This window comes from Sporosarcina sp. ACRSL, from assembly GCF_022346605.1.
Classification (GTDB): Bacteria; Bacillota; Bacilli; order Bacillales_A; family Planococcaceae; genus Sporosarcina.
The window spans coordinates 57672-103117 of the sequence record NZ_JAKRNT010000014.1; the positions used below are offsets into that span (position 1 = coordinate 57672).

Sequence of the window (45446 nt, forward strand, 5' to 3'; positions counted from 1 at the left end):
TTCAGCCGAGACTGGAAAAAGCATCTCAGCTTTTTGCTGCCACTGGCTCTTGGGATTGGTACAACATTATTGCTTTTCAGCAAGGTCATTGACTTTCTGTTAACAGACTATCCCAAACCGACTGGATTTTTCTTTTTAGGATTGATTATCGGTATTGTACCATTGGTTTCAAGACAGGCAGAAATTCGAAAGAATTTCAAAATTCACCATTTCTTATTATTGATCGTAGTCGGTGTAGCATTGGCTTCGGCTGCTTTCGTTAATCCAGTTGAATCGGGTGTCATTACATCGTTAACGATGCAAAATACGGTAGGATTGTTTTTGGCTGGATGGGCTGGAAGTATGGCCATGCTCTTGCCTGGGGTGAGCGGTTCATTCGTGTTGCTTTTACTCGGTGTTTATGCAACGGCCATCAATGCGCTTTCGACTTTGAATTTCCCAATAATTGTTGTTATTGGAGCGGGCGTCCTCGTAGGATTCTTCGTCAGCAGCCGGGCAATCCATTATCTATTGCATACTTTCAAGCATGCCATGTACGCCATAATTATCGGATTGATCATAGGATCTGTGTTCGTCATTTATCCGGGAATCCCGGAAAGCGGGACGCCATTTGTGATGAGCGTCATCGCACTCATTACAGGATTAATTGTCGCTAATATTTTCAATGCTGCTAGCCCCTCGACTAAATGAAAGTTGAAACAATAATAATCCATGAAATATGGATGAGGATAACTAACGTATAAATGCAAAGTGTGACAGCGAGTAAATTTCTCACCAATTGGGACGGTTTTAGAAAATGCATGACGATGAATAGCAGAATCGGAAGACTTGCCTTCATTAAATAAAACGCAACGACATTAGATTCATAGAGGAAACGCACGAATATATTCGCTTCTTGGATATGACCGTAACGGATGCCGAAATCAGTGAAAATCGCATCGATCATGCATAAGCAAAATAGAAGAAAACATGTATGTAATAATCGGTCTTTGGAAGAGGGAAGTGCTTTGGTCGTTTCCATATCTATCACTCCTGACATAATTGGCATTCATCAGTTAGGATATGGAGAGAATAGATGATTTATTCAAAGAAGCGGCATAAAGATTTTATGGCAATACAAAATATATTGATGGACGGCTAGAAAAACGCCAACGAAAAGGAATCCATTTCGTTGGCGTTTTTTGTATTCTTATTTACTTGTAACTTCTTGTTTCACTAGTACGTCATCCATTGAAATCCCAAGCGCCGCTGCTACTCCTTCGCCATAAGCAGGATCCGCTTGGTAGCAGTGACGGATATGTCGATATTTGATTTCGTTTGGAGCATCTCCAAGATTACGGGCGGTGTTGCCGAACAACAGCTCTTTTTGTTCGTCACTCATTAAATTGAACAATTTGCCCGGTTGTGTGAAATAATCACTGTCATCCTCACGGAAATCCCAGTGCGCTGCATCGTCATAAATTTTAAGTGGCCGCTCTTTAAAGTCAGGCTGTTCCTTCCACTCTCCGAAACTGTTCGGCTCATAGGAAGTCTTGCTTCCATAGTTGCCATCAACCCGCATCGCGCCATCACGGTGGTAGCTGTGGACTGGACATTTTGGAGCGTTGACCGGAATTTGGTGATGATTCACTCCGAGGCGGTAACGCTGTGCATCTCCGTATGAGAACAGTCTTGCTTGCAACATTTTATCAGGTGAGAAGCCGATGCCTGGCACGATTGCAGCAGGTGTGAAAGCAGCTTGCTCAACTTCTGCAAAGTAGTTTTCCGGATTACGATTCAATTCAAACTCGCCAACTTCGATGAGAGGGAAGTCGCCTTTATACCAGACCTTTGTTAAATCAAACGGGTTGTACGGCATATTGAGTGCCTGTTCTTCCGTCATTACTTGGATATACATTTTCCATTTCGGGAAGTTGCCGTTGTCGATGTTATCCAATAGATCACGTTGATGTGTTTCACGGTCAGTACCGATCAATTCGGCAGCTTGTTCGTCTGTTAAATTCTCAATTCCTTGTTGGGAGCGGAAATGGAACTTAACCCAAACACGTTCATTATTCTCGTTGATCATACTATACGTATGGCTTCCGAAGCCATGCATGTGACGATAGGACTTCGGAATTCCACGATCACTCATGACGATTGTAATTTGGTGCAATGCTTCAGGAAGGGAAGTCCAAAAATCCCAGTTGTTTGTCGCACTTCTCATATTCGTACGCGGATCCCTTTTGACAGCGTGGTTCAAGTCAGGAAATTGAAGCGGATCTCTGAAAAAGAAAACAGGTGTGTTATTTCCGACGAGATCCCAGTTACCTTCTTCCGTGTAAAACTTCAGAGCGAAACCACGGATATCTCGTTCCGCATCAGCAGCTCCACGCTCGCCGGCAACCGTTGAAAAGCGAGCAAACATTTCCGTCTTTTTCCCGACTTCGGAGAAAATTTTCGCTCTTGTATATTGAGTAATATCATTCGTTACTGTAAAAGTCCCATAAGCTCCAGACCCTTTTGCATGCATACGGCGTTCAGGAATGACTTCGCGGTCGAAATGTGCAAGTTTTTCAATTAACCATACATCTTGTAAAAGGACCGGCCCTCTAGGACCTGCAGTCATTGAGTTCTGGTTGTCCACAACAGGAGCGCCTGCAGCTGTCGTTAACTTACTTTGAGAATGATTATCATTGTTTGTCATTGATAATGCCCCCTAAATTTAATAGTCTTCTTACTCTCCCATTCAATATAACATAGGTGTTTTATGAAATCTACAGTTAATTATAATCATTATTGAAAAGTAATTGGTATCGCATTATTTCTATTATATTTAACTAATTATATAGAATGGTCGTAAAACTCAGGTAAATACTATAAACTATTATTATGAGGCAAAACCCATTCTCCTACAGATTGACCCATTTTTACTTCCTCATTCGATTGAACCGTTGGTCGGAAGGAACCGTTATTTTCCAAAAATAAAATGACAGTCGATCCAAATGAGAAATGGCCAAACTTCTCGCCTTTTGTACATATGTTGGAGGAATCCAAAATATGAATACTATTCACATTCAAAGCTCCAACTTTAATTATCGCCATCCTTCCATGGACGGTTGAAATTTCGGATATGAGTCGGTAATTTGTCGCAAAAGGCTCGTTGCCTAGGCGCATTCCTAGATCATTGACAGGATAAGACATTGTGCCAAGAGCATATCTGGACAATAGCTCACCGTCATATGGATAGTGAAAATGATGATAATGGCTAGGGGAGAGGTAAAAAATATAAAAAAATCCCCCTTTATATGGAATTGTCCTCTTTTCATCTCCCAATATTTTCTTTATACTATATAGATGGTTCTTAATCATGAATGATTGGTTCGTATCGATGGTTCCAAACTCCTTAACGATACCGTCTACCGGGGAAATAAGTGTTTCGTCGCGCATATCGATCGGACGGGAACCCTTTTTCAAATTACGCGTAAAATAAGCTTGAAGGCTACTATAATGATCAATCGGGAATTCTGCTTCCGACTCGTTTATATGATAGGTCTGTGCAAAAGGTTTGATCAGTTTCTTGCTTACACGAGATTTTGCAATTGTTTTTAAAAGAGCGGATGATACGGGATGGCCGCTCAGTTCGACAAATCGGTTGAATAGTATTTTTTTCATTTCATCAGTCTCCAATACTTTTATAGTAGGTAACAACAAGTCAGAAAGATTATTATACTGGAGGGATTTCCATGTTTTTATCCAGATACTTAGATTATACGAAAATAAAGGGCCAATTGGCGAATGCAATCACGATTACGAATTTAAGTTTTGGAATCATTGCAATTATTCTTATTGCTAAGGGTTTAGGTCATATGAGTCTCGTTTTCATTTTCCTAGCAGCTCTTTTCGATCGATTTGATGGTTTAGTCGCCCGCCACTTTCACGCTGAATCTCTCTTCGGAAAAGAATTGGATTCGTTAAGTGACATCGTCTCATTCGGGGTCGCACCCGCACTTCTAATTTATATGACCGATTTATCCGAGATGCTATGGGTAGGGATTGCTGCGACTGTCTTTTACATTGCAACAGGGGCTATTCGACTAGCGCGTTACAACGTCAAAGAGTTTGATGGGTCATTTTATGGCTTGCCGATTACTGCGGCAGGCGTACTGTTGACACTATGCTATTTCCTAAGCCCTTATGTCGGACCTCCATTTTTTGTCATTGTCATGGTCGTTCTCGGCGTGGCTATGATCAGCAATATCCGTATTGCGAAGGTATAACCAACCGTTTTTTCTCAATGATGAACTTTACATCTCCAATTTGCAGGAGTATAATTTAATATGTCCCAAATTGGAGACGTACCCAAGAGGCTGAAGGGGGCTGACTCGAAATCAGCTAGGGCGTTCACGCGCCGCGGGGGTTCAAATCCTCTCGTCTCCGTAATCAGAAACCGAAGGATTTCAAACAGTGTCAAAACCCTTGTGTTTACAAGGGTTTTTCTTTTTGTCTATGTCATCAGATTGTATCTAATTAAAACAAACCGATGTTAAATCCGATGTTAACATCGGGTAGAAAGCTTAATTAGATGCCCATGAAGCTATTGAATTTATTGATGGCTTCTTCTTTTGCTTTTTCCGAAACATGGGCGTAAATATTCATGGTTGTTTTGATATCGCTATGTCCTAAACGATCCTGGACTTCCTTTAAACTGGCTCCTGCTTCAAAGAGCAATGAGCAGTGCGTATGACGTAGCCCGTGTGTCGTAATCTTTTCTAATTGGTATTTCTTCTGCACATGCAAGATCCACTTTCGAGTTTTTGTAGGCTTAACGAATTCATTGCGTTCGTTGCTGAATACGAGTTGCTTGGGTTGCAACGTATTAAAGCCCAGTACCAAATAATCTTTCTTCTGTTTCTTCTTCCATTCTTTTAAGATTGCCATTGTTGTGTCGTCCATTTTGATAGTGCGAGCAATTCCGGTTTTTGTGGACTTTACATATAACTGATTATCTTTACCGTGCGCAATAGCCTTGTTGATACGGATTTCATTTGCCGAAAAGTTGAGGTCGTTCCAAGTAAGTGCTAACGCTTCTCCTTTTCTCATACCGCTAAAGGCGAGTAGACGGAATAAAACATAGGCTTTGTAGTTGCTACCTTGTTCCAAGCATGAAAGGAACTCAATCAGCTGTTCACGATTATAAAAGTTCTCCATTTCATTGTCGTTCTCTACAATAACCTTCTTGGAAGCATTGGTAGGCATGTCTACATATGCAAATGGATTAGTTTGAAGATAGCCACGCTTAATGGCGAAGTCTAACACTTTCGCGGCATATGCTTTGACCATGCGGAAATTTTTCAACTTTGATGACCACTCATCTACATGCTTCTGGCATACATCCACATTAATCATTTCAATCTTATAAGCGCCCATGGCAGGAAGGATGTGATTTCTAAAAAGACCCGTTGTCTTGACGAATGTACTTTCTTCCACCGTCTTTTCGTACTGGATGTTCCATAAAACGTAAATCTCCTGGAATGTCTCTGCACGTTGCTTATGAAACGTACCTTTCTCAATCTCTACTTTTATTCTAGCGAGTGCTATTTCTGCTTCTTTTTTAGTTCTGAAGCTGCTTCGTGTGGTGCGCTTTTCATTCCCTGTCAATGGGTCAATGCCAATGTATACTTTGAAACGGTAGCGCTTCTGACCATTTTTCAATGTGTAGCTTTCAATAGATGTTGTTTTTTTCTTTGCCACAGTTAATCCCCCATTCCTTATTCGGAGGCAAGGTCGGGGTGCCGAGAGCAATGACTCGGCAATCAACATATATCATGACCGGCTACTAATTGCAATTTCCCTTACCTGCCCCCTTAATTCTGATTAATGACTGTTTTTTTCCAAAAAGTCATCAATTTCTTTTTTTGATACACGCTTCACACCGTCGATTTCACAGACCCTCAAGCCCAATTCTCTGAACTTTATGAACGTGTTGTAGGAGACCCCTGCATAAGCAGATCCTTCTTTTAAACTCATCCATTCTTTGCTTAATTGCTGCTCATTGTATTGATTCATTGCTTCTCTCACAGTATTTAGCACTACATTCCGTAGCTGCTCCTCAAGTCCTTGAGGCATGTCTAATTCGATACGCATTTCCTCATACTCCTATGTTTTCTCTCTGGATATTTTTGTCGGAAAGTGAATTATGAAAACAAAAAAGCAACCAATAGATATCTCATAAAAACACAAAAGAAGGCGCAAGGATACAATTCCCTGTGTCTACTTTTATGCTATTATGCGCTATCTTTGGTTGCGCGGTTATCTTTTGTGTGATTGAAGAGCGTGTGAATGTCAAGGGCCCTTCGATAATTCTAGCCTAATACATAATTAAGTAAACTGTCAAATGAAAAAAGTGTTGCAAATTAAAAGGTGATATTGTATCTTGAAGTTACACATAGGCAACATTGACTGTTGCAACGGATAAAAATCTTTATAAAGACACTCACAGATAAGCGCGTTGCTAGCGAAATAAAATTGAATGCGGATGAACCCTTATGCCAACTGTAAGGGGTTCGCTTTCAATTTTGGCTAGCAGTGGGCTTTTTTTGTTCGAAATCAGATTGGAGGGGAATATTGATGGAAGTAAACGAGAGAGAAACTGAATGGAGAATAAAAGGATCTTACTTAAAAAAACTCCGAGCAGATCATGAGATGAGCAGAGCAGAACTTGCGCGTCAAATGAATGTAAGCGAAGCAAGACTAGCAAGATTAGAAAATGGAAATGGTGTCAAAGATGCGAAACTGCTGTCCAATTACTATGAACTGATCTTTAAACATCACGACTTAGAGAATGAGCTAGAGGCGTTATACATCCTTCACGGTAGGATGATGAAGAAGTATGTGTATACAACAAACAGCGTACGCGAAGAAAGCTTGATAAACAATCTTGAGCAGATTAGAAGTATGGAAAGTAAAGCAAATGAGAGATTGATAAAAGGATCCAATCAGTTAATGTCTGAAAAAACTAGGTTCAACCCACGAAATATCATCTGATTTGTAAAAACGACGGAAACACGATGAAATCAAGCTTTTTACAAAGGGGTGAAAACCCATATAAATAGGGGCCTTATGGCTACTAGGCTTGTACCAAGGTAGGAGCTAATTTGTTAAGCGTATGTACAATAACCAAAAATGTATAGGTAATCTAATAGTTTTAACTAGAATTTAGTAGAAATAGCAATAGATTGTCGTGTAAATAGTGCTAGAACATGCGTAATAATTCTTTTGAAGAAATTTTTTGAGGAGAGGGATTATTATGCAGTTCAATCACTATAAACTTAAAGCGGCCCGTTGCTTGAAGGGTTACAGCGTAGAAGAGATGGCTAGACGTACTGGAATAGATACACATGCTTACTGGCGTATGGAAAGTGGTAAAACCCAATTGAAGGTGCAGTACTTTTTAAAGATTGCTACGGTATTGAATCAGCCGCTTACTTACTTTATTGAGGAGAGCGAATTGCTAAGTGATGTTACAGATCGTGTAACAGAGCTTCGAATCTTGTTGGATCGTTTGGACAGTGAAGGAAAAGAGCAATATTTAGCGTTAATAAAAACTTTAGATACTGTTTGTACAACATAATTGTAAAAAGTATAAAAAAACTTTGCAATTGATGTTATATAAACGACTTTTTGGCGGGTAACTTTAAAAGAAGCACGAAATACAACGGGAAAACCAGAGAAGAGGGGAAGCTGTGATTGATACATTTGAGATTTCGTTAGAATCTGCTTATTCAATTGTTGACTTATTGAGCATGGAGCTAGAGAAGGAAATAAAGTTTGTGAGCAGAAACGCTTGTAAGATTTCTAATCCACTTGGTCAACCTGGAGTGAGAGCAATCAATATTACAAGACAGAAGAATAGTAATATGTACAGTATAGCTGTTGAGATTAATCCTACTGAGCTGTTAAAAGAGGCTCCAAGTATTGAGCTGTTTGACTGTAGTCAAGAGAATGTAGAAGCTCTACAACGCACATTAAACGAAGTGCTAGAGTCTATTCATCCTTACTTTTCATTAACAAGGTGGAGATGGCGTCTTACTCGTGTCGATTATGCAAGGCAGTTCTATACACCGGATGTGGAGCTATACACAATACTTGAAAGCAAAGGGCCAGTTCCATATCGCTATAAGGGTCTACAGAAGTCAGGAAGCACCTACAATGAGTGTAAGAGTTCTCGGATCAATGCCTATAATAAAGAGGATCAGCTTTCTAAGACGAATAGCCCAGCTTTCTTAAAAGAGCAGGCAGTTGACTTGTATCGATTCGAGTACCAATGCTTAGATCCAACATACTTACTAAAGAAGTATAACGTTGATCGTAGCGCTTGGTTGGGTTTGTTTAGAGAAGATATTGCAATTGCGGTATTAAAAGCACATCATAAACGTCACATTAAGGTTGGAGACTATTATACTTATGGTGAAGCCGCGAAGCGGATAATGAAGCTGAATGGGAAACAGCAACGGATTAAAGAACAGGCAATTGAAGTCCTGGAATTTATCGGGGATGCGGGTTCAATTCCTAATGCTTTGCAGGCAATTCAAAATGACGCTACCGATGTGCCAGAAAGATTTAAGTCATCGCAAGGTGAACGAAGCTATGAATTACTTAAGGATAGATTTAACGAGTTTATCAGGGAGCATCTGTGCAAGGAAGGAATCAATCCAGTGTTATTACCAAATGATTATGGTATTACAATGTTACCGAATACTTCAACTAGGCTATTCACTATAGCTTAGTTTCATATATAAAGCCCAGGGGTAGTGAAATGACTACCCTGGGGCTCTTATTTCTAACGAAATAATGAAAAATAAGACTAGGTACCCTCCAGCAATTTTTTATATTTTTTCTGTCTTAAGCACTTTTTCAAACTGTGAAAATAAATGACTACATGCTGAATACAGTAAAAACTTTTTAAAGATTAATCAGTTACAAGGTGAAATAGCTATTTATGAAGCGGACAAGAAAGCACAAGCTACAATTGTCTACATTGAGGACACCAACTTCCTTGCTGAATGTTTGAGTAGTTGGATGTCCATATATGACCTTCCGAACATTCCCATTGTAGTTCTGATTTATTATTTACATACTCAGTTGATAAACATTTCCCCTGCTTTTGCTGGGCGATTAACTGTGCATCTTTAATAGTTTTTTTACGATTTCCTTTACATGTGGGGCACCATTTCCCTTTCTGAATATTATTTGGTAAAGCATCCCATTGATGACCGTGCTGACACTCAAATGCTAATCTTGTTTTTTGATTAATGTATGTTGAAGATAAACATTTTCCCCCTCTTTTATTTGCTATTTCTGTAAAGATATTTATTGTTAATCGTTTTTTTTTATTGCACGTTGGACACCATTTTCCCCTTAAGATATTCGAAGGGGTTGCCTTCCATTGATGCTCTTTATTGCATTCCCATAGAAGGTGAGTATTGTTGTTAATATATTCATTTGATAAACACTTTCCACCTTGAGATGCAGCAAATTGCTTCATCTCTTCAACTGTTAGTTTGGCATTGCCTGCACACTGAGGACACCAACTGCCTTGGCTTAGAACTTCAAACGTTGTAGTCCATCGATGTTCCTCACGACATTTGAATTCATAGTAGTGCTTTCTATTACGATAAACAGTGGAAAGACATTGCCCACCCTTACTTTCTGCTATTTCTTTCATAAGACTGATTTTGGAATTAAGATTATGGATAGAGTTCAAGGAAACCTCTTTATTCTGAAAAGGAATACTATTCCTAGTTAACCAACTTTTAATAAAGTGGACTAGGGACTCATCTGACTCTTCCTCAACACTATAAGGGATAATTAATAATTTTATTTCTTTTTGTTCACACTGACTTTCCTTATCACGATTTCGCTTTATAAGTTCATGATATCCCCTGATTGTTCTATGAAAGTAAGGAACGTATTGATAATGTTGAATTCCTCGGAATTCAAAACCAACCTTTAGCTTTTCATTATAACCATCGATTTCTAATCCCCGTTTTAGAACCTTCCTTGTTTTTTTAAACTCAAGTCCTAATAATTGTTCCAAGAGATACCTTGATTTTTGTTCACCATTTGAATCATTACAACTTGGGCACCAGGAACCTTTTGAGATATTGCGGTAATTTGTTTCCCATTGATGTCCATCTTTACACACGAATTGAAGGAGGGTACCACTGTTAATATAATTAATAGAAAGGCATTTCCCACCTCTTTCAGCAGCCAACAGGTCCATATCAGAAATAGTTAATGTACTTTTTTTTGCGCAAACAGGGCACCAGCTTCCGCTTCTAATGGTTGCCGGAGTACTTTCCCACATATGACCTTCTTTACATTTCCACTTTAATTTGACATACTTCCCATTGTAGTTGTTAGATAAAAAATTCCCTCCTCTTGATTGTGCAAGATCTTCCATATCTTCGATGATTACTTTTCTTTTTGCACATCTTGGACACCATTTTCCACTTTTAATATTGGATGCGGATGATTCCCACTCATGATCTTTTTCACAACGCCATCGTAGTTTTTCACGGTTATTGACATACTCCTCGGAAAGGCAGACACCGTTTTTTCGTTCGGCCAACTCCTTCATATCCTCAATTGTCAGCTTTTTAACGCCTTTACATTCTGCACACCAAGTTCCATGTAGATAAATACTTTTAGGTATCGCTTGCCAAATGTGTCCTTTGGCACATTTCCAAGTTAGTTTGCTATGAGCATTTTGATAATGATGAGAAAGGCATTGCCCTCCTCTTTCTAGGGCGACTCTTTTCATATCTTCAATAGTATATGGGACCGTATGATTACAGGTAGGACACCAATGTCCGTTGAAAATAGATGTCGGCTTTGTATACCAACGGTGCTTTTCTTTACATTCAAATTCTATTTTCTCATTTCTTCCGTTATATCCTTTGGAAATAATGCTACCTTCATTTCTATTCACGATTTTTTGAAGAGATTCTAACTCATTCATCTATAGCTACTCCTTTAGCGGATGTTGTGTCACCCGTATCTCTTTAGGGCAATTTATAGACGAAAATTTATTGGAATATACAAACCGATATTGACTTTTACGGATTAATACAAAATCGAAGTGGGTGTGATAGAGGGAAACAATCAGAAATGAAATTTAATGTCCTTGGTACACAATATCGCTTTCTAGACATAAAGTAGCACGCACCTCGCTTATTAACGGGTTCGGTTGCTGTGGAGAAAACAATAAAAAACACAGCATTTGGGGACACAATTCGCATATGAATTGGTGCCCCCAATTTTGTTGCTATGTAACGTTTAGATTATTTATATAGACAAACTGGAACCGCTATAGCAAAGGGATTAACAAGAGCACATAAATTTATGTGCCTTTGCTAATTCACTTGTTAAAATACTTGCTGATTTGATGTTGGAAAGAAAAATTAGAAGGAAGATGAGAAATCTATGTTAAAATATAATGAATATTGTGAAATGATGTTCTTCAACTAACGGGGCAGTTTAGTTTAATAAGCAGGTGTTGGTTTGACATAAAGTCACGATGTTTATAAAAAAATTGCGAAGCTTTATCCCCTTTGGATTCTATATCTAAAGGGGTGTTTCGTTGTAAAAGGACTTACTTTTAAAGTGGCGGAATATTTTAATATAAAATACAATGAATAATTTCCTCGAAACGTAGCAAAACAGTAAATAAGCAAATTATTTTACTTACTTTTAAATTGGACGTATAATTACTTTGAATTAAAGATACTTTAATTCGAGATTTACTTAAACTAATACAGGGAAGGTGTAATAAATGAAAGCATGGCAAGTAATAGGAGCTAAGAAGCCTCTCACATTAAATGAAGTCAATCCACCAACTGCTGGACCTGGTCAGGTCGTTATTAACGTTAAGGCTGCGGGGATTTGCCACACTGATGTCAGCTACCTCGACGGAACTCTAACTCACTATGTTGGGGAACTGCCACGAACTCTCGGACATGAGATTGCGGGAACCATAGATAGTCTGGGCGAAGGAGTTACTGGTTTATCGGTAGGACAGCGGGTAGTAGCTGCGGCGGATGTGGACGGACCCGGTACCAAAATGCATGGCGGCTTTGCTTCACAGGTGCTGGTCCCTGCTGAACTACTTGTACCATTACCTGATGAAGTGTCCTTTGAACAGGGAGCTACTGCCACTGACGCTGGAATGACTTCGATGCACGCATTAAATCTAGGTGAAGTCCGTAAAGGTACTAAGGTCGGAATCATAGGTGCTGGTGGTCTAGGATCTCTCGCAATTCAGTTCGCGCTGGGGATGGGTGCAGAGGTCTACGTGGCCGAAATTAATGAGAATATCCATGACAATATCCGTAAATATGGAAATGTCGAGGTTGCCACATCCATCACTGAATTCGCAGACAAAGACCTCGAGGTCATCGTTGACTATGCAGGATTTGGCACCACGACCGCTGAAGCCATTGAGACTGTTGGTATGGGCGGGACAGTGATACAAGTTGGTCTAGCTCGTGAACAAGCGAACATCTCCGCACAGAGCGTGGTCTTAAAGAAATTGCGCTACCTGGGATCTCTCGGCGGAACTCCAGAAGATGTCGCAAACGTGATTAGCTTGATGGCTGAAGGCAAAGTAAAGTCTGACGTCAATACCCTTTCGTTCGATCAGATTGGAGATACGGTGGAAAAACTGGCTCGGGGAGAGACTACTGGAAGATCTGTCGCACTTATCGATTGATGAGACACACCCAAGACTGAGCTATCTGTTCTAGTTCTATTAAACAACATTTTGGTTAGAACAGTAACCGAATATAAATATTATGAGGAGAGCCTTTTGGTTCTCCTCATTTTTAGTTCTTTTAACAGATAGTCTATCATCTAAAGGACTTTGAAGTTAAAGAGATAGAAATTATTGAGTAATTTCCTTGTTCAACTAACGGGTGCTTTAGTTCAATAAGGACAGTAAAATATTACGCCAATAAAAACGCTCGATTTGAGCGTTTTTATTTGTTTTTATATAGTTATTTCACTGTTGAATCAGGTTAGTTGCACTTTCCGGTTCAACTTCAACAACAAGAAAACGCCTGAAACCCATATACATCAAGGATTTCAGGCGTTTTGTCGCATATCGCATAGTCAGGTTAGTATAATTTTAGATTTATTTTTTGAAAAAACAAACTTTTGAGGTCTGAGAATCGTTTACTATGTAGTGAAAGGAGTTGAAGCTTTGAAAAGTGCTAAACAATTACAAGACTTAATGTTTCAATACACGGAGTTCCTAATACGGCTAGCTTATTATTACGTGAAGGATCTCCAAGCTGCAGAAGATATTGTACAGGAAGTATTCATTAAATTTTATAACAGCCGTTCTGATTACGAAGAACGTGGCGAATTAAAGGCCTATTTAACAAAAATGACTATTAATAAAAGTAAAGACTATTTAAAAAGCTGGACTTATCGAAGTGTCAAATTGCAAAACAAATTGTTCCACTCAGGATCCGTAAAGAGATCAGATGAATTAGTTCGAAAAGATGAAGAAACAATAATAGGAGAAGCTATCCTTCGTTTACCATTAAAACAACGAGAAGCCCTCATATACTTTTATTTTCACAAAATGACAATCATTGCGATAGCAAATTTTTTAGCTATACCAGAAAGTACAGTAAAAACCCGATTACGACGTGGCAGGGAACTTTTGAGAGAGCAGCTGAAAGGAATTGAATGGGAGGTGCTATTGAATGGATAAATTTATTCCTACTGAAGTGAAAGATTTAACTGAAAGTAAGGAACGTGTTATACGAAACGTAGTGAACAAGATTGAAAATCCAAATCCAAAGCCAAAGCGTACATGGCAATATGCGATAATAACCGTTGTTGTAACAATGTGCGTAATGCTCTTTATTTTAAATGAAGTATTAACTAAAATTGAACCGTCTGTAGCCGATCAACCGTCTCCGACGGAGCTGCACATAGATTTATTAAAACCTATATTCTCCGAAGAACAAGGCTTATATTATCTTGATGGTGTAACGTTGGGTGACTCGCAATCAAAAGTAATTGAACGCTTAGGTGAGAACTATACAATCGAACAAGAGGATGAAATTGATGCTGACTTCATCATGGATTATGACGGTATGGCGAGATTCTATTTTAATGAAAATCAATTAGATTCCATTGTATATATGAATGTAGATAAAAATTATTACGACAAACTATTTAATGGCTACGATGGATTTAAATATGTACATTCAAGGTATGTTGATCATGATAATCATTATTTCTACTCTAAGGAGTCTTCCCATGTATTACATGCCTCAAGGGGGGCTACCGACGGAAATCTTAACTTATCCCTATACTATCCCGACTCGAATCTCAAGGGAAATGCAGAGTTTCTATATATGACGGAACAGAATATTAATAATGAACAACAGTATCCAATTGACTTGAATATAGATTTAGCCAAACCGACATTCTCTGAAGAGCAAGGTTATTTTTACTTTCATGGAGTAACGTTAGGTGACTCACCATCAAAAGTAATTGAACGATTAGGTGGAAATTATATAATAGGTCAAGCTGATGGAAGTGACTCTGATTTCCTCCTAAATTATGATGGGCTAGCGAGTTTCCTTTTTTATAATGATAAATTAGACTCGATTGTATTAATGAAAGTAGATAAAGATTACTTTGCTCAGATTTATGAAAACTATGAAGGAATTAAATATAGTTCTGATGGCAATCGATATAGATATATTTTCTCTCAGGAGACTTATCAACTTATTAAAGGAGAAATCATCCCCGACGGTAGCCTTTATGTCTATTTGATGGTTCCTGATGATAATCTGGACTTTTTTGAAAATATGGGATACCAAGAAACAGAACAATCCTCGACGCCAATAGAAGAAAAAAAGCCTGAATTCAAAGAGGTAGAAGGTTTATTTTATCTTCACGGAGTAACTTTAGGGGAACCTCAATCGGATGTAATTGAGCGATTGGGAGAAAATTATGCAATAATGGATGAAGAGGAAATGATGAGTTCGCCGGACTACGTATTTGAAGAAGATGGCAAGGTTCGATTGTATATTAGAAATGATAAGTTGTTTTCGGTGGCAATCGATAATGTAAATCAAGAATATTTCAACCAGTTATTTGAAAGTTATGAAGGGATTAAATTTGGCTCTGGTCAGCATCGATTTATCTACTCTAAAGAAACGGATCACATAATTAAAGCAGAAATCATCCCTGACGGCAGCCTTACATTAAGTCTTTTCTATCCTGGTCCAGATTTCAAAGAAATTAAAGATTCTCTCGACCTGATAAATGAATAAAGGTATATTCGACGAATGAAGTAGAGGTTTATAGGGAAGCCATCCTTACCAGGGGTCGCTTCCCTAATTGTCGATAAAGGGGCTGTTTTGTTAAGTACTTAAAGAATTAAGTGCCTAGTTAGCAACATACTTCTTATACAAGAGGAGAATTGTTATGGGCTCTCTATGAAACAGTTATTAGTTGAGTAAGATTTTCATAGCGTTCCTATTTATAATAGAGAGAAGGAATAACTTTGCGAATAATTAAAAATACACTAATCATTTTACTGACAATAACGGTTTGTGTGTTAATCTACTATAATCTGAATTACCAAAAACAACTAAAAGAAAATGCCCGTATGATCAATAAAACTTTAGAAGAGAATTCTAGCTTAGAGGAACAGCTAAATACAGCTTTTAACGATTTTCAATTGACCGAAGATGCAGCAAATGACTTCCCAATATATTCTTACGATGAATTACTACAAATAAATTACACAGGTACAAAAGAAGATGTAATCAAAGAGCTTATGGAGTATTCACATTTGATCCCTTATGAATCTATAGCGGATGGAATGGAGTTTATACAGGAGGAAGCACAAATACTTTCACATGAATGGGCATTTATGCCGTTTGGTGATGGAGTAACAGGCGGTTATCTCTTATTAAAGTTTAGAGTTGATGGAGATACTGGCCATTATCCAAGTCATATTGAAGTTATTGATTCATACCTGCATGGTGAAGGTTTTAAACAGAATGCTGTGCAGGTGTCAATGCCCCAGAACGAATGATATGAGGTTTCACTTCCCAAGAAAGTGGCGAATCGTTCATAAGAGCACAAAATATGAAGGTACAGGGGCAACAAAAACATTTACTTTTAAAGAATTCGATATTGATGAGGAATTGGATGTTGAAGCACTCAAAATAGAAATAGGTCAAATCTTTCAGGCTTGGGTTTGGGATAAACTTAATATTTCACTAACGTGTGCTTTAATTGAAGAACGTTGAGCTGCTTGAGGGCACTATTTCTTATTGAACAAACGCAGCAGGTTAGTTGAACAAGGGAAATCTAAAACGCTTGGAGATATAGGGGGGCGAAAGAATGAAAAGGACTGTAATTGGCGGTTTTATAATGATAGGGGGATTATTTACTACACTAACTATAATTCTGATGGCAATGATGTATATGCCCAGCATGACTAGTTGGACTGGTTCACAGTTGTGGTATGCGATTTTTGGGGAAAAGCAATACCATGGGTTTGGGCATGAAGCTGTTCAAAGTTTATTCCTAGGTTTCCCATTTGTTGTAGGATTGTTGTTAACGATTTTGGGGCTAGTAATACTAGCAATGGAGTATTTCGACAAGTCCTTTTTAAAGTGAGTTTTTCACTAAAGGGTGCTTTACTTGAAGATCGTTGAGTTTTGACCGCACCTTTGTCTTATTCAACTAACGGGGCAGTTTAGCTCAAGAAAAGCATCTATCTAGATAAAATAATTGAAAAGAGGATATCAATGGATCCTATCCTTGAGTTTACTAAAGCTAGTGAGTTTAGTGCAGATATAGTAACTCTACACTATTTAATGGGAACTATTTTAATCGTGAGGGTAATCTTATATGGACTCCTGAAAGACAAGAAAGAAATAAATGAGATAGTTGTCGTAGTCAATGACCTGCTATTATTAATAGTTTTTTGCTACTTTTCGATTAAACAGCGAGAATATATATTGGACAATTTTGGTTACAAATTGCTTTTTGTTTGGTTGCTTTTGCTAGTGCTGCTTGTACTTAATGTCAAAGATATTTATTCGCTTATCAAATCTAAAAGTGCAAATAAAGAAAAGCAGGGACTATAATGTTTATGATTTTACGGGTCAAGAAAACTTGACGCTTGGAGAAAAGACAATTAGTTCTTGAACTAACGGGTGCTTTAGTTCAATAAGGATAGTAGAATATTACGCTAAAAAGCGCTCAGATTTCTGAGCGCTTTTACTTGTTTTTATATGACTGTTTCACTGTTGAAAAATATGCTGATTAACCTGTTATTTACGTTGTTAATTGCAATTTTCTCCCCATCAACCTAACCCGTTACTTAATTGGATAGGGCTTTTTTGTTTGCTTATAAAGAAGGACTTACATACCTTCTTGTCGAACTAGGTCGATAGGGGGGGATATTATGTGGAATGTAGAAATGAGCAATGTACATTGTTTGCTATGTAATGTCCAATTTAGCAAAGCGGACGTAGAAGTCTTGGAAGAGGGAGAACTGCCAATTTGCGATGATTGTGTCGGCACGCTGGTTGAAGTTGAGGTAAAGTATGACGGCAGTGAGGATCTTCTAGAATTTCTAAAGGCCGAAGTGAAAGGCCGAAGATGTATGAACTGCTTAAAGCCTGCGCTTGAATTGGAGCGAATTCGGTTTCACAAACCCGTATTTGGGTTTGTTCATTGTGACGAATGCAAGAAAGACAGTATGGTAAATATACATATTGAGTTTGTTTGAGGAAGTAAAAAGCACTTTATCCGTTACTTATGGATGCTTTGTATCGTTTAGCATTTTGAAATAATAAGATGACAATATACTTTGATTTTCCCTAACAGTCTTTGGGGTTTACGATTGTACTTACTTGGATTCTCAAGTAATAAATCAACTCAAAGAGCTATATTTCTACTTTTGAAAAATTCATAATAGTATAAGAAACTAAAATGATGAATCTTCTAATAACTATGGCACTAAATAAACTGTTTGTTATAATGGTAAAAAGTGAAATAAGGAGATAGATTTTTATGACTTCTAATAATGGGAAATTCATAAATGAAATAACATCTAGATTTTTAAGACACTTGGGGTCGATAGAAAGACTCCAACAACAAAATGTTGAGCAAAAACCTGAACCTTCAAAGATGGACATCGGTGAATTTACATCCTACGTTTTACATTTGAAGTATAAAAAGGTTGAGGCTGAAAAAAACAACGATATAGAAAAACAAAAAGAACTAGAGAAAATTTTTAAAGAGTTAGAGGAAATTCCCGTTTACGGAATGATTGATAAGAATACAGTAGTGAAAGAAGAGGATGATACATTTACTTTATTGATAGAATCTGCAGTATTAAGTAAAGCCTATGATAATTTTATGGAAAATACAATTGATGCTTCCTATGATCAGACTCAGTTTCAAAACTCACTAATAGTATCTTTAGTGATAGGTTTAGAGTTACTTATTGCAGATATCTTCAAGGATTTTATACATAATTTAGATGTTTCAAATCAAGTGATAAAAGATAAACCACTTACATATTATGATCTTAAGAATATTGGTTCTATTGAAGATGCCAAGACATTCCTTCTAGATCAATATATTGAAAATCTACTTAGAAATTCATTTGAAGAATGGATAAAAGAGTTAGATAAGAAAGTGAATATAAATTTACACAGTGTAAGGGAATTGAAAGAGGAAATTATACTTGTTACAGAAACTCTGCAACGTCGCCATTTAATTATTCATAATGATGGGAAAATCAATGATTTATACATTAATAAAATAGACCCTTCACTAAGGAATAATTTAATCAAAGGTGAGACACTTGAGCTAGATGATGGATATATTCAATCAAGGATATCTGTATTTAGGAAGTTTGGGTTAATATTAATCTACTTGTACGGATTGAAAAAATACAAAAACAGTTTAGACGATTTCTTTTATGATTATCATGGTTTATTAGTGGGTATTCTAGATAAAGATTGTGGAGGAGTTCGTTTCATCTTCGATAAATTTTCAGAATTAAATTTGGAATACTCATCAAAATTAATGAGTAAAATTAATTATTTCTTGTCCTATAAACTGAATAAAGATGATTCCGTTGATGATGAAATTGATAAATTTGACACTTCAGCATTAAGTGTTGAATATAGAATGGCAAAGAATATATTAATTGGAGACGATCAAGCTGAAAAAGATGCCTTAGAATTTTTTAAAAGCATTGACGATGATTACTTCATTAGTGTAATGGATTGGCCGTTAATCAAACTACTTAATAAAACTCCTGCTATTAAAAGATATATAAAAAGAAGATATAGTAATATTGTGAAGAAGGAGATGAGTGAGGAATATGAGACAGCACAATGAGAAAAAGCAACTACAAATTGTAATTAAAACTATAAAGAAAAAATGAATAAATGTTAATGGGTAATCAAAAAAGCACAAATCAGTATTTTACTGAAACGTGCTTTTTTCTTTGTCTTTACATGCGAACATTCATTCTCTATAATGAAAATAAGGAGGGGAACAAACGTGCGTAAAAAATTGGAGAAGTCGGTAAGATATGGCGAATTATTGGATATGATGTACATGGCAGCTGATGGATCAATCAGCGGGAGACGAATCAGAGTCATCCAGGTAGGAGAGGTATCGTTCCGCGCTTATTGTTATCTAAGGAAATCCAAACGGACTTTTACCATTGACAATGTTCTAGCACTAGTTCCCGTTTCTCATAAAGAGAGGATGATCGTTTAATGAAGGTAGAAGGCGATATCAAAGACCGCGGTCGTATCAAATGGACAGCAATGATGCTGCCGGAACACCTAGCTGATCTAAGAGACTGGCATGCAGAAGATGAACATACCGAACGTCCTGAACTTACAGAATGGGATTTGGCAGCAATCCAAGAAGAAATCGAAATAGCAAATAAACGAAAATGCGAAACTTTAATAAAGACTTGGCGAGACAATCGTATAATCGAAAACCAAGGCATTATCGAAGCAATCGATCTACATAACAAAGCAATCCTCCTTGCCGACCCATTTGGCGATTTTCGAATCTCAATCGAACATATCATATCTGTACAATGCATCAACTGATCACTCATTTGAGTGGCCTTTTTTGTTGGAAAAATATATAAATTAGAAGGACTTTATCATCTTAAGTCGAATGTAGTAACTAGGAGGGGGAATTATGAAGGAGATGAAATTGAAGAGGCTTTTTTCAGTATTAATGGCGTTCGCGCTGATCATAGGCTTTATGCCGACAGCAGACGCGGCAGCAACAAAAGAACTGAAAGTACATTTCATTGATGTTGGCCAGGGTGATGCAATACTAATTCAATCGCCAGTTGGTAAGACAATGCTGTTAGATGGGGGACCGAAATCGGCAGGTAAGCATGTAGTTGATTTCCTTAAAGCAAAAGGCATTAAAAAGTTGGACTTTGTGGTAGCTACGCACCCAGATGCCGATCATATCGGCGGGTTGATTGAAGTTCTGAATACGTTTAATGTCACAAATTTCATTGACTCCGGCTATGTCCATACCTCGCAAACGTATTATGAACTGCTAACCTTGATTGACAAGAAGAACATCAAATTTACTGTAGCTGAAGAATTGGATAAAATTGCACTAGATCCTAAAATGGTCATACGGGTTCTTTACGCTGACGAAAACGCGAAAGACAGCAACGATGCATCAATCGTTTTAAAAGCGACTTACAACAAAGTGTCTTTCCTGCTGATGGGAGATGCAGATACAGCGATCGAGGACTATATCCGTGACAAATACGACGTTTCGGCTACTGTACTCAAAAACGGACACCACGGATCAAACACGAGCAGTTCAGCTACATTCATCAGCAATGTGAAGCCAAGTGTAGCGATCCTGTCATACGGTAAAAACAATTCTTATGGTCATCCACATACGGCAATTGAATCACGATTGAATAATGTAGGAGCCAAAACATACAAAACAGCCGTTCATTGCAATATTACAGTTACAACAGATGGAGTAAAGCATTCAGTGTCCAATAGTTGTGGTAAAACGGAAGCCAAGCCATCGCCAGCTGCTAAACCTGCTCCAAAGCCAGTGACAAAACCTGCGCCAGCAACACAAACTAATTTCCAAAACTGTACTGAGTTGCGTAAGGTATACCCTAAAGGTGTAGGAAAAGACCACCCAGCATACCAACCTAAAATGGATAGAGACAAAGATGGATGGGCGTGTGAGAGATGACAAATAAATTTACGTTGGATCGGATCGATGATGGCTTTTATGTATTCTTAAAGCGGGACGATGAAAGTGAGCAATTGTTAATTCCGTTGGAGGAAGTCGAGGGAAATCTTAATGAAGGTGATATCGTTGAGATTGAAACGAATGAAACCGGATATCAATTCAATGTATTAATAGAAGAAACTTCTGATATGAAGGTAAAGGTAAGCAACCTATTGGAGAAACTGAAGAACAAGAAATGAAGAGGGGGCTTATGCCTAACGTGTTCGGTTGATGGGGAGAATACATTAAAATACACAGAGTCAAGGGACACACTTCACATATGAATTGTTGTCCCTGTTTTTGTTGTTTCATCAACATTTAGATGCTTTATATAGATGGATAGGTACCACAATTGGCACAGGAATTAGCACCAATGCATGAATTTATGTGCCTTTGTTAATTACGTTGATAAAACACTTGCTAATTGTATAGGGGAAAGAAAAATATAGAAGGAAGATGAGAAATCTATGCTGAAATGTATTGAATATTGAAGAAATTATCTTCAACTAACGCGGCAGTTTAGTGAAATGTATTTTTACATGGGAGGCTAGAAGCGTGACATATTGTATTGGATTTAAATCAAAAACAGCAGTATTTTTAATAGCTGATAGTATGACTTCAAGTGGACGAAATCAAGAAATTGATGAAGCTTTTGGTGAATATACTACTTTTGGTGAATTTGTTAAGGAAGAAAATAAAACTATGCAAGATAGAATGTATAAAGTCTTTAAATTACCTGGTAATGTTTTGGTTACTTTTGCAGGTGATGTTGAGAATGCTTTAGAGGCAATTGGAATCTTTACAAAAGAACTTGAAAAGGGATTAAAGCCAATAACTGCTTTCGAAAGAGTGTTATCAGCTGGTCCATTTTCTCGTATAGAGTTACTAGTTGGTTTTATGGAACAAGATAGGCCAAAGCTGTATTCATATAATTACATGGGTAACGGTCAGTTCAAAGAAGAACATTCATCAATACATCTAGGAAGTGGAGGAGAACACGAATATTTAAGCGATAAAAGCTCACAGTTTGTTGATTTCATAACAAATGATAATTTTGGAGATGGAAAATGTTTAGTTTATGCACTTGCATTTTTACAAAATTTCGCCATTAAAAATCCTTTAATGTTGTTTGATGTAGGTGGCTTTTTCTTTGGGGGATTTGTACATACAGGGGGAGTTCAAAGAATGTGGAATACCACTTATTTAATGTATGCTGTAACTCAAGGTAATGGGGAAAGAAATCTTCATTTAAATTATCAAGTATCATTAACTCGAAGAGATGATTTATTGTTAGTTTCCTCTAGCTTCTTAGATCATGAAAGAATTTATTTGCAGGAAATTAATTTGGAAGAAGAAAGGCCAAAGCTTATTGATTTGGAGAAACGAGTAAATGAATTAAGAGCTGATTATTGGGAAGGGAAATATAAATTTATAGTTTTATTAAACCAATTAAATTACGGGTTTACTGTATGTTATATGGAGAATAAAAATAAATTATCTGAAATAGAGAGTATAACTGATAGAGTTAAAGGGGAAGTACGCTACCGTTTGTCGTCTGATTTAGTTAAATATCTATTATATTCCCCTAAACTAAAAGAAGAGGATATTGATCCGATATGGGATAGGAATAATCCAGCGCACTTAGAAATTCCTATTAGATGGTTTGCATAAAATTTATACTTAAAGTAACCAGTGCTTTACTTGAAAATCGTTGAGCTGCTTAGACGGCTCTTCTTTCTTGTTCAACTAAAGGGGCAGTTTAGAGAAAGTGTCCAGATTAATCTTTGTTAAGCAATCGGGCCATTTAGTGGAGCAAGAATCAAACATAGAATTGAATTTTTTGTTAATATTTATTTTAATATTATTAGTTTGTTAGGAGTTGAAGTATTAATGGGAGAAAAGAGTGATAAAAGAGATTTATTCCCTCATATACTACCAAATGGAGACGAAATTAGAGTTTGGGATTTTGCTGAAATTCAAAAGTTTACTGGTCCGGGTGTCTATGTTTTTTGGGGAAGGAATGTGGCATTAAAAGATAATTTTAAGGATAGGCATTCTTATGAGTATCAAGACTTACCTCTATACATAGGGAGAGCTGACAATTTAGCTGAACGAGTGATTAACCACATAAAGGGGAAAACTCATACAAAACCCATTTGTGTATACTTTCATACAGTTGATATATTTGACCTTAGTGATTTTGAAAAACTGCAATACCAAGGAATGGACGAATTGATGGAATTTGCGGAATTTCAAAAAATAATGACAGATAATGAACTTACTTCAAAAGCAATGTCTGATTTTTACGAGCTGTATTTCATTATGAGAAAGTTGCCCATATTTAACGATCGAAGTAACCATTTTACAACTAAAGCTTTAATTGATGGGTTTTTTAAAACAAATTTCCATAACACTTTACATCGAAGAGAATGGGCAAAAAACGAAGTGGAGGAAAAGTTCTCCTATAATTACCAACTTCAAGAGCGAAATGACTATAAAATCAATGCAAAAGAGGAATTTGATAAGCAAAATATTAAGTTGGAATATTGGTATGCAGAAAATGATTTTATTAAGAAAGTTATATTAAGATGGCATTTAAGGGTGAAAAGTGACAAAGGAAAAGAGTTGAAAAGATTAATTAAAAACCAAATAAGCAATAAACTTTTAACAGGTCTAGAAATAGATTATTCAGAAAAACCAATAAAGGTACCTTGTGAATCTATCATCTTCTATGAACAAATCTTTTCAAAAGATAACTTTAGGAAATACTATGAGTCTTTGGGTAAGACTTGGTGAATAAATTAATTAAAGCTTGTTCAATTAACGGGGATTTACTTTAATAAGAACTTAGAATGATATTCAATAATCGGGCGCTTTTCTTTAAAAAGAGGGCGTCTTTTTGTAATAAGTCAGATTCAAGAAAATACATTAATGGGATTAGATTATGTTAATGTGTAAAAGAGATTGTAAAGGTTTCTACATAAACTATAGGGTGCTTTTCTTTAAGAAGGAGTAAAGACTTTTTTCTTATTGTACTAAAGGGGCAGTTTAATTTAAAAAGAGAACTAAAGAAAAAAGAACAATTAATCAATTTTCACTAACAAAATTATTTAACCCGAGTATGTCATTGGAATTTATGGGCGAATTGAAGATTGACTTTAATTTAGGAGGGTATAAAAAATGTTTTCAGATGTAGAACTCAAATTAAAGAAAAAAAACAAATTGTTGTTTTCACGTGAAAGTCTTTGCTTGCAAGAGTTGATAAAATTAATACAATTACAAAATCATCGAGCTATTGTAATGTGGGCATTGGATTGTGCAAAAATGCCATTAAAACAATTTGAAGCAAAGTACCCCAATGAACGAAGACCCAGAACCTGTTTAGCACTTTGTGAGGATTGGGCAAGGGGAAAAATAAAAATGCCTAAAGCAAAACAGGCTATATTAGGTTCACATGCAGTAGCAAAAGAAATCGATGATAGCGTTAGCGGTCTTTTGTGCCAAGCAATTGGTCACGCTGGAGCTACTGTACATGTAGAAACGCATGCTTTAGGGTTACCTATTTATGAATTGACAGCAATTGTACGAAAACACGGAGTAGATAACTTTACAGAACCAGTAAGTGAAAAGTTAGATTATTATTATACCCGTTTGAAATACTGGCAAGAAAATACAGATAAAGTCGAACTTATATGGGCAAATTTTTTGTTAGATAACACCAAGCCTAACAAGGAAAAATTACTGAGTGAACGCAAGTAATGCAATAAAAAAACGTTATTATATTTCCATATAGATAGAATTAATAACTTTGAATTGGTTTGTAAAATAACACACCTTAAAGTAACGGGTGCTTTAGCTTGAAGATCATTGAGCTGCTTAGACGGCTCTTTTTCTTCTTTAACTAACGGTGCAGGTTAGTTCAATAAGGGAAACCCTGGAAAGGGAATGTAGGTTTTTATTTAAAATTGCTAAAAAATTTAGATTTTGTTGTTTAATACATGATATTATAGAAACGACGTATTTACTTAGGGAGATCGAAAGCAATTTTTAACTGGGGACAATATAATCCTCCATCACAACTACACCATCATAATATTCCTTGTTATAACAAGTGTTAGAACTGCAAATTTTTTATTATATAAGCTAGGGGATATTTGTTTTAGTATTTAGCTCACGTGGAGAAATTCTAAGTCGCAGATTAGTAACAACAATCAGCATTTCGATAATGATAGGGGAGGAAAGTTATGCATTTTTTTTTGGATTCTACAGTGTTTCAAAATGGAAAGGATGTCTTTTTAAATAACAGGCTTAGTCGAGAATTTCTAAATATTTGCAGGCAACAAAATTTTTCAATCTATATATCCTCTGTAGTTATTGATGAGATTCGGCGACAATTTAGTATCTTTATTAAAAGTCAGATAAAAAATATAAATTTAGGAATCGGTGCTATGAATACACTGCCTAATGTTCATAACATCAGTGTAAATCTTCCTCAATACGAAGATGTTATGCGTTCCTTCGATTCCTACTTTGAAAGATTACGAGAGGAAGGGTTATTACATATAGTTCAATTTTCAAATGACTTTTTACCTGAATTAATACATAAATCAATTTATCGAATTAAACCTTTTACAGATTCGAAACAGGAGTTTCGTGATGCGGTTATTTGGTTTTCGTATGCAAAATTAGCTGAAGATCAGCAATTAGAAAATTGCTTTTTTATAAGTGGAAATACGACGGACTACCTTGATAGGCAAGGACAAATACACGAGGAATTAGCTGAAAAGTCAGACCGTTTTACATTTTTTAGGGATGTGTATTCATTACTAAACACCTCCTATATGGATCCTTTTAAAGCTACTAATGCTTTACTTGAATCACTTAAAGAGCAAGAATGGGATAGTGAAACAATCTTAAATTTTTTGAAAGAAGATGTGTCAAAAAGCTATATATTAAAGCATCTGACTGATGATATAGATGGTTCATTAAGAGAGGAACTATGGAGTAGTATGTACTATTCAAATAGGACTATATCAAATTTAGACCTTGTGAACATATGTGGTGCCTCAATCCGGGGTATTGACTTTATAAATAATGAATTTGTCGTAAGTGGAAATTTCGAAGCGAAAATTCATTTCGTTTCTGAACTAAAAACGGAAGATTTAGATCTTAGGGACCCTCAACTTGGTCATGAAGAATTGATGATATGGTTTGACGCAATTTATAATCCTGATTCTCACACATTTCAAAGGCTTGAAATCAGTAGTTATATAGAAGCCCATGACTATTGGATGGGTGTGCATAGTGTTGGACAGGATAGGTTTTAATACATTGTAGTTGTGTTGTGTGCAACTAGCCGGTGCAATACTTAAAGAAGCTTGAAAGAGTAAAGCGAAAACAAAATTTACAAATAGACAAATAATTCCACCGAGCTTATATGAAAACTCCTTTCAAAAAAGAAGGGAGTTTTATTTAACAAGCAAAGATTGTAGAAATATACTTATACTTACCGGTACTTTATTTGAATATTTTGGTAAAATGTACTGTAAGTAAAAGGGGTGTCATTTGCCTAAATAAGCCTTTAGATATTAAAGAAGAACTAAATACATTGAATAAGATAACTATAAGGAGAATAGAAATGAAATCAATCCTAAGATCTAAGGCTCGAAAAAGAAATCTTTATGAATTATTTTACAAGCAGCCAGAAAACCGTGTTACAGAATCTTTTATTAAAATGTTGGAGAAAACAAAACCGAATATAACCTCTGAATTATTGGCTTTGCTTGGCTTGGGGAAATACAATAGTGAGTTCAAGTATGGATTGCAAGTGAATCATTATATAACAGCAAATAATTCTAATTCAGTTATCTTAGGTATATCAGAATTTTATCATGACTTTAACCCAAGTGAGTTAGAATTAGGAGATGAAAAAGAAGGCAAACCAGATGCCTATATCTATGCTAATGATGATTCTATTCATATTCTAGTTGAAGTTAAGGTCGGTAATAACAAACTGACTAACGCACAACTTTTGGGGCATAGTACTCGTTTTGTAGGAGTTGATAAAGACAATATACGTGTAGTAAATAAAACTTGGGATGATATAAGAACTGAACTATCGGCGATTCTAAAGGATTATGATGAATATCATCGTAACTATTTACTAATTCAGGAGTTTATAGATTTAATTACACCAAAAGGGTATTACGACATCTATCATTATCCTGAACATGAACATCTAAGGGATGAATATCTATACTTTGATACCTTTATTAAGAATTTGCCAGAAGTTACAGCTGATAAAAGCAAATATGATGAATCAATTGATTATTTCTATAAGGGTACAAAATTTGTTTCAATATTTCCGAAGAGAAATATCCTAATCCTTAAACCAAATGACAAAGAGATGCAAAGGATAGTTAATACAATTCTAGATTTTGAACATTTTACTGAACTAGAATTAACAGATGAGAGATTAAATCATAGAAGAGGTTCGAAAGAGGGAATTATCGATCTAAATCGTAAAGATGATTTGTCTCTTATTAAAGATTTAATACTAGTTACTTACAATGTTCGTAAAGCAAAAGGTAAATAGCAGGTTAATAATTCGTTTCTTCTTCTACTAACGGGTGCTTTAGTCAAGTAGAGCCATGTCTATTAAGACCTGGCTCCTATACATCTAAAAGTACTTCTGATAATACTCTTTCCTTAGCCTTTCACTTAATTGGGCGTAGATCCTTGTGGTTACACTTTGCCCGTGCCCCATGAGACTTTGTATAACTTCAATAGGAGCTCCATTATTAATAAAGGAATTGCATAGCTATGTCTAAGTTGATGTGGATGAATCTCAATGTTGATTTCGGCACGATTTGAAATTCGTTTAATGATATATCGCACTTGGGCGACACTCATTTTATGTGGCTGCCTTGCCGTCAAAAAGGTGCAGGATTATTGTCATTACGGCTTTCAAGATATCGTTTAAGCCAAATGTCGCACCGAGTATTGAAATAAACTTCCCTTTCCTTATCCCCTTTTTCTCAAATAATCGGATTGGTTGGTCCAAATAATATTGTTCTTTTCTATTTCTCCAAATTCGACAACCGGTAGAAAACATGAATTCAAAAATCGCTTTTTCTATTGAGGTATGACAGGATTTACGATGTACAATCTCTCTTTCGATTAAATACTTGGGTCTCCGCTTCCCGACTTTGGGCCTCTTTAATCTTGGAAGTTGGATTCTTACTCAGGTAGCCTTCTTCATGAGAACAACGAAAAAAAAGATTTCATACAGCGTATAAGATGTGCAAGACTGGCTGGTTTTAAAATGCTTGCCCGATACAGCAAGATATTCCTTCAGTTGAATCGTATCCAGCAATTCCATCTCTACATCCTTAAAATAACCGATTAGTAGCGTAGACTGTAACTGATAGGTCTTCAACGTTTGTGGTAAAAAACCCTCTATCCGCTAATCAGTTTCAAACTTAGACCATGCTTTTGACAGTAACAATTCAATTCCCCCTAAGAGAGTTATATTAAAGGGATTATAGCAAATCAATAGAAGAGTATAGTCATATGGAGTGTTTTTTACTAACGGTGCAGTTTAGTTAAAAAAGGGAGTGGGGGAAGTAAAATGACAAAAGATAAATTAAAAGCTTTATTTGCTTTAGGATCTTTAGTGACTGTAATTGGCATTATATTGCTGTTTTTCAGCATTAAATTTGGTGAATCACTTGCTCATAATTGGCTCGTAAAACGAGGCGGCGGCTCGGACACTTCAACATATCTAATAATATTTGAAGGTTATACAAATATCTTTTTATCTGCTGGAAGTATCCTTTTGGTGATTGGTCTTGCCACCACTATTTTTGTTTATTACAAGATTCTTAGTATTGACGAATGAAGCTCTCTTCTTCTTCAACTAACGGGTGCTTTAGTAAAAAATCTTAAGTATTCATAGGTAACACTTTTCTTGTTCAACTAACGTTCAGTTTAGTTTAATAAAAGCAGTAAAAAAAAATTCGTTCATCTTATCAAAGAGGGAAGGAGGACAGCTATGAAAAAGTATGTTTTGTTAATGCTATTAATGACTTTCACTTTAACGTTAGCTGCTTGCAAAAGCGAAGAAGAAAAAATACAAACTTATTTAAAAAATAAAAGTGAAATTGTTTCTCATTTTTCAGTCGTTGATTTTACAGAAGGGGAATTAAATATTGAAATAATGATGATGCTTCCCGACGAGACCGAAACAGTGTACGAAGATGCTAAAAAGTCTGAGGCGAGTAGGGAAGCAAAAACTTCATTGGAAGCTATAAAGAACTACTCTAAAAAACATAAGGGTGTAATAAAAGAAGTAAATCTTTACTTTATTACGAGAAAAACAAATACAATTGTTGCGGAAGTAAATGCAAAAAACGATACTATACTAGAAACGGATTGGAAAGATGTAAGTGAGCAAGAGCTTTTTCAAATTGCAGATGATTACAAATTTCACGGTGTATCAAATTAGTTTTCAACTAACGGGTGCTTTACTTGAAGATCGTTGAGCTACTGGGGTGATTAATTCTTATTGAACTAACGGAGCAGGTTAGTTCAATAAGAACTGTGATTACATCGCGATATTGGGGGGAATAGTTTGCAGAGAAGTTGGTTTATTACATCTTTATTGGTTCTGCTTATAGCATCTGGTTGTACACCAGATAACACTGAGATAGAGGCTTTAGAACAAAAGGTTCATCAATTAGAAGGTGAAAATAGAAAGTTGAAAACGGACTTAGAAAATACGGAAAGAGAATATGATAAGGATAGGAAGATTGAAGATTTTACCTATCTCGAAGAACTGAGCGATAGTGAAATTGAAAAATATATCGCTTTCCTAAAAGATGCTAAGATAACTCATCTTAAAGACATCAGTCAAGAACATATTGTTTTAATTTTTATGAATCTCATAAAAGAGAATGAAGTAGATAATATATTTGCATTAACCTATGACAACGGCAATCTACCTTCTAAAGAAGTCTTCATTAGCGAATACAATGATTATTTGGCTTACGATTTAGAACAGGAATATTTGAAATACAGGTATTACGATTCAGTGAGTGTCTATGAAGAATCTCAAAAGGATAATTTAACTACTGTCGGTTTAACTATTTCGTTTGGCAGCAGTTCTCAAACTAGCGTATATGCACTAAAAAAAGACCAAGATGTTTGGGAAATGGATATTTATCATTTAATTGAATTGAAAAAAGAAGATAGAAAATAACTAATAACAATATTAAACTAACGGGGCTTTAATTGAAGATTGTTGAACTGCTTAACCGCTCATCTTACTTATTCAACTAACGGGGCAGATTATTTCAATAAGAAAAAAGGAGGTTGAGTAGTGGGCTTGGTTAGATTTGTAGTTATCGGATTAATCTTCTGGGTTATTGCAGTTATTCTTGTCTTACTCTTAGATATTACTTTAACTATTTTGGGACTGCCATTGAATGCAGTTACCGAGAGTCTGTTACAAATACTCATTTTGTGTTACGGGTTATTGAAGTACGGTATTAAAAAAGGAAGTATAAATTAATATAAAAATTTTGATTTACCTAAGGGTGATAGAATGGATAACCCTTCTATTCAATAAAAAAGGTTATCTGCATACTGTTAACGAAGAACATGCCTTTCTAATTAAACTAACGAGGCAGGTTAGTTGGATAAAGCAAAGAAAATTGGGGGGGTAGAATGTCCGAGGAAGAAAGAGAAAGATTAAAAGCTAAAGAACAGCGAAAAAACCCTGGTGGTGCTTTGAACGATGCGTGGGCTCAAGCCCACACAGGAGCACCGAGCGGCAGTGGATGTTTAGCATTATTAATAATTGCGGCAATCATTCTGCTGTTAGAAACGTGCTCAAAATAATCTTATTGTAGTAACGGGTGCTTTAGTTCAATAAGGATGGTAGAAAATTACGCTAAAAAGCACTCAGATTTCTAAGTGCTTTACTTGTTTTTTTATATGGCTTTTCACTGTTTAAAAATAAGCTGATTAACCTGTTATTTACATTGTTAATTGACTTTTCCCCATCAACCGAACCCGTTATCCGTATGTAAGTGGTTTTTTACTTTGAGGTAAACATTACCTTGAACTAAGATTATATTAGGTTTGCAGTTGATATAATATTCGGATAAACGGACTCTTCAAATGACCATCCCGGGGCTCTTTAGTTCTAACAATCAATTCCCTCTATGTAAATAGTTTCATTGTAAGTAAGTTGTCGACCATCTTCAAGTGCAAGTCTAATACCAGGCATCCAATACACGGGCTTTGCTTCATTATGAAGCATATATTAAATTACGTTTAACTGAACTATTGTGGCCTTCTCAATTACCACCCTATTTGCATGTTATTCAAAAAGCGAAAACCGCCCTCATAGACTTGGCAGTCTGGGCGGTCTTGATAATCAAACAACGCAAGAAGCGTTGATACTGAAATGCAGCCACACCTCGACTCCGACATCGCTGTATTAGCCGCTTATTTATTTTCTGATACTTAATACTTCTGCTCTTATTATACCCTATATGTTAAAAAGTAAAAGTGCCACAACAGTAACTTAATTCTGTAAAGATTTCTTGGATGCAGCTGAAGCGGAAGAGAGCGCAAAAGAACTGTATTTTTCTGCTGCGATTTTTTGGCCACGATTAATTATTTCATCGATATCATTTTGCGTGAACTCGATTAGGCTGTCCAAGTTTACTCTGATTCGAATAGCAGTACCAAGATGATCATAGGGAATATTTTCTGAAGTTTGCTCAGAAATATATAACGAAGAATCACCAGAACAAATAAAGAAGGTACCATTCATTTTACTTATTTGACTTGCAATATATAACCCATAGCCAGAATGATCCCATACACCATCGATCTTTCCGCGTTCTTGTCCTTGGTACATGAAGGCTTTACCTGAAATGGCAGGCTGCAATGCCAACTCAAGCGCAGCATCAACATCAGAGATGGTTAAGTGCGGATTTACTTTAAGTGTTTGAGCTATGCCAACGCCTTCATCTAAAATGCCAATTTCAATTTCTCTCTGATAACCCCATCTTTGAGCTGCAAGCCATATTGTTTCTGACTCACTATGTTCAACTATATTGCGAAGAATTTCTCGTATGCATTGGAATAATGAATTTTTGATATCGAGATTATTGCCGCAAAGTATTCCAGCCATTTCTTTTGCTTTTCTAACGATTACCTCTTGTACCACCCCTTGGTCTGTATCATATGATTCCATTCTTAACGTCTTAACATCAAGTTTTGTAATAGGTATGTATGTAACGCTTCCTAATGCCTCACCTGGTTGTTTTCCGTGTTGTAATCCAAAGCTCTTGAAAAATCCCATGTGAGCTGCATAACTATTTCCATCAAAATTCGTAGCTTTGAAAGAAACCTTTGGATATTTAGCTTTCATAGAACGTAGTCGCTTTGAGAACAAAAGCATCGCAAGCGGCTCTACTTTATACATATTTCTAAAATCGAAAAGTACACTGTCGACTCCCTCTAATTCTAAATCAACGTTGTATAGATCTAATACATTTTCTAATGTCAAATCTTCAATTTCAAACCTTAAATCCATTCAGAATCCTCCATTCACCATCCAGTTAATTGTTGGAAATTGTATTGTTTATATAATACCATATTTTAGAAGTTAGAATTAGGAGAAGCCAGAATTATTTATTGAACTATTGATTAGATAGAATGCTTCGAAATGCCCTCAACAACTTTGCTACAATGATAAATTCCTTGCCTCCGAAGTATTGTTTTTATCGACTCGTAGTTAAAACCGATGTTAAGGATTGTTAAAAAAGTAATAAAACTCCCGTAAACATTGACGCAAAGCCATTTGTGTTTGACGGGGGTTCAAATCCTCTCGTCTCCGTATATAATTAGAAGCTCTCTCATGCGTTTTTTGTATGGAGAGCTTTTTGTATGCCTTTTCAATTGGAGACTTGTCCAAATGTCTGTTATTCTAGAAGAAAGCATCTTTTTGAAAGGTTTTTTGCATTATTAGTCGTGAATGAAATACATAGCCGTGATGAAGAACGGATGCTACTCGAGTAGGGAAGTTGGAAAAAGTGCCGAAAGTGGGTGCTTTTTTCTTTGGCTTAACGTAAAAATTTAATGAGGTGATATCCATCGAACAAATTAATTCCGTACTATCTTCCTATTTCGGTTTTTCATCCTTCCGTACAGGCCAGGAGCAAGCGATCCGAAATGTTCTCGACGGAAAAGATACATTATGTGTCATGCCGACGGGTGGCGGAAAATCAATCTGCTATCAAGTTCCTGCATTGGTCATGGAAGGCACAGTCCTCGTCGTATCCCCATTGATTTCCTTAATGAAGGATCAAGTCGATGCCCTTCATCAAATTGGAATACGAGCTGCTTATATTAATAGTACATTGTCGTCAGAAGAATATTTCGGGACGATGGAAAATGCGATAGAGGGTATGTACCGTCTACTCTACGTTGCCCCGGAACGTTTTGAATCACCCTCATTCATTCAGCAAATTAGCAAAATGGATATTCCGATGATCGCAATTGACGAGGCGCACTGCATTTCTCAATGGGGACATGATTTTAGACCGAGTTACCGGATGTTGAATAAAGTTATCTCCTCATTCGAAAAGAAACCGGTCGTTCTCGCATTGACAGCAACAGCAACACCAGCAGTGAGGGTAGATATTTGCGACCAATTGCATATTGAAAGTGACCATACAGTCATGACGGGCTTTGAAAGAAGCAATCTCACTTTTTCTGTTATTAAAGGCCAGGATCGGGATAAGTTTATCAAAGACTATGTGAAAAAGAATGAAGGGGAGGCGGGAATTATTTATGCCGCCACCCGTAAAGCGGTTGATCAGATCCATTCCACACTCGAGAGGACTGGAGTCGCTGTTGCAAAATACCATGCAGGACTATCGGACAGTGTTCGGCAAGCCGAACAGGATCGGTTCCTGATGGACGAGGCGACAATTATGGTAGCGACAAATGCATTCGGCATGGGGATCGATAAGAGCAATATAAGATACGTCATTCATTATCAAATGCCGAAAAACATGGAAAGTTACTATCAAGAGGCAGGCCGTGCGGGAAGGGATGGGTTGGACAGTGAATGCACCCTATTATTTTCCTCGCAAGATGTAATTACACAGCGCTTCCTCATCGATCAATCGCAGGACCAAAATAGGATTCCTGCGGAACTGGAGAAACTGCAATCGATGATCGACTATTGTCATACTGAATCATGTCTTCAAAAATTCATTATTACCTATTTCGGAGAGACGGACGTACAAGATTGTGGGCGGTGTTCGAACTGCACAGATACACGAGAGAGTTTTGAAGTGACAGTTGATGTGCAAAAAGTTCTTTCATGCGTCATTCGGATGGGGCAACGCTTTGGTAAAACGATGATAGCCCAAGTGCTTACAGGATCACGAAATAAGAAAGTGCTAGAGTTCGGATTCGATAAATTGACGACGTATGGATTGATGAAAGAACGGAATGCGAAAGACGTATCTGATTTCATTGAATTCATTATTTCAGAGAACTATCTTGGGGTTGAAAACGGGCAATTTCCGATCATTTATGTCACTGAACAAGGCAAGGATGTGTTGAAAGGGAATGTGAAAGTGTTCCGTAAAGGGACCGTTGAAACGAAACAGATTGCCAAAGAGGATCCGTTGTTTAACCAGCTGAGAGCACTTCGCATGAAGCTTGCCCAAGAAGCGGGTGTACCGCCATTTGTTGTCTTTTCAGATAAGACGCTTCGTGACATGGCTGCAAAAATGCCAGTTACGGAAGAGGCGTTCTTGGAAGTGAATGGGGTCGGAGCGGCGAAGCTCGAGCGATACGGCGAAGCATTTATAGAAGAGATCAAGTCATTTTCGGTTCAAATGAGTTGAATAATTGCAAACAGGTGAAGGATCGCGAATACGATTCCTTCATCTGTTTTTCATTCACTTTGCGCGATCAGTCAAGCTCCTTCTGTCAGGTGTAGACTTCTCTTCATTCCCAAAATCGAATAAATCGCGACAAGCAATAGTATGATGCCTGTCAGCATGAATCCACCATTGAAAGTTAAGTCCAGATAGCCAATTAGACTCGAGCCTGCGACGACACCGATAGAAAAGAATGCGTAGAAATAGCCGTACGCCTTTCCTCGGAATTCGGGAGAGGACGAATCGATAAGCAAGGAGTTAATCGATGGGAAAAGAAATGCAAACCCTATACCATACATAGCCATTGCTACATAAAGAAGCTGTATTTCGGCCACTTGACTTAAGAAAAGCATACTGATACCCATCATCGAAATTCCGAAAGCTAACGTAATCATTGGACGAACTTTATCGAAAACTCGGTTGATCGGCAACAGGAAGATAAGAATGGCGACGATGCCGAATGTGCTAAGCAGCATACCAGTTGCTTTCGTATCAAACCCGAGCGCCTCGACCTTTAAAGGTAGAACCAATGCTAACACCCCTTGGGAAAACATTAGGAAAAAGGCGCCCGCGAATGCACGTTTCATGCCCGGATGTTTGAATAAATACCGAACTCTGAAATGCTTCACTTCTGACGTCGTCTGTTTTTTTGCTACTGAGACAGTACGTAATAGGAAGAAGGCTGTTATCGCAAGGATGAACATGATGATGCCGTTCACCGTCATAATGAATGGGGCTCCAGTTTTTGAAGCGACGATTCCGCTATATGCGGGACCAATGATAGCAGCCATTCCTACAAAAGCACCTGAAATAGCTACACTCCTGCCTCTTTTTGATTCCTCGGAACGGTTCGCAAGGAATGTAAACGCCGCAGGGACGATCAGTCCTTCCATAAAACCGTGAACGAAACGGATTCCGAGCAGGGAAACAGGTCCTGTTGCGAATGAATAGAACAGCAATGAAATGCCCGAAGCAAAAAGGCCAATAAGTAAAATGATGAACGGTCCTCTACGGTCCGTCATGAATCCGGAAATAACATTCCCGATTGTATTGGAAAATGAATACATCCCGACAGCCAAACCTGTCATGAAGGAAGAAGCACCTAGTGACAGGGCAAAAGGGCTCATAATCGGCAGCTGTGAGAATAAATCAAAGAAGGAAAAAAAGACGATTGTATAAACAAAAGCGCGCATAATAAATCCTCATTTCAATTAAATTGACTCCTAGTCTACTTTACCATGTATACGAAAATAGGCAAAAGGACAGCTTGTGAACAAAAAGTAGTAATGGCAAAAAGAGAAGCGAAACGATAAAATGAGAGAATACTTTCTTAGAAAGGACTGGTATTAATGGTTGAAAAAATTAAAATTGGAATTGTAGGATACGGTAACTTAGGTAGAGGGGTAGAGTCAGCGATCGCTCAAAATGATGATCTAGAGCTGACAAGTGTATTTACCCGAAGAGAGCCAAACGACTTGAAAGTGAATAGTGGCGTGCCTGTTTTACGATTGAGCGAGATCGAAAACTATGTAAATGAGATCGACGTTTTGATTTTATGCGGAGGCTCAAAAAACGATCTTCCTGAACAAGGTCCAGCACTTTCGAAGTTGTTCAATACTGTCGATAGCTTTGATACGCATGCTAAAATACCTGAGTATTTTGAAGCGGTGGATGAATCGGCAAAGGCAAGTGGAAAAACCGCTATTATTTCTGTCGGATGGGATCCTGGACTATTTTCCATTAACCGGCTTTACGGCGAATCAATCCTTCCGGAAGGGGCAACATATACATTCTGGGGGAAAGGGCTGAGCCAAGGACATTCTGACGCAGTTAGAAGGGTTGAAGGAGTAAAAGGTGCCGTTCAATATACAATACCAGCAGAATCTGCAGTCGAAAAAGTACGCAACGGGTCACAGCCGGAGCTGACGACACGTGAAAAACATACTCGTGAATGTTTTGTCGTACTCGAGGAAGGTGCTGACGCAGCCGAGGTGGAACGCGCTATCGTAACGATGCCTGATTATTTCGCGGATTATGACACGACAGTCAATTTTATTACCGAGCAGCAACTGAAAGAAGAGCATAGTGCAATGCCACATGGAGGCTTTGTGATCCGCAGCGGGAAAACAGGCGATGCGAACAATCAAGTAATGGAATTTTCATTGAAACTTGACAGCAATCCAGAATTTACATCAAGTGTTCTTGTTGCATATGCACGTGCCGCATACCGATTAAATCAAAAAGGCGAAGCAGGTGCAAAAACCGTATTTGACATAGCGCCAGGACTACTTTCACCGAAAACTGCTGCGCAGCTTCGAAAAGAAATACTGTAAATATGCAACCACTTCCATTATTACCTTCTTTCCTCTATACTGAATTGGAATATTTATTTAGGAGGTCGAAATGAATGTCAAAACTAGATGATACATTGATCATGTTAAAAGATTTGACAGACGCGAAAGGAATCCCTGGAAACGAACGGGAACCGCGTGAAGTCATGAAGAAATATATTGAGCCATTTGCTGATGAAATCGACTACGACGGACTTGGTTCTTTGATCGCCAAAAAGACGGGCGATGAAAACGGCCCTAAAGTGATGGTAGCGGGCCATTTGGACGAAGTCGGCTTCATGGTCACGAAAATTGACGATAAAGGCTTCATTTCCTTCCAACCGGTTGGTGGATGGTGGTCGCAAGTGATGCTTGCCCAGCGTGTGACAATTGTTACGCGCAAAGGGGATACAGTGACAGGCATTATCGGTTCCAAGCCTCCTCATATCCTTTCCCCAGAAGCTCGTAAAAAGCCAGTGGATATTAAAGATATGTTCGTCGATATCGGTGCGACTTCGAAAGAGGAAGCGATGGAATGGGGCGTATTGCCTGGAGATATGATCGTTCCGTATTTTGAGTTCACCGTGATGAACAATGACAAATACTTGCTTGCAAAAGCTTGGGATAACCGGATCGGCTGCGCAATTGCAATCGATGTCATGAAACAGTTGAATGATGAAAAGCACCCGAATATCGTTTTCGGTGTCGGTGCGGTACAAGAGGAAATCGGTTTACGCGGTGCTAAAACGGCTGCTGCGAAAGTGAAGCCGGACATCGGTTTTGCTGTTGACGTTGGTGTCGCAGGAGATACACCTGGCATCAGTAAAAAAGAATCGACGAGCAAAATGGGAGATGGGCCTCAAATCCTTCTCTACGACGCATCAATGGTGTCCCATAAAGGATTGCGCGATCTCGTCGTCGATACTGCAGAAGAACATGGAATTCCATATCAATTCGAAGCGATTCCAGGAGGGGGAACGGACGCAGGCTCCATACATGTAAGCGGAAACGGAGTACCGTCTCTAGCCATTTGTGTCGCAACACGCTATATCCACTCCCATGCCGCAATGTTGCATAGGGATGATTATGAAAACGCAGTGAAATTGATCGTTGAAGTGATCAAGAAGCTTGACCGAGACACAGTCAATAAAATCGTATTTGAATAAAAAATGTATAAACAGGCGTGGGATTATTTCCTTCGCCTGTTTTTTGTTGTTTGAATGAGAAGGTTTTGGAATGAGTTAAAAAGGCTAAAGTAAGCAAAATATGCTATAACTTGCGCAAAACTAGTTCAAACTCGCGCAAAACACTACCCGATGAATAAAAAAACAGTTCACGGACTAATAAAAATTCATTTGACTTCATAAATATACAGACATATAATAAATTATACAACGAATATTCAGGATGGAGATGATCATTTTGGTGAAAGTGAATATATCCACAATAAAAGCAGCTCGTAAAATGGAAGCTCAACTTAAAGGCCGTGACATGTTGTCGTTATTGGATTATACAAGTGAAGAAATCGATTATTTATTGGAGACAGCTCTTGTGATGAAGAAGGATACAAAAGCCGGAAAATGTCCCCCCATGCTGCCGGGTAAAACACTCGGCATGATTTTTGAAAAACATTCAACGCGTACAAGAATTTCCTTCGAAGTCGGCATGGTTCAGTTAGGCGGGCATCCGATGTACATGAATGCCAATGATCTGCAAATTGGACGCGGAGAGTCTGTGTATGATACGGCAAACGTATTATCTGGGTACTTGGACGGTATTATGATCCGCGCGAATTCACATGAGATGGTGAAAGAGCTGGCGAAGCATGCTTCAATCCCTGTCATAAATGGACTTACCGATATGTTTCATCCATGTCAGGCACTAGCGGACTTACTGACGATCTTGGAAGTGAAAGGGTCTGTTGAAGGCCAAAAGATTGCATATGTCGGCGATGGAAATAATGTTGCGCATTCATTAGCCATCGGGGCAGCTCATATAGGTATGCATGTTGCAATTGCAACACCTCAAGGTTATGAGTTCAATCAAGATCTTTTTGGTAAAGTTAAAAAAATTGCGGAGTCAACAGGTGGTTCGATCATGCAGACATATGACCCGGTTGAAGCGGTGAAAAACGCGGATGTCGTCTATACAGACGTTTGGGCGAGCATGGGGCAAGAGGAAGAGGCTGCAGCGAGACTTGAAGCGTTCAAGAAGTATCAAATTAACGATACGCTCGTTGCCAATGCGAAGAAGGATTATATGTTCTTGCATTGCTTGCCTGCTCATCGTGAGGAAGAGGTTGCAACTTCAGTCATTGATGGTCCGAATTCGTATGTATTCCAACAGGCTGAAAACCGACTGCATGCACAGAAGGCTGTATTGGCAGCATTGTTGTAAGCCTATAGAAAAAGTGAAAGCCACTCCAATGAGTGGCTTTTCACTTTGAACTATTAAGCTTTAGAGAACGCTTGAGCAAGTTCGCCGGTGATTTTTGTTTTTTCCTGTTCATCGGCATTCACCCACAATTTTTCAAAAAACACACCTAGACCTGGCAATAAATGTTCTTCGCCTCGCTGTAATGCATCCTCAACTACGCTACGAATATCGGTCGCCGAGTTATTTCTCATATTAGCTGTTATGGCGTCACGAATTTGAAAATTCATCATATCATCCTCCTGATTTCATTTTGTACACATTGATCGCCAACTATACGGACATTTGGTACACTAGAAGAAAAAGGATGTCATACTATACATGAAAAGAATCGAATCGACACAAAATGCTCTCGTTAAACACTGGAAAAAACTCGTCACCTCAAAGAAAGACCGCGATAAGTCTGAAGAATTCATTGTCGAAGGTTTCCATCTTGTCGAAGAGGCATTGAAGACAGAAGGGACAGTTCTCCATTTAATCATAAGAGAAGATTTAGAACTTCCCTCTGAATGGAAGACAGATCATTTACAAATGATCGAAGTGACAAAAGCAGTTGCTAAAGAACTAATCGAGACAGAGCAATCACAAGGTATTTTTGCACATTGCCGCCAGCCTAAACACACAGATGAGGAAGCCGCTAACTGGAAAAAGCTCTTATTGATCGATGCTGTACAAGATCCTGGAAATATCGGGACGATGATCCGAACGGCAGACGCTGCCGGAATGGACGCCGTCATTCTTGGGAAAGGTTCCGCAGATCCATTCAATCCGAAAACCGTCCGCTCTGCTCAAGGCTCGCATTTCCATATTCCAGTCGTAAGAGGAGAGCTCGGTGACTGGATCGATCAGGCGAAGGCTGCCGGCATCAAAGTGATCGGAACTGGATTGCAAAATGCAGTCGAACATTATGAGGTTGGCCAGTTACATGAATTTGCGATCATCGTAGGAAACGAAGGAAGCGGTGTAGCACAAGATTATTTATCAAAAGCTGATGAAATTGTAAAAATTCCTCTGTATGGCAAAGCTGAATCTTTGAATGTTGCCATTGCTGCTGGAATTCTTCTATACACATTCGGAAAACGCTGACACCGAATGTTGAAGTTCTGAACTAAATCGGGTATAGTAAAATTGTATATAACTTTCGAATAGCAATGACCGGGAAAAGTAAACAGCATGTAACCGACAGGAAATCAGCGCCTTGACTGAGAGCGCAGATAGGCGAAAGGTTGTTGAAGTTCACCCCGCGAGCTGCCGCTTGGACCAGTGTAACTGTAAAGGCGTGCCGGTAGAGGGCCGTTATCCCAAATGAAGTGATTATGCAGCATGACGCATAATAATCAGGGTGGTACCGCGAACTCGTCCTCGTCCCTTTTTAGGGGGCGAGGATTTTTTATTTTGGCTTTGTATTATTACATTGTTGATACAGAAGCTTCTTGATTGAAGCGGAAGGCGGCGACTCCTGCGGGAAAAGCGTCAACAGAAGACCCCGCAACGAAGCGTAGCGGAGTGAGGAGGCTGAAGCGACGCCCGCGGAAAGCGTCCGCCTGTAGCGGAAATCAACACTGTATATATCATTGCCGTTATATTGAAAGGAGAATGACAATGGAACAACAACTGCAGCAATTGAAAGAAGAAGCGCTGACGAAAATCCAAGATGCAACGAACGTCAAGGAATTGAACGACGTCCGTGTTGCTTATCTTGGTAAGAAAGGTCCCATTACCGATTTATTGAAAGGGATGGGGAAACTGCCAGCTGAAGAGCGTCCTAAAATGGGAGCTCTCGTCAATGTCATCCGTGAAGAAGTAACGGAATCACTTGAGAAGAAAATGACACAGCTTGAAGAAGAAGCGATCAATGCTCAATTGGAAAAGGAAGCGATCGATGTCACATTGCCTGGTCGTCCAGCTCCAACAGGCAACCATCATCCGCTTACACGTGTGATTGAAGAAATCGAAGACTTCTTCATCAGCATGGGCTATGAAATTGCAGAAGGCCCGGAAGTGGAAAAAGACTATTATAACTTTGAAGCGCTTAATTTACCAAAAGGGCATCCGGCTCGCGATATGCAGGATTCTTTCTATATTTCCGAGGAAATTCTTCTTCGTACACATACGTCGCCAGTCCAAGCAAGAACAATGGAAGTGAAAGGTGGAGACGCTTTTAAAATCATCTGTCCCGGTAAGGTTTACCGCCGCGATAATGACGATGCGACCCATTCCCACCAATTCACGCAAATCGAAGGACTCGTCGTCGGTGAGAATATTCGCATGAGTGACCTGAAAGGGACACTAGACTTGTTTGCGAAAAAAATGTTTGGCCCAGACCGCGAAATCCGTTTGCGTCCAAGCTTCTTCCCATTTACTGAACCGTCTGTCGAGATGGACATCTCTTGCTTTAAATGTGGTGGAGACGGATGTAACGTATGTAAAAAGACGGGGTGGATTGAAATTCTAGGCGCAGGCATGGTGCATCCGAATGTCTTGAAGATGGCGGGCTATGATCCTACGGCTGTAACAGGCTTTGCATTCGGTATGGGACCAGAGAGGATTGCGATGTTGAAATATGGTGTGGAAGACATCCGTCATTTCTATACAAATGATGTTCGCTTCATATCACAATTCCATCGGACGGAAGCTTGAGGAGGAGATTACATGTTAGTATCAACAAAATGGCTAAATGAGTATGTCAACATAAATGGAATAGACCCAGCAGACTTAGCAGAAAAAATTACACGTTCAGGCATCGAGGTGGATTCCATCATCGATCGCGCCAAAGGCATGACGAATGTAGTCGTCGGACTCGTGAAGGAATGTGTAAAGCATCCGGAAGCGGATAAATTGAAAATTTGCCAAGTGGACGTAGGGGAAGAAACGACACAAATCATTTGTGGAGCACCGAATGTCGCAGAAGGGCAAAAAGTGATTGTCGCACGACCTGGAGCCGTTCTTCCAGGTGGTATAAAAATCAAAAAAGCAAAATTGCGTGGCGAGGAATCAAACGGGATGATCTGTTCCCTACAAGAGCTAGGAATTGAAGGGAAACTTGTGCCGAAAGCGTATGCAGAAGGCATCTATGTATTGCCTCAAGATGCTATGCCAGGTGACAATGCATTGCCATTACTCGGCCTGGACGATACAGTACTTGAATTTGATTTGACGCCGAACCGCTCCGATGCGCTTAGTATGCTAGGTGTCGCTTATGAAGTAGGTGCGATTTTATCCCAAGGGATTGCACTTCCAAAAATAGATTATCCGACATCAATGGAAAAAGCTGAAGATAAGTTGAAGTTGCGAGTTGATGCTACGACCGACAATCCGATGTATGTGGCGAAAGTCGTAAAAAATATTAAAGTGGCCGAGTCTCCGTTATGGTTACAAAGCTATTTAATGGCTGCTGGCGTCCGACCGCATAATAATGTTGTCGATGTAACAAATTACGTCCTCATGGAATACGGCCAACCGTTACATGCATTCGACTACGACCGTCTTGAAACAGGCGAAATCGTCGTACGTCATGCCGAAGAGGGCGAAAAGATAACGACACTTGATGATGTCGAACGGACTTTACATTCTCACAACCTCGTTATCACGAACGGCAAAGAGCCAGTTGCGCTAGCGGGTGTCATGGGTGGCGCAAATTCAGAAGTTCATGATGGAACAACGACGGTCGTTATCGAATCAGCATATTTCGCGCCGTCATCGGTTCGTCGCACTTCCAAGGAAGTCGGTCTCCGAAGCGATGCGAGCACCCGTTTCGAAAAAGGCGTTGATCCAAACCGAGTTCAGGAAGCGGCGGAACGTGCTGCCCAACTTCTCGCTGAACTCGCTGATGGAGAAGTGCTAGAAGGATCAGTCATCTTTGATGAACTTGATAAGACAGCGGAACGCATTACAATCTCACCAGACTATATTAATAGCCGCCTTGGCATGAAAATCTCGATGGATGAAATGCTTACAATTTTGGAGCGACTCCGCATCCCGACACAGGCGATCAATGGCCAGCTCGTCATCGACGCGCCAACACGGAGGCAGGACTTGAAGATTAAGGAAGATATTATCGAGGAAATCGCACGTATGCACGGCTATGACGAAATCCCGAAGACGCTTCCAGTGTCCGAGTCGACACCAGGAGGGTTGACACCATATCAGGCGAAACGCCGAAACGTCCGCCAATTCCTAGAAGGGGCGGGGCTTTATCAGGCAATTACTTATTCATTGACATCCAAAGAACAATCACAAGCATATGCTTTGGAAACAGCACCGGTGACGGAATTGCTTATGCCAATGAGCGAGGATCGGAGCGTACTCCGTCAAAGCTTAGTCCCGCATCTGTTAGAAGCGGCTACGTATAATGTCGCCCGCCGAACTGATTCTGTTGCACTTTATGAAACCGGATCCGTCTTCCTTGGAGAAGGAGAGGATGGTCTCCCTCGTGAAGTAGAACATTTGGCAGCAGTCTTAACAGGGAAATGGGTTGACCATCCATGGCAAGCAGAAACGAAGAAGGTCGATTTCTACGTCGTCAAAGGGATTGTAGAAGGGATGATGGACCGTCTTGGCCTGCTTCAAGGCCTCTCGTTTGAAAAGGCGGTCATTGATGGCATGCATCCTGGGCGGACAGCAAATGTACTATTGAATGGGGAGCAGATCGGCTTCATTGGTCAAATTCATCCGACAGAGCAGAAGAAACGGGATTTAAAAGAAACGTACGTAGTGGAATTAAATCTTGCAAAAGTCCTTTCCGTTGAAACGGATGAACTTCTGTATGTTCCTGTCCCGCGTTTCCCATCCATTTCAAGGGATATTGCACTCGTCGTCGCGAGCGAAACATCAGCTGGCATGCTCGAATCAATTATTCGGAAGGCTGGCGGCAAGCTGTTGAAAAATGTGAAGCTGTTCGATTTGTACGAAGGGGATAATGTTGAGGATGGCAAGAAATCACTCGCCTTCTCATTGACATATTTTGACCCGGAACGAACTTTGACGGACGAAGAAGTCGTCAAAGCACATGAGAAAGTGTTGAACGCTTTAACTGTAGAAGCAGACGCACAACTTCGAGGATAAAACGAAAGACCGCTTGCGGAGATTATCTCCGCAAGCGGTCTTTTTGATTATTGGAAGCCCACGCTCGAGCCGTTCCGCGCTCGAAGTGAGCCGTTCCGCGCCCGAAGCGAGCCGTTCCGCGCTCGAAGTGAGCCGTTCCGCGCCCGAAGCGAGCCGTTCCGTGCTCGAAGTGGGTACCGTCAAGAAGTATGTGTAAAGCACAATCGCCGACAACTCAGCGGATTTTACATGGAGTGGCGGACATGTTAGCCTTGGCAGGCAAGGCCAGCATAATTGTTAGCTGGTGCCATGG

Annotated in this window: 44 protein-coding genes, 1 tRNA gene, 1 pseudogene and 1 other annotated feature (1 of these 47 only partly in view); of the genes and pseudogenes, 35 read left to right on the forward strand and 11 right to left on the reverse strand. The window is 38.6% G+C overall.

Translation table 11 applies throughout. From position 1 onward, the window contains the following. A pseudogene (locus MHZ92_RS18460) lies at positions 1–651 on the forward strand (DUF368 domain-containing protein); its annotated part reaches 129 nt to the left of the window's first position; the annotation flags it as partial. Positions 652–682: 31 nt separating this feature from the next. Here MHZ92_RS18460 and MHZ92_RS18465 read toward each other — a convergent pair. The 3 genes from MHZ92_RS18465 to asd all read right to left on the reverse strand — a co-directional run bounded on the left by MHZ92_RS18465 (position 683) and on the right by asd (position 3654). Continuing rightward, entirely contained in the window at positions 683–1021 is a 339-nt protein-coding gene (locus tag MHZ92_RS18465) for a DUF5658 family protein (protein ID WP_239433188.1), read from the reverse strand. A 168-nt stretch (positions 1022–1189) separates the two neighbouring features. Further along, entirely contained in the window at positions 1190–2686 is a 1497-nt protein-coding gene (locus tag MHZ92_RS18470) for a catalase (RefSeq protein ID WP_239433189.1), read from the reverse strand. Between the two features lie 170 nt (positions 2687–2856). Continuing rightward, positions 2857–3654: an archaetidylserine decarboxylase gene (asd, locus tag MHZ92_RS18475; protein ID WP_239433190.1), complete on the reverse strand. Its 798-nt coding sequence runs from the start codon at positions 3652–3654 to the stop codon at positions 2857–2859. Between the two features lie 71 nt (positions 3655–3725). Between asd and pssA the strand changes: the two genes are divergently transcribed. Further along, on the forward strand, positions 3726–4259 hold the full coding sequence (pssA, locus tag MHZ92_RS18480) for a CDP-diacylglycerol--serine O-phosphatidyltransferase (RefSeq protein WP_239433191.1): 534 nt from the start codon (positions 3726–3728) through the stop codon (positions 4257–4259). Positions 4260–4331: 72 nt separating this feature from the next. Continuing rightward, positions 4332–4419: transfer RNA gene (locus tag MHZ92_RS18485), tRNA-Ser, on the forward strand. A 141-nt stretch (positions 4420–4560) separates the two neighbouring features. On the opposite strand, the gene MHZ92_RS18490 is transcribed toward MHZ92_RS18485, so the two are convergent. Beyond that, entirely contained in the window at positions 4561–5733 is a 1173-nt protein-coding gene (locus MHZ92_RS18490) for a tyrosine-type recombinase/integrase (protein WP_239433192.1), read from the reverse strand. Between the two features lie 123 nt (positions 5734–5856). Beyond that, positions 5857–6126 (reverse strand): helix-turn-helix domain-containing protein, encoded by a 270-nt coding sequence (locus MHZ92_RS18495; protein ID WP_239433193.1) that lies wholly within the window; start codon positions 6124–6126, stop codon positions 5857–5859. Positions 6127–6609: 483 nt separating this feature from the next. Between MHZ92_RS18495 and MHZ92_RS18500 the strand changes: the two genes are divergently transcribed. The 3 genes from MHZ92_RS18500 (at position 6610) to MHZ92_RS18510 (ending at position 8768) form a co-directional block, all read left to right on the forward strand. Continuing rightward, on the forward strand, positions 6610–7026 hold the full coding sequence (locus MHZ92_RS18500; RefSeq protein ID WP_239433194.1) for a helix-turn-helix domain-containing protein: 417 nt from the start codon (positions 6610–6612) through the stop codon (positions 7024–7026). A 262-nt stretch (positions 7027–7288) separates the two neighbouring features. After that, complete coding sequence (locus tag MHZ92_RS18505) at positions 7289–7612, forward strand: helix-turn-helix domain-containing protein (protein WP_239433195.1); 324 nt, start codon at positions 7289–7291, stop codon at positions 7610–7612. Positions 7613–7724: 112 nt separating this feature from the next. Continuing rightward, positions 7725–8768 carry a hypothetical protein gene (locus MHZ92_RS18510; protein WP_239433196.1) on the forward strand — a complete coding sequence of 348 codons (1044 nt, stop codon included), beginning with the start codon at positions 7725–7727 and terminating at the stop codon, positions 8766–8768. A 236-nt stretch (positions 8769–9004) separates the two neighbouring features. On the opposite strand, the gene MHZ92_RS18515 is transcribed toward MHZ92_RS18510, so the two are convergent. Then, the gene (locus MHZ92_RS18515; protein WP_239433197.1) at positions 9005–11002 is read right to left on the reverse strand and encodes a hypothetical protein; all 1998 of its coding nucleotides are present in this window, start codon (positions 11000–11002) and stop codon (positions 9005–9007) included. 813 nt (positions 11003–11815) lie between these two features. Here MHZ92_RS18515 and MHZ92_RS18520 point away from each other — a divergent pair. The 18 genes from MHZ92_RS18520 (at position 11816) to MHZ92_RS18610 (ending at position 27946) form a co-directional block, all read left to right on the forward strand. After that, positions 11816–12751: a zinc-binding dehydrogenase gene (locus tag MHZ92_RS18520; RefSeq protein WP_239433198.1), complete on the forward strand. Its 936-nt coding sequence runs from the start codon at positions 11816–11818 to the stop codon at positions 12749–12751. A 489-nt stretch (positions 12752–13240) separates the two neighbouring features. Further along, the gene (locus tag MHZ92_RS18525; protein WP_239433199.1) at positions 13241–13759 is read left to right on the forward strand and encodes a sigma-70 family RNA polymerase sigma factor; all 519 of its coding nucleotides are present in this window, start codon (positions 13241–13243) and stop codon (positions 13757–13759) included. Further along, positions 13752–15338, forward strand: a complete 1587-nt coding sequence (locus MHZ92_RS18530) for a hypothetical protein (RefSeq protein ID WP_239433200.1) — start codon at positions 13752–13754, stop codon at positions 15336–15338. The genes MHZ92_RS18525 and MHZ92_RS18530 overlap by 8 nt, the downstream gene beginning before the upstream one ends. Before the next feature lie 338 nt (positions 15339–15676). After that, the gene (locus MHZ92_RS18535; RefSeq protein WP_239433201.1) at positions 15677–16108 is read left to right on the forward strand and encodes a hypothetical protein; all 432 of its coding nucleotides are present in this window, start codon (positions 15677–15679) and stop codon (positions 16106–16108) included. A gap of 1 nt (position 16109) precedes the next feature. Further along, positions 16110–16325 (forward strand): hypothetical protein, encoded by a 216-nt coding sequence (locus MHZ92_RS18540; protein WP_239433202.1) that lies wholly within the window; start codon positions 16110–16112, stop codon positions 16323–16325. A gap of 94 nt (positions 16326–16419) precedes the next feature. Continuing rightward, positions 16420–16698 (forward strand): hypothetical protein, encoded by a 279-nt coding sequence (locus MHZ92_RS18545; protein WP_239433203.1) that lies wholly within the window; start codon positions 16420–16422, stop codon positions 16696–16698. Positions 16699–16829: 131 nt separating this feature from the next. Next, the gene (locus MHZ92_RS18550) at positions 16830–17171 is read left to right on the forward strand and encodes a hypothetical protein (protein WP_239433204.1); all 342 of its coding nucleotides are present in this window, start codon (positions 16830–16832) and stop codon (positions 17169–17171) included. Between the two features lie 320 nt (positions 17172–17491). Further along, on the forward strand, positions 17492–17818 hold the full coding sequence (locus tag MHZ92_RS18555; RefSeq protein WP_239433205.1) for a hypothetical protein: 327 nt from the start codon (positions 17492–17494) through the stop codon (positions 17816–17818). A gap of 284 nt (positions 17819–18102) precedes the next feature. Beyond that, positions 18103–19443 (forward strand): hypothetical protein, encoded by a 1341-nt coding sequence (locus MHZ92_RS18560; protein ID WP_239433206.1) that lies wholly within the window; start codon positions 18103–18105, stop codon positions 19441–19443. A gap of 165 nt (positions 19444–19608) precedes the next feature. After that, on the forward strand, positions 19609–19830 hold the full coding sequence (locus MHZ92_RS18565; RefSeq protein WP_239433207.1) for a transcriptional regulator: 222 nt from the start codon (positions 19609–19611) through the stop codon (positions 19828–19830). Then, complete coding sequence (locus MHZ92_RS18570) at positions 19830–20174, forward strand: YolD-like family protein (protein WP_239433208.1); 345 nt, start codon at positions 19830–19832, stop codon at positions 20172–20174. The genes MHZ92_RS18565 and MHZ92_RS18570 overlap by 1 nt, the downstream gene beginning before the upstream one ends. Positions 20175–20268: 94 nt before the next feature. Then, positions 20269–21312 carry an MBL fold metallo-hydrolase gene (locus MHZ92_RS21520; RefSeq protein WP_304649767.1) on the forward strand — a complete coding sequence of 348 codons (1044 nt, stop codon included), beginning with the start codon at positions 20269–20271 and terminating at the stop codon, positions 21310–21312. Further along, the gene (locus MHZ92_RS18585; protein WP_239433209.1) at positions 21309–21551 is read left to right on the forward strand and encodes a DUF3006 family protein; all 243 of its coding nucleotides are present in this window, start codon (positions 21309–21311) and stop codon (positions 21549–21551) included. Before MHZ92_RS21520 ends, MHZ92_RS18585 begins: the two co-directional genes overlap by 4 nt. Before the next feature lie 355 nt (positions 21552–21906). Next, a complete protein-coding gene (locus MHZ92_RS18590; RefSeq protein ID WP_239433210.1) occupies positions 21907–23022 on the forward strand; it encodes a hypothetical protein in 1116 nt (371 codons plus the stop codon). 219 nt (positions 23023–23241) lie between these two features. Then, the gene (locus tag MHZ92_RS18595; RefSeq protein WP_239433211.1) at positions 23242–24147 is read left to right on the forward strand and encodes a hypothetical protein; all 906 of its coding nucleotides are present in this window, start codon (positions 23242–23244) and stop codon (positions 24145–24147) included. Positions 24148–24531: 384 nt separating this feature from the next. Next, a complete protein-coding gene (locus MHZ92_RS18600) occupies positions 24532–25110 on the forward strand; it encodes a putative immunity protein (protein ID WP_239433212.1) in 579 nt (192 codons plus the stop codon). A gap of 485 nt (positions 25111–25595) precedes the next feature. Next, on the forward strand, positions 25596–26678 hold the full coding sequence (locus MHZ92_RS18605; RefSeq protein WP_239433213.1) for a PIN domain-containing protein: 1083 nt from the start codon (positions 25596–25598) through the stop codon (positions 26676–26678). Between the two features lie 311 nt (positions 26679–26989). Next, on the forward strand, positions 26990–27946 hold the full coding sequence (locus MHZ92_RS18610; RefSeq protein ID WP_239433214.1) for a hypothetical protein: 957 nt from the start codon (positions 26990–26992) through the stop codon (positions 27944–27946). Positions 27947–28594: 648 nt separating this feature from the next. Here MHZ92_RS18610 and MHZ92_RS21665 read toward each other — a convergent pair. Then, positions 28595–28789 (reverse strand): hypothetical protein, encoded by a 195-nt coding sequence (locus tag MHZ92_RS21665; RefSeq protein WP_370644783.1) that lies wholly within the window; start codon positions 28787–28789, stop codon positions 28595–28597. A gap of 192 nt (positions 28790–28981) precedes the next feature. Between MHZ92_RS21665 and MHZ92_RS18620 the strand changes: the two genes are divergently transcribed. The 4 genes from MHZ92_RS18620 (at position 28982) to MHZ92_RS18635 (ending at position 31251) form a co-directional block, all read left to right on the forward strand. Further along, complete coding sequence (locus tag MHZ92_RS18620) at positions 28982–29251, forward strand: hypothetical protein (protein ID WP_239433215.1); 270 nt, start codon at positions 28982–28984, stop codon at positions 29249–29251. Between the two features lie 153 nt (positions 29252–29404). Continuing rightward, positions 29405–29857 carry a hypothetical protein gene (locus tag MHZ92_RS18625; protein ID WP_239433216.1) on the forward strand — a complete coding sequence of 151 codons (453 nt, stop codon included), beginning with the start codon at positions 29405–29407 and terminating at the stop codon, positions 29855–29857. A 126-nt stretch (positions 29858–29983) separates the two neighbouring features. Beyond that, a complete protein-coding gene (locus MHZ92_RS18630) occupies positions 29984–30610 on the forward strand; it encodes a bZIP transcription factor (protein ID WP_239433217.1) in 627 nt (208 codons plus the stop codon). A gap of 467 nt (positions 30611–31077) precedes the next feature. Further along, the gene (locus tag MHZ92_RS18635; protein WP_239433218.1) at positions 31078–31251 is read left to right on the forward strand and encodes a DUF6366 family protein; all 174 of its coding nucleotides are present in this window, start codon (positions 31078–31080) and stop codon (positions 31249–31251) included. 691 nt (positions 31252–31942) lie between these two features. Here MHZ92_RS18635 and MHZ92_RS18640 read toward each other — a convergent pair. After that, a complete protein-coding gene (locus tag MHZ92_RS18640; RefSeq protein WP_239433219.1) occupies positions 31943–32962 on the reverse strand; it encodes an ATP-binding protein in 1020 nt (339 codons plus the stop codon). A 550-nt stretch (positions 32963–33512) separates the two neighbouring features. On the opposite strand from MHZ92_RS18640, the gene recQ reads away from it, so the two are divergent. Then, complete coding sequence (gene recQ / locus MHZ92_RS18645; protein ID WP_239433220.1) at positions 33513–35291, forward strand: DNA helicase RecQ; 1779 nt, start codon at positions 33513–33515, stop codon at positions 35289–35291. A 71-nt stretch (positions 35292–35362) separates the two neighbouring features. On the opposite strand, the gene MHZ92_RS18650 is transcribed toward recQ, so the two are convergent. Further along, on the reverse strand, positions 35363–36520 hold the full coding sequence (locus tag MHZ92_RS18650; RefSeq protein WP_239433221.1) for an MFS transporter: 1158 nt from the start codon (positions 36518–36520) through the stop codon (positions 35363–35365). 156 nt (positions 36521–36676) lie between these two features. On the opposite strand from MHZ92_RS18650, the gene MHZ92_RS18655 reads away from it, so the two are divergent. The 3 genes from MHZ92_RS18655 (at position 36677) to argF (ending at position 40054) form a co-directional block, all read left to right on the forward strand. After that, complete coding sequence (locus MHZ92_RS18655) at positions 36677–37660, forward strand: diaminopimelate dehydrogenase (protein ID WP_239433222.1); 984 nt, start codon at positions 36677–36679, stop codon at positions 37658–37660. A 74-nt stretch (positions 37661–37734) separates the two neighbouring features. Beyond that, on the forward strand, positions 37735–38823 hold the full coding sequence (locus MHZ92_RS18660; protein ID WP_239433223.1) for a M42 family metallopeptidase: 1089 nt from the start codon (positions 37735–37737) through the stop codon (positions 38821–38823). Positions 38824–39070: 247 nt separating this feature from the next. Next, a complete protein-coding gene (gene argF / locus MHZ92_RS18665; RefSeq protein WP_370644784.1) occupies positions 39071–40054 on the forward strand; it encodes an ornithine carbamoyltransferase in 984 nt (327 codons plus the stop codon). Between the two features lie 53 nt (positions 40055–40107). Here argF and sspI read toward each other — a convergent pair whose 3' ends face one another. Next, entirely contained in the window at positions 40108–40320 is a 213-nt protein-coding gene (gene sspI, locus MHZ92_RS18670; RefSeq protein WP_239433224.1) for a small acid-soluble spore protein SspI, read from the reverse strand. Positions 40321–40411: 91 nt separating this feature from the next. Here sspI and MHZ92_RS18675 point away from each other — a divergent pair, with 91 nt between their 5' ends. The 3 genes from MHZ92_RS18675 to pheT all read left to right on the forward strand — a co-directional run bounded on the left by MHZ92_RS18675 (position 40412) and on the right by pheT (position 45154). Continuing rightward, entirely contained in the window at positions 40412–41176 is a 765-nt protein-coding gene (locus MHZ92_RS18675; protein WP_239433225.1) for a TrmH family RNA methyltransferase, read from the forward strand. 56 nt (positions 41177–41232) lie between these two features. Then, positions 41233–41463 (forward strand) — a binding site (T-box leader). A 229-nt stretch (positions 41464–41692) separates the two neighbouring features. Then, positions 41693–42730 (forward strand): phenylalanine--tRNA ligase subunit alpha, encoded by a 1038-nt coding sequence (gene pheS, locus MHZ92_RS18680; RefSeq protein ID WP_239433226.1) that lies wholly within the window; start codon positions 41693–41695, stop codon positions 42728–42730. Positions 42731–42742: 12 nt separating this feature from the next. Continuing rightward, entirely contained in the window at positions 42743–45154 is a 2412-nt protein-coding gene (gene pheT, locus MHZ92_RS18685) for a phenylalanine--tRNA ligase subunit beta (protein ID WP_239433227.1), read from the forward strand. On the opposite strand, the gene MHZ92_RS18690 is transcribed toward pheT, so the two are convergent. Continuing rightward, the gene (locus tag MHZ92_RS18690) at positions 45119–45337 is read right to left on the reverse strand and encodes a hypothetical protein (RefSeq protein WP_239433228.1); all 219 of its coding nucleotides are present in this window, start codon (positions 45335–45337) and stop codon (positions 45119–45121) included. The two genes, pheT and MHZ92_RS18690, sit on opposite strands and share 36 nt — an antisense overlap. Between the last annotated feature and the right edge of the window lie 109 nt (positions 45338–45446).

What these genes read in the sequence shown, in the direction of transcription:
- MHZ92_RS18520 (WP_239433198.1), top strand. Translation starts at nt 11,816, where the DNA reads ATGAAAGCATGGCAAGTAATAGGAGCTAAGAAGCCTCTCACATTAAAT.
- MHZ92_RS18600 (WP_239433212.1), top strand. Translation starts at nt 24,532, where the DNA reads ATGTTTTCAGATGTAGAACTCAAATTAAAGAAAAAAAACAAATTGTTG.
- MHZ92_RS18660 (WP_239433223.1), top strand. Translation starts at nt 37,735, where the DNA reads ATGTCAAAACTAGATGATACATTGATCATGTTAAAAGATTTGACAGAC.
- MHZ92_RS18550 (WP_239433204.1), top strand. Translation starts at nt 16,830, where the DNA reads ATGGATCCTATCCTTGAGTTTACTAAAGCTAGTGAGTTTAGTGCAGAT.
- pheT (WP_239433227.1), top strand. Translation starts at nt 42,743, where the DNA reads ATGTTAGTATCAACAAAATGGCTAAATGAGTATGTCAACATAAATGGA.
- MHZ92_RS18500 (WP_239433194.1), top strand. Translation starts at nt 6,610, where the DNA reads ATGGAAGTAAACGAGAGAGAAACTGAATGGAGAATAAAAGGATCTTAC.
- MHZ92_RS18595 (WP_239433211.1), top strand. Translation starts at nt 23,242, where the DNA reads ATGGGAGAAAAGAGTGATAAAAGAGATTTATTCCCTCATATACTACCA.
- MHZ92_RS18545 (WP_239433203.1), top strand. Translation starts at nt 16,420, where the DNA reads ATGAAAAGGACTGTAATTGGCGGTTTTATAATGATAGGGGGATTATTT.
- MHZ92_RS18570 (WP_239433208.1), top strand. Translation starts at nt 19,830, where the DNA reads ATGAAGGTAGAAGGCGATATCAAAGACCGCGGTCGTATCAAATGGACA.
- MHZ92_RS18560 (WP_239433206.1), top strand. Translation starts at nt 18,103, where the DNA reads ATGACTTCTAATAATGGGAAATTCATAAATGAAATAACATCTAGATTT.
- MHZ92_RS18495 (WP_239433193.1), bottom strand. Translation starts at nt 6,126, where the DNA reads ATGCGTATCGAATTAGACATGCCTCAAGGACTTGAGGAGCAGCTACGG.
- MHZ92_RS18465 (WP_239433188.1), bottom strand. Translation starts at nt 1,021, where the DNA reads ATGGAAACGACCAAAGCACTTCCCTCTTCCAAAGACCGATTATTACAT.
- MHZ92_RS18640 (WP_239433219.1), bottom strand. Translation starts at nt 32,962, where the DNA reads ATGGATTTAAGGTTTGAAATTGAAGATTTGACATTAGAAAATGTATTA.
- pheS (WP_239433226.1), top strand. Translation starts at nt 41,693, where the DNA reads ATGGAACAACAACTGCAGCAATTGAAAGAAGAAGCGCTGACGAAAATC.
- MHZ92_RS18530 (WP_239433200.1), top strand. Translation starts at nt 13,752, where the DNA reads ATGGATAAATTTATTCCTACTGAAGTGAAAGATTTAACTGAAAGTAAG.
- MHZ92_RS18605 (WP_239433213.1), top strand. Translation starts at nt 25,596, where the DNA reads ATGCATTTTTTTTTGGATTCTACAGTGTTTCAAAATGGAAAGGATGTC.
- MHZ92_RS18470 (WP_239433189.1), bottom strand. Translation starts at nt 2,686, where the DNA reads ATGACAAACAATGATAATCATTCTCAAAGTAAGTTAACGACAGCTGCA.
- MHZ92_RS18625 (WP_239433216.1), top strand. Translation starts at nt 29,405, where the DNA reads ATGAAAAAGTATGTTTTGTTAATGCTATTAATGACTTTCACTTTAACG.
- MHZ92_RS18620 (WP_239433215.1), top strand. Translation starts at nt 28,982, where the DNA reads ATGACAAAAGATAAATTAAAAGCTTTATTTGCTTTAGGATCTTTAGTG.
- pssA (WP_239433191.1), top strand. Translation starts at nt 3,726, where the DNA reads ATGTTTTTATCCAGATACTTAGATTATACGAAAATAAAGGGCCAATTG.
- MHZ92_RS18535 (WP_239433201.1), top strand. Translation starts at nt 15,677, where the DNA reads ATGATCAATAAAACTTTAGAAGAGAATTCTAGCTTAGAGGAACAGCTA.
- sspI (WP_239433224.1), bottom strand. Translation starts at nt 40,320, where the DNA reads ATGAATTTTCAAATTCGTGACGCCATAACAGCTAATATGAGAAATAAC.
- MHZ92_RS18635 (WP_239433218.1), top strand. Translation starts at nt 31,078, where the DNA reads ATGTCCGAGGAAGAAAGAGAAAGATTAAAAGCTAAAGAACAGCGAAAA.
- MHZ92_RS18585 (WP_239433209.1), top strand. Translation starts at nt 21,309, where the DNA reads ATGACAAATAAATTTACGTTGGATCGGATCGATGATGGCTTTTATGTA.
- MHZ92_RS18540 (WP_239433202.1), top strand. Translation starts at nt 16,110, where the DNA reads ATGAGGTTTCACTTCCCAAGAAAGTGGCGAATCGTTCATAAGAGCACA.
- MHZ92_RS18675 (WP_239433225.1), top strand. Translation starts at nt 40,412, where the DNA reads ATGAAAAGAATCGAATCGACACAAAATGCTCTCGTTAAACACTGGAAA.
- MHZ92_RS18505 (WP_239433195.1), top strand. Translation starts at nt 7,289, where the DNA reads ATGCAGTTCAATCACTATAAACTTAAAGCGGCCCGTTGCTTGAAGGGT.
- argF (WP_370644784.1), top strand. Translation starts at nt 39,071, where the DNA reads ATGATCATTTTGGTGAAAGTGAATATATCCACAATAAAAGCAGCTCGT.
- MHZ92_RS18555 (WP_239433205.1), top strand. Translation starts at nt 17,492, where the DNA reads ATGTGGAATGTAGAAATGAGCAATGTACATTGTTTGCTATGTAATGTC.
- MHZ92_RS18650 (WP_239433221.1), bottom strand. Translation starts at nt 36,520, where the DNA reads ATGCGCGCTTTTGTTTATACAATCGTCTTTTTTTCCTTCTTTGATTTA.
- MHZ92_RS18655 (WP_239433222.1), top strand. Translation starts at nt 36,677, where the DNA reads ATGGTTGAAAAAATTAAAATTGGAATTGTAGGATACGGTAACTTAGGT.
- MHZ92_RS18515 (WP_239433197.1), bottom strand. Translation starts at nt 11,002, where the DNA reads ATGAATGAGTTAGAATCTCTTCAAAAAATCGTGAATAGAAATGAAGGT.
- asd (WP_239433190.1), bottom strand. Translation starts at nt 3,654, where the DNA reads ATGAAAAAAATACTATTCAACCGATTTGTCGAACTGAGCGGCCATCCC.
- MHZ92_RS18610 (WP_239433214.1), top strand. Translation starts at nt 26,990, where the DNA reads ATGAAATCAATCCTAAGATCTAAGGCTCGAAAAAGAAATCTTTATGAA.
- MHZ92_RS21520 (WP_304649767.1), top strand. Translation starts at nt 20,269, where the DNA reads ATGAAGGAGATGAAATTGAAGAGGCTTTTTTCAGTATTAATGGCGTTC.